This is a genomic window from Mycobacterium sp. RTGN6 (assembly GCF_033804605.1).
Classification (GTDB): Bacteria; Actinomycetota; Actinomycetes; order Mycobacteriales; family Mycobacteriaceae; genus Mycobacterium.
Window position 1 is genome coordinate 391,604 of sequence record NZ_JAPZKZ010000003.1, and the last position, 57,671, is coordinate 449,274.

Consider the following 57,671-nt stretch of genomic DNA (forward strand, 5'->3'; position numbering starts at 1 on the left):
ACGATCCTGATCTGGGCGGCCTTCACGTTCACCTTCAACGTCATCGCGGGCACCAACTACGGCTATCTCAACCGGAAACCCCCCATCGCCTCGGTGCTCGACTTCTTGGGGCCGTGGCCGGTGTACCTGTTCGCCGAGATCGCGCTGGTCGCGATCGTCTGGGCGTTGATGACCTGGCCGTGGGAGCGGACCCGACGACGTGCGGACGAAGGGCCAGAGGCGGATCTGATCGTCCCGTGAGCAGCGCCCCCACCCGTCGAGACTGCTGACAGATCGCTCGCGGGGCCGAAATCGCGATCTCACCGCAGTTTCGGCGAGGTGTTGCGGACCCAACGGTTAGGGCAGCACCGTCTTCATCAACATCACGTTGTACGCCGACCACAGCGACAGGTTGTAGTACAACTCCTTGCCCGTCGACCACGGGTGCAGGTACGGCGCGTAGACGCCGCCCGGAATCTGCATCGACGGCACGAGCAGTTGCTCGGGACTCCACGGTCCTTGCGGGGTCGGCGCCGTCCTCATCACGATGTCGTTGGCACCGTTGCCGTACAGCGCCAGGTACTGCTTGAGGTAGGTGTTGTACTGGGCCGACATCTCGCTGACGGGTCCCGGGATGACCGGCGTTGCGGCCGCTGGATTGGCCGGCACCCAGGCTTGGTTGTCGCCGTTCCAGTACTCGTACTTGGACAGGTCGGGCACGAAGTTGGGGGCCACGCGCGCCACGTACGCCGAACCGCCGCGTCCGTTGGGTGTCCCGTACGTGTAGAGGTACTGGTCGCCGGGCCCGGGCTTGAGGAACGCCCCCATCTGGAAGTTCTCGTTGCCCCCAGAGGGTGGGCGGATGGTCCCGGGGTAGACGCCCCAGGTCTCACCGTTGTCTTGCGACACCGCGATTGCCGAGAAATTCGTCGACCACGAGCCCGGGCTGTTCCAGTCCCTGATCGACATGAAGTTGAGGTATTGGTTTCGCCCCACGGCGACGCCTGCCGTCGGGATGATGCCGGTCTCGTCCGGCGCTTGCCCGATGCTGTTGATGATCTGCTTGGAGATGCCCGGTCGCCACACCGGTGAGCCCGAATACTTGTTGCCGACCACGCCATCTGGCACGGCGACCGTCTTGGACAGTGCCCCGTCCTGGCTGCGCATCAATGCGTTGTAGCGCCATTGCTTGCCGGGGATGCCGCAGAAGCCGTTGGTGTCGCCGAACGCCATCAGCACCTGATGGTTCGCGGGATCGCCGTTGTCCCACATGATTCCGAGGTCGGTACCGGTGATGGCGAAGCGTTGGATGGTTTGGTTCGGGCTGTCGGGCCCGGTGACCCATCCGACGATCGCCGTCCCTGGCGGGTTGTTGGGCACCGGCGCGGGGGCCGCTTCCGGGACGGCGGCCGGAGCTTGTTGCGCCGCGGGGGTCGGCTGGGGCACCACTGCCGCCTGCTGTCGCACCGGCGCGGATTTCACCGGAGCCGGAGTGAGCGCCTTGAGCAGCGCGGGCAACAGCCCCAGTTTGGGTAGCGGCGATGCGTCGTTGGCGCCGACGGGCTTGTGGCCGATCGGCCGGTTGAACGGCGCGAGCTTGGACGGACTGGGGATCTCGAAGGCTTGAGTGGCCGACGGCTGTGCCTGTGCGGCGGCGCCCTCGCAGGGCTCGGCGGTCGCTGACGGCGCGACGCCGATCGCCACGCAGAATCCGATCACGGTCGCCGAAGCCATCGACAACGTAGTGATTCGAGGACGCCGCGACATGTCACACCTCATCTAGGGGGCAAGACGTCACCGTGACGCCAGCAGTTGACTGATGTGACGATAGTGATCAGTGTGGCTGTTGTGATCAGTGATGCATCGCTTGGTATTCATCCGTGACCGTGTCGATACCCGGGGGTCCGGGACCCGGATCGGGTACGGGAGTTCAAGGCGTTGGCGAGTATTCGCTGAATGCTGCGGCTACCTTCAGACCACACAGGTCGAGAGGCCCCGGATGTCGGATGTATTCGTGTCGTATTCGCGGGACGACCGCGACATTGTCACGCGTGTCGTGGAGGCCCTGCGCGCCGCCGGTGAAAAGGTCTGGGTCGACCTCGACGACATCGTGCCGTCGGCGGTGTGGATGGACGAGATCAAGAACGCCATCGCCGCGGCGGATTCGATGGTGTTCTTCCTGACCCCGGACTCGGCACGCTCGGAAGTGTGCCGCATCGAGCTCGGCCATGCTCTCGAACTGTCGAAACGCATTGTCCCGGTGGTGATCCGAGAGGTGCAGACCGACGCGGTGCCTCCACCGCTACCGGACATCAACTGGCACTTCATCCAGCCGGAGACCTTCGACGCCGACGTCACCCACCTGGTCGAGGTACTCAACACCGACATCGCACGGATACACCTGCACACCCGTCTGCTGGTCAGGGCGAACGAATGGATGGTTCGCAACGAGCATCCCAGCCTGTTGTTGCGTGGCGTGCAGCTCGACGAGGCCGAGCAGTGGTTGGCCGGCCAGGGTGACCAAAAACCCACCACCACTCCGGACCAGGGCCGTTTCATCGCCGCCAGCCGGCGCGCCGTAAACCGCCGCCAACGCGTGTCGATCTCGGCGGCGGTCGCGATCACCGTCGTCATGGCACTCGTGACCACCCTGGCGGTCATCTTCTGGCGCAATGCAGCGGTGCAGCGCGATGAGGCCACCACGCAACGGAATGCGGCGCTGTCACGGGAGCTCGCCGCGTACTCGCGCGACACCCTGGCCGCCGACCCACAGCTTGCCCTGATCCTTGCGTTGCGCGCCTACGACAGCTCACCGACCACGGCGGCGCAAGACGCCGTGCGCGATGCCGTCCGCCAGTCGTCGGTGCGGGCGATCCTGCCAACCGACGTCACACCCCGTTCTAGTCGGACCATGGTGGACCCGATGGCCGAAGACCCCCCGGAGTTGGGGGCCCTCACCGGCGCCAGCGGATTCGACCGTTCGGGCAATCATGTCCTCGTGTTCGGTGATCAGAGCCTGGTGGTCTGGAAGTGGACGCAACGCGGTGAGCACCCCGACATCGTCACGCTGCCCGTCGACGAAAACCTCGGCCGGATCTGGTCGGCGGAGTTCAGTCGCGACGGTCACGTGGTGTTCACCGTCGACAAGAGCGACACCACAACGATATTCGAGTGGAACCCGGCCAGCGGAACCACGATGCGCCCGCTTACGACGTTCGAACTGTCCCGGGACGGCAGCGGCGGCCTGGTGAGATTGAGCCCCGACGCAGCGTGGGCGCTCGCACCCAACAGACCCCGCGACGGCAGCTTCACCCTCAAGTCATTGCAGAATCCGGACGCACCACCGAAGGTCCTCGACGCGGGGCCATCCACTTCGTTCTCCAAGTTCAGCCCCGACGGCAGCCTCGTCGCCATCCAGAGGCTCGATACCGTGGCGGTGTATCGCACCGCCGACCTGAATCTGGCGACGTCGTACCCAGTCAGTGCGAAGACGTCCGTGGTGGACATGGCATTTCGACCGGACAATCGCGTACTGGCGATCGCCCACGGCGCGGAGATCGAGATCGTCGACCTCACCGCGCCCGGTCGTCCGACACTGACCAAGACACTGCGGATGAACGCGCCACCCGGAATGCCGTCGACCTACAACAACGTTGAGGTGTTGGCGTGGAGCCCGGACGGCTATGCCCTCGCGGCCGGCGCAGCCGGCAATTCGATTCGCATCTTCGCCGGCGACGCCAATGAGGCCGTGTACCTCAACGGGGACGCGAACGCCGTCGGAGGCCTGTCCTTCAGTCACGACGGCCAATTCCTGCTCAGCGCCGGCTCACGCGTCGAGGTGTGGGATTGGGCGGCGCCTCAGACATTCAACTTCAACGCGAACGGCCAGCCGTCGCCACCAGTGTTCAGCCCGGACGGCACGACCGTCGCCGTAACCGGCCCAGGCGGTGACGTGACCCTGCGCAATGTCCGTCCGCCGGGCACACGAACACTTGGAGTCGGTATTCCGTTGGCGTTCAGTACGGACGGCCATCTGCTCGCGGTCGAGGAGGCCGCTGCGGTCTCGGTATGGGACATCACCCTTTCGAAGAAGGTGGCCAGCCTGCCCGTCGACAATCCCAATTATGAGCTTGACGGCACGTATCCCTTCCTCGTCGCGCGGTTCAACGATACGGACGACCTGCTGGCGGTGATGCGCAGAAGTTCGGGCCGTGGCCAGGCGTGGCGCTGGCCGTGGCGTTCGGGTGAACCACCAGCCACCTTGTCCGATTTCGGCGAGGATCAGGGCGTCCAGGCGATCGTCGGCTGGAAACCCGACGGTCAGATCGACCTCATCGCCGATAGCCGCCTTTACACGTGGGACGGCTCGCGGCCACCCACGTTGGTGGCGACCGCGTCTGCGAAGTTCTGGGATGTGATGCGCTCGACGTTCCTGAAACCGACCACCGTGTTGCTCTCCTACGAGCAGGCAACCAAACAGTGGGACACCGCATCAGGATCCGTCACACGGGTACTGCCCGACTACGGATCGAACGAGTTCGCAATCTCCGGAGACCGACAGCTCATTGCGATCGCGGACTGGGACGGATTCGTAAACATGTGGGATTTCGAGGCGACGTCGCCCGTCTATGTCGGGAGGTATGGGGTCGCTCCCAACGTCGCACTCAACGGTGACGGCTCGCAGCTCGCCGTCACGGACGACTCCGGAACCCATTTGGTGCCGACGGCCTTCGCGGGCCGGTTCTCCGACGTGCTCGCGCGGGCGCGCACCCTTGTCGTCCGATCGTTGACCAGTGACGAGCAACGACGCTACCTGGCGTCATGACAGGCGTCATGACAGAGGGTCGAGCAGCCGGTCCAGGTCGTTCTCGTACCGTTCCGCAAGACTGGATGCCGTGACCAACGGCTTCGACGACACCCTGCGCCTGCACGATCCCGAGTACCGCGGATTCGCGAGCGACAACTACGCGGGGATCCACCCCGAGGTGCTCGCCGCCCTCGCGGCGGCCAATGAGGGACACCAGGTCGCCTACGGCGAGGACGTCTACACGGCCCGGCTGCGCGAGGTGATGGCCGAGCACTTCGGCGCGGGCGTCGAGGTGTTCCCCGTCTTCAACGGCACCGGAGCCAACGTGCTTAGCCTGCAGTCGATGCTGCCGCGCTGGGGTGCGGTGATCTGCACGCAGACCGCGCACATCCACACCGACGAGAACGCCGCCCCAGAGCGCGTCGCGGGGCTGAAACTGCTCACCGTTGCGACGCCGGACGGCAAGCTCACCCCGGAGCTCATCGACCGCGAGGCCTGGGGCTGGGGCGACGAACACCGCGCTCAACCGCTCGCGGTGTCGATCACGCAGACCACCGAGCTCGGCACCGCGTACACCGTCGCCGAGGTGCGGGCCATCGCTGAGCACGCGCACGAGCGCGGCATGACGCTGCACATGGACGGGGCGAGGCTCTCGAACGCGGCGGCTCACCTTGGGGTGGGCTTCCGCGACTTCACCACCGATGCCGGCGTCGACGTGCTGTCGTTCGGCGGAACCAAGAACGGCCTGATCTTCGGCGAGGCCGTCGTGGTGCTGAACCCCGCGGCCTGTGAGGGCCTGACGTACCTACGCAAGCTCAACATGCAGCTGGCGAGCAAGATGCGATTCGTCTCCGCTCAGCTGATCGCGATCCTGACCGACGAGCTCTACCTGCGTTCCGCGCGCCACGCGAACGCGATGGCCACCCGGTTGCGCGACGCGGTGGAGGGCTTGCCCGGCTTGACGATCACGCAGCAGACGCAGTCGAACGCCGTCTTCGCGATCCTTCCACCGGGCGTCGCCGATCGGCTGCGCGAAGGTTTCCGGTTCTACGACTGGGACCCGGCCACGGGCGAGGTGCGGTGGATGTGCGCGTTCGACACGACTGAGGCCGACGTCGACGCGTTCGCCGCGGCGCTGCGTGAGGAACTCGCCGCGGACCGGTTCCCAGGCTGAGCGCCTACCCACTCGGGAACTCAGTATCGCCGGCGATACTGAGTTCTGGGAGAGGGGGCGACCGCTCGGCGCCGTGGCTCGGAGTCACGCGGGCCCTACTTCAACCGCACCAGCCGCGTCGTCGAACTCTCGTCGAGCTCGACGACGTCCGACCGGGAGCGCAGGAAGTCGCTAAACGACTTGAACCCCAACGCCTTCTCGCTGAACGACGGGTCCATGCGCTTCATCTGAGCCTTCACCTGCGAGTTGTGCAGCCAGTCGGCGTCGTCCTTCTCCAACCCGATCTGCAGCGCGCGCTGAAGCAATGCGGTCGCAGCGGGTTGCGGATCGGGGGCCTCGGGCTCTTCGGGTGGTCCGGCCGCCCTCGAACCACGGCGAGTCCCACGCTTCGGCGCGGCCTTCTCCTCGGGGGCAGGATCCGGCTCGAACACCGGAACGCCAGGCAAGGAGTCGTAGATGACGAAGTCGTCGCACGCCGATGCCAACGCCCGGCTCGACGCGCCTGCTACGCCGATCCCCACCACGTACCGGCCAAGTCGCTTGCACCGCTGCGCCAACGCGATGTAGTCCGAGTCGCCCGCGACGACCACCACGTGGGTCAGGTCGGGCAGCCGGAACATGTCCTCGACGGCGTCGACCGCCAGCCGAATGTCGGCGCCGTTCTTGCCGTACGCCGCCGCCGGGAACAGCTGCACCAGGTCGACGGCGCGCGCCACCAGCTGACCGCGGTAGTCGGCGTTCACGTCGGCGGACCAGTCGGCGTAGGCGCGGGTGAGCACCAGCGTCCCGAACGACGACGCGAAGTCGATGATCGCCCCCACGTCGACCGTCGCGCGCTTGAGCTTCTCGGCCTCCAGCCCGCCGGCCTTGTCCTTCTGGAACGAATTGCGCCCGTTCACCTGGTCGTACCGCGAAATCACGATGTTGTCGAAGTCGAGGTAGACCGCGACGCGGGTGGCGCCGGACTCCGTCATCGCTTCAGTCTGGTCCATCGCGGCCGACCGCAACCACGGGATGGCCCGCATTTCGGTTGTTTTCGTCTGTCACCTGCCCACTCGGAGGACCATCGCCTCCAAGCACGTGAGCGTGATACCGCCCTTCGCCCTCGGAGGCGGGTGCATTCTGGCCGTCGGCACGTTGATCGTTTTGGTGCGCCGTCGACGGAGGCCTTCCGCCCCTGCGGAGTCGACGCAGATGGAGCCGTACTCCGGTCCGTAGTCAGGCCCGTCGAGTGTGCAGATTCATACGCGACTCGCCGGTGGGGGCGTATCGGCTCGCACACTCGATGCACGAATCCAGCAGCAGTTGTCGCTACGAGGCGGGCAACTCGAGAAGTCTTTCTCGAGCGTGCAAGTGGGTCAAGCCCGTCGCAGTGACTCCAGGATCTTCAGCGTCGGTTTGTCTACGACGTCGGCGTACTCCGGGTGCTTCTCGACGTACGCGACGACGGCCGGACACACCGGCACGATGCGCAAGCCCTCGGCCTTGGTCTCCGCCAACGCCTCGCCGATGACGATGGTCGCCAGGCCGCGTCCTTCGAATGCCTCGTCCACTGCCGTGTGTGGAAAGACCCGCTGCTCGCCCCGGTCGACGAACTCGGTGAGCCCCACCGACTTTCCCTCGACGGCGACGGTGAACCGATCGGCCTCCTTGCGCACCGTCGCGGGCGCGCCGGTCTTGTCCGTCAGAGCCATGCGTTCAGCCTGCCACGGCTGGCTACGATCGAGCAGGCCCTACCGCGGAAGGCGGCGCATGCCCACCGAACACGTCCACATCGATACCCAGACGCCTTCGACCTACAAGGCGCTCATCGGCGTGTCCACGGCTGTCGCCACTGCCGCCAAGGAGGCCGGCCTGCCTCGTACCCTCGTCGAACTCGTCAACGTTCGCGTCTCCCAGCTCAATGGCTGCCCCACGTGCCTCGAGACCCACCACCGTCGCGCCGTCGCCGCGGGCGTGACCGACAAGCAGCTCGCCACGCTGTCGGTCTGGCGTGACACCGAACTGTTCGACGAGCGCGAGCGAGCCGCGCTGCGGTTGGCCGAGCTCACCACGACGCTGCCCGACCACGACACCGCCGAACGCGAATATGCCCGCGCCCGAGCGACATTCACCGACGACGAGCTCTCCGCGGTCATCTGGGTGGCGATCGCCATCAACTCGTTCAATCGGGTGTCGATCCTGAGTCGGCACCAAGTCAGGCCCTGAGCCCAGCGTCAGTGCTCCTACGCGGTTGTGGCGATGCCGCCGTCGACGGGGATCACGGCGCCCGTTAGGTATGCGCCTGCCCGGCTGGCGAGGAACACGGCGACACCCGCCATGTCGTCGTCGCGGCCGATCCGGCGTAATGGGGCCGACGCCGCGATCGCCTCGCCGAACTCATCGAGGGTTGCAGCCATCATCGTCGACGGGAACGGTCCCGGCGCCACCGCGTTCACCGTGATGTGCTGCGGGCCGAGCTCTTTGGCGAGCACTCGGGTGAGTTGTTGCAGCGCAGCCTTGCTGCTGGAGTACGAGTAGTTGGGCCGCGCAGGGATGTGGATGGCGGCGATGCTGCCGATGTTGATGATCCGTGCCGGATCGTCGGCGGTGCCAGCGCTGCGAAGTGCCGGCAGCAGCGCCTGCACCAGCCAAAACGGCGATTTCAGGTTGAGGTCGACGACCGTGTCCCAGGCTTCGTCTGGGAACGTCTCCAGCGGCTCGTCCCACATGGCGCCCGCGTTGTTGACGAGGATGTCGAGACGCTCCGAGTCGGCGGTGACGAGGTCGGACAGTCGCCGACACTCGTCGTGGCGGGACAGGTCGGCGGGGATGGCCCGCACCTCACCGAATTTGGACAGCTGTTCCTGCGCCTGAGCGCACGCTTCTGCGGTGCGTGAGCTGATGACCACGCGGACGCCCGCCTGGAGAAAGCCACGCGCGATCATCATCCCGATGCCTCTGGTGCCACCGGTGACGAGCGCACGCTTTCCACTCAGATCGAAAAGTTCTGCATGCGTTGTGAATTGGTTGTCTACCACTTGCCGCCTTTCTCGTTGGTCGTGCGGGATGACGCCCACCAAGTTGCCCTCCGCGTCCCAAGCCACCTGGCCGGCAATGTGGATTTGCCTGCTCCCCGTCGCGACGGCGACGTGGTGTTACAGCGGGACCTGGACGTGGCCGTCCGGATTGATCAGAGAGATAGGGGTATGGCAAGTCCAACCGGAGCGGAACGGGATTATTCCGCTGCAGCTCACACCGCGAGCGCACCCGGCCGCGCCGAGTCGCTGCGCAGTGTCGTCGTTGCGATGTCGACGAAGTCGAGCAGTCGCCGCGCTCGCCTGTTCTTGGGTATGGCGAGGCACGTCTCGACGGGAACGGCGTCCCTGATCGGCACGTTGACGAGGTCGGGGCGCGAGTATGACGTGGCAACAGTCCGTGGAACGAGCGCGATGGCGTGCCCGGCAGCGATGAGCTCGAACTTCTCCTCGACCGAGGACGTTCGCCGCGTTTGTGCGTCGAGGATCTGCTCTCCGTCGAGGTCCGCCATCTTGATGGTTCGGCGGCGGGCGAGCGGGTGCGTCACGGGCAGGCAGGCGACCTTGCCTTCGTGACCGATGGGGACGGTGCGCAGTCCGGTGTCGTTGAAGGGACGGCGCAGGTATCCGACGTCGGCCCGCCCGTCGCGCAGCGGCGCGTCCTGCTCCCACCAGCGCAGTGCGAGCAACTCGAGCTCGACCGCGGGGTGCTTCGACGTGAACGCGCGAACCGCCTCCGACACGTGCAATCCGGGCGCGAACGCGACGACGAGCCGCTCGACTCCTCTGTCGACTTCGTGGACTCGCCGGACGGTGGAATCGACGCTCGCAAGCAATCCGGGCGCCTCCTCCTTCAGTTGCTCACCCGCCGGCGTCAGCTGCACGTTGCGCGTCGTGCGGACGAATAGTGCACACCCGAGCGCGCGTTCGAGCGCGCGGATCTGTCTGCTGAGCACCGGCTGCGCGATGTAGAGCTGCTCGGCGGCGCGACCGAAGTGCCGGTGCTCCGCGACCGCGACGAAGTACCGCAGTTTGCGCAGATCGAGATCCATACCTCGACGGTATCAATTCGCTGCGAGAGGTATTGGACGTCTGGCTGTTTCCACGGGGAGGGTGGAGCCATGATCGTGATCACCACTCCCACGGGCGACATCGGCAGCCAGGTCCTACGCATCCTGCTCGAAGGGTCTCATGGCGAGGAACTGCGCGTCATCGTGCGCGACCCCGCCAAACTCTCCGACTCCACCCGCGACCGCGTCGACGTCGTGACCGGCTCACACGGTGACGCCGACGTCGTCGACCGGGCGTTCGCGGGCGCGGACGCCGTGTTCTGGCTCGTCCCGCCCGACCGTCAGGCGGCGAACCTCGAGATTGCGTTCTCCGGGTTCACCCGTGCCGCCGCTCAGGCATTCACCGCGCACGGCGTCGGGCACGTGGTCGGTGTCTCGGCGCTCGGCCGTGGCACTTCAGTCGCCGACCGCGCCGGACTCGTCACGGCGTCGCTGGCCGTGGACGACCTCATCGCGAGCACGGGCGTGGCCTACCGAGCACTCGCGAACCCGTCGTTCATGGAAAACACACTGCGCCAAGTGGACTCGATCCGCGACGGCGTATTCACCGATACCGTCGCCGCCGACCGGAAGGCGCCGTCGGCGGCCACCCGCGACATCGCCGCGGCCGCGGCCAGTCTGCTGCTGGACCGATCGTGGAGCGGGACGGGCAGCGTTGCGGTGCTTGGCCCCGAGCACATTTCGGCGACCGACATGGCGCGCATCATGTCCGAGGTGCTGGACCGTCCGGTGCGCTACGCACGGCAGTCACTCGACGATCTCGGCGCCACGCTGACCGGCTACGGCGTCGGCGCGGCCTTCGTCGAGGGCATGGTCGAGATGATGCGGGCCAAGGACGAGGGTCTCGACGACGGCGTGCCCCGCACTCCGAAGACCGCAAGCCCCACGACCTTTCGGCAGTGGTGCGACGAGGTGCTCAAACCAGCCGTGCTCGCCGGCGCCACCACAGGGCACTAGCCCTGCTGGATGGTGTTGTCGATGCCCGACCGGTCGATCACGGGCGTGCCCGTGTGGTAGGTGACGACGTTGTCGATCCCCGACGCCTCGATCGTGTCCGCGCTGTCGAGCGTGACCTGATTCTTCTGGCCGGACACCGTGACCTTCGCACAATGCCCGGTGAACGTGACCGTGTTCTGGATGCCGGACACCGTCACTTCGTCGTTGTTGCACGCGATGGTCTGGTTCCTGCCGATGCCGCTGACCGTGGTCGGAGTCGGCGGCGGCGGAGGGGGTGCAACCGACGTCGACGGCGCACTCGGGGTGGTGGACGAGGCGGTACTGGATGGCCGCGTCGTCGATGGCCGAGCCTCGCTAGTGGACGGCTCGGGCTCGCGACTGGGTGCCGTCGTTCCCGTCGCGCGGGTGGAGGTCGTGGGTGTCGAATCGCTCGAAACAAGCTGCACCAAGCCAAAAACGCCGGCTCCGAGCAGCACTAGGACAAGCAGGGCCACCGGGATGAGCACGGCTGGTCGCAGCAGCCCGGGTCCCGTCGGCGGAGGCTGTTCCCAGGCCGGAGGTTGATCCCAATAAGGGGCGGTTGGGTCGGGCGGCCCGGTCACGGGAGGCGGCGCGGCGAAGGTGGCGGGAGGGGGCGTGAAATTAGCGGGCGGCGGCGCGAAGTTGGCCGGAGGCGGGGCGTAGGCAGGGGGCAGCTGAGGCTTGGGCGCCGGGACGGTAGCGGGGCTGGCTTGGCCAACGAGCGCATCGGCGAAGTCGCGGCACAGGGCGTATCGGCCGTCGGGGTTCTTGGCCATCCCCCTGGCGAGTACGGGATCGAGGTACCCGAGCTCCGGCCGAGACTGACCCAGCGGTGGCGGCGGCACGCTGAGGTGCCCGCTGATGACCACTGCTGGATTCGAGTGCTGGAACGGCGGATTGCCGGTAAGCAGGTGGAAAGCCGTTGCCGCAAGGGCATATTGGTCGGCGCGGCCGTCGAGTTTTTTGCCCATCAGCTGCTCAGGTGCGGCATACGCCACCGAGCCGACCGTCGTGTTGGTCGCCGTCAGGCCACTGACGTCATCCGTCCTGCGTGCGACGCCGAAGTCGGCCAGCAAGATGCGGCGGCGGTTCGGGTTGGAGTCGTCCACCAGGATGTTGGCGGGTTTGACGTCGCGATGCAGCAAGTGGCGGGCGTGGGCATAGTCGAGCGCATCCGCCACGGCGGTGACGATCTCGTTGACCTCCCGCTCGGGCATGCCCTGCGGGAAGCGTTCGCGCAGAAGCTGCGACGCGTCGACGCCGTCGACGTAATCCATGGCGATCCACAGCCGACCTTCGAATTCACCGCGATCGTGCACGCCGACGATGTGTGGATGCGAGAGCTCGGCGGCGAGCTCGGCCTCGCGACCGAATCGGCGACGAAAGTCGTCGTCATCGGTAAGCGACGGCGACAGGGTCTTGAGCGCGTAAAGCCGCGGCAAGCGGGGATGGCGGACGAGGTATACCTCGCCCATGCCTCCGGCCCCCAACTTCCGCTGAACCTCATACCCAGCGAAGACATCACCGCTGGTCAACGACATGCGCGGAGTCTACATTCCGGCCGTTCCGCTGATGGGGTGTAGGTGGGGATCGATCCTGAGCGGGCATCAGGTCAAGCCGTAGGACATGCTCACGGCGTCTGCGTGATGTCCTGCGTGACGTTTCCGGGGTGCAGTGGGTTGACCGGCGTCAACGTGTGCGAGGGAAGGCGGCCAGGCGTGTACGGCTTCGGATCCGACGCAGTGTGGCACTCGGCAAAGCCCTTGCCGTTGTCGGAGTAGACCCCGCCAGTTCGCTCGCAGCACTCGCGATACGCATCGACTTCGTTGCCCTGAGCGATGTTCCCATCGGCGATCGCGTCTTGAACTCCCTGCATGCAGCGGTCGTAAGCGCCGATGTTCCACTCCGGGGCGGCAGTGGAGGCGGCGGGAAATGTGATCGCGGTGGTGGCCCCGATGACGATCGCGGCAGCCGCGCAGCGGGTCCGAGTATTCGGAATCATGGTGTGCTCCTTCAGGTCGAGGCGTCCCGGATGGACTGCCCGTGTCGTTAGGAGCACTCAGCCCGCGCAGGCGGGACACATTTTCTGCTGGCGCCGTGCTCAGCCTCACTAGGTGGGCGTCGTCGGAGGCCGCCGCACGCGAGGCGCTCACCGGCGCACTCGACGACGGCGACGCCGACGTCCGGGCCTACACCAAGCAGCCGCTGGCGAACTAGCGCTCGGAAGCGACTCAGACGGCCGACGCCTCGCCGAGTGTGCGGTCATGGCGGAGAAACGGCCGAACTTCCGCCCTGTGCGCACACTCGGCGTGGCGGTCGATCCATACCTGTGACGTAGCTCACAGGAGGCGTACGCTTGGGGTAGCTCTACGAAGGGAGCTGCAGATGAAGGGCGCGCATCGCGATCCCGTGGATCACTCCCGCACGACGCAACCGCATGCGGGTGAATCGTTCATCGACACGTTGTGGCTACCTGGCCTGATCCTGATCATGATCGGCACGGTCATGATCGCTGCCTTCGTCGCATCGACGGCGTATGGCCGGACCGACCTCTCCATGGGGTTGGGCCTCATCGCCGGAGCGCTGGTGACGGCGGGGGTGATTCTGATCGCACTCGAACACCACCGCGTGAAGCGGGTCGAGCAGAGGTGGAAGTCCGAGCACCCGGACCGCACCGACCTACCCGCGGCCTGACCCGCTCAGTCCGTCGCCTCGCGCAGCCGCAGCGCCAAGCCCGTCGCGCGCACCGCCCGGCGCTCGATCGCCGCGCGCACCTCGTCGGCCGAGCCGACGACGCGCACCTTCTCCTTCGCCCGCGTCACCGCCGTGTACAACAGCTCGCGCGTCAGCAGCCGTGAGTCCACCGGCGGCATCAGCACCGTCACCTCGGTGGCCTGTGAGCCCTGGCTCTTGTGGATCGTCATCGCGTGCATGGTCTCGAGGTCTGGGAGCCGACTGGTCGCAAACGCCCGCGGCTCACCGGCACTGGCGATCACGGCCCGCAGCCCGTCCTCCCCGACCACCGCCACACCGGTATCGCCGTTGTACAGGCCCAACCCGTAGTCGTTCGCCGTCACGAGCACTGGCCGCCCCGCATACCAGTCCGACCAGATCGGCTCACCCGTCGACTCGGTGAGCCATCGCTCGACCTGGCGATTCCAGTGCTGGACGCCGTGCGGTCCGTGCCGGTGCGCGCACAGCAGTCGTTGCTCGTCAAGCGTCGCCAACGCCGCACGGGCATCACCGAACACGGCGGCCCGGCGCAGCGCAAGCGCCTGCGGCAGAAGCACTTTGCGCAGTGAAGTCGACGGGTCCTCGTCGTCGATCCACTCGATGTGATCGCCGCCCGACCGCAGCACCTCGAGGGCCGCTTCGGCCTCGCCTGCACGGATCGCCGACGCCAACGCGCCGATCGACTCGCCGAATCGATGCGACGTCTGCAGGGCCACCACCGGTGAACCCTTGTCTGCGCCAAGGCCGTCCACCAGGTCGGCCAGCACCGCGCCGGCATCGACCGAGGCCAGCTGGTCTGGGTCGCCGACCAGAAGCAGGCGGGACTGCGGGCGCACCGCCTCCAACAGTCGGGCCATCATGGTCAAGGACACCATCGACGTCTCGTCGACGACGATGACGTCGTGGGGCAGTCGGTTGCCCCGATGGTGGCGGAAGCGCGACGAACTGTCCGGACGGCTGCCAAGCAGGCGATGCAGCGTGGTTGCCTGCAGCCCGGAGAGCCGCCGCTGGTCGATGAGTTCCAGCTCGTCGATCTCCAGTTGCACGGCGTCCTGAAGCCGCGCCGCTGCCTTTCCCGTTGGCGCCGCAAGGGCGATGCGCAGCCGCGACGCCGGCCCCGCCTGACCGGCGAACAGCGCCAGCAGTCGCGCGACGGTGGTCGTCTTGCCGGTCCCTGGTCCACCAGTGAGCACCGTGACCCGTTGCGACACTGCAATTTTCGCAGCTCCGCGCTGCTCCTCGTAACCGGTCGGGAAGAGGCGCGAGATGTCCGCCTCCGAGTCAACTGTGTCGACGGCACCACGCGACACCATCGCCCGCAGGTCGGCAGCGACCTGCACCTCCTCCCGCCAGTACCGGTCGAGGTAGAGCAAGTGCTCCTGTCGACGCAGGACGTGCGGAGCCTCGAGCAGCGGACTGGCCCACACCGCCTCCAGCCAGCCGTCTATCGCGGGCCAGGGCAGGTCGGCGACGTCGACCTGAGCCTCGACCGACCGCAGCTCCAGGCAGACCGACCCGGCGCGCAACGCCCGCACCACAAGGGCGACGGCCAGCATGACCCGTTCGTCGGTCTCCTTTGCCATCCCGCCGAGCCGCTGTGCGACAAGAACATCGGCCGAGTCGATGACCAGGGCCTCGTTGAACGCCGCCAACAGCCCCGAGGCTCCGACGGCCCTGCGCCAGCCCGCGGTATCGATTGGCTCGACCGAGGTCACGCCGCCGCCCTCCCCGTATCGAGCAGTTCGGACATGGCAACGATCAGCGACGCCGGCGGCTGCCAATCGAAGACACCCGCGGGATGGCCGTCGATGACCGGAGTATCCGCCCCGCACATGCCGCGCACGAACAGGTAGAGCACTCCGCCCAGGTGGCGGCCGGGCTCGTAACCTGGCTGCCGCCAACGCAAGAAGCGATGCAGCACCACGCTGTACAACAGCGCCTGCAGTGGGTAGTCCGAGTGCAGCATCGCCTCGACCAGTCGGGCGTGCTCGTAGTCGGCCGACGACAGCGCTCCGTCGGCGTCGCCGAGCCAGTTCGACTTGTAGTCGACCACCACGTAGCGGTGCCCGTCACCGTCGGGAATGCGCAGCACTGCGTCGATCGATCCGTTCAAGTACCCGCGCAGTGGCTGGTTGCCCAACGGGTCACTCGTCAGGCGCTCGGCATAGGAGGCGAGTGGATCGTCGCCCGACAGGTGCTCGGCCACCAACCGTCCGACGTCGCGCAGGTGGAGCTGTGGTCCGGTGGCCCCCAGATCGCCTCCGGCCAAGGGGAATTCGAAGTCCAACTCCCGCAGCCGGTCTCGCAGACCGATCTGGCGCAGCGTCAAATCTGCGGCGAGCGGGCCGAGCGGCGTGTCGTGCATCGGCACCAGCGCTGCCGCCAGGTCCGGCGCGGGCACGTCGACGGGCCACCAGACCGAGTGCTCGCGCACCTGTGCCTCCAATTCGGCGGCCAGCTCCGCCGCGAACGGGTCAGCGGTCTCCAGTACGGCGTGCACCAGCGTGCCGAACTTCGCGCCCTTCGGGAGCTCGGCCATCGGCGACGGCACGTGCGGTCCGGTGGTCGACGGCTGCAGCAGCGGGAGGTCACCGACTTCGTCGTCCAGCGCGACGACCTCTGGCTCACTACTCACTCCCGGCGTCTCGGCCACGCGGATGAGACCCGAGTACGAGGTGCGCCGCCAGGTGGTGTCGATGGAGCGGTGAAAGTGCCTGGCGTCAAGGCCTTTCGGAACCGGCCCGGCGGATGGCGATGGCGCATGCGTCAGCACCGACTGCTCTAGCACCGGTCCCCCTGCGGTCTCCCACTTCCGCAGCCGCGCTAGCGCGTCGTCGTCGTTGATCTTGCTGGGCACACACCTGTTGGGCACGACGGATTCGCCAGGCTGCCGACCCCGCAGCAGCCGGGACAGCCCGCCGTTGGGCTCGTCGCGCGCCGGTGACCACCACGCCACCACCTGGGCCTGCGCCCGGGTCAAGGCGACGTAGGTCAGCCGGCTGTCGTCGCCGGCGGACTCCGCGCGGCCGAGCTTCTCGACCTCGCGGTAGTCGGGGCTCTCCTTGCCGCCGATGTGCAGGCAGCGGGTGGGGCCGTCGTGGAACAGGATCAGGTCGGGTTCCGGCACCCAGCGATTGAACGCGAACGGCAGGTACACGATCGGGTACTGCAGGCCCTTGCTCACCCACACCGTCATGATCTGCACCGCCGCGGCGTCACTGTCCAGTCGGCGATTCCGCTCGCCTGTCCCGCCGCGGTCGTCACGCTCGGCGCGCAACCAGTCGCGCAGCGCGGGCAGCGTGTAGTGCTCGCGGTGCGCGACGTCCTGCAGCAGCTGCGTCAGGTGGGCCAGGTCGGTCATGTGTCGTTCGCCGTCGCGCCACGACAGCACGCGTTCGAGCATCCCCCGCAGTTGCGCGGCTTCGAAGATGGCCGCGACACCGCGTTCGCGTGCGTGGCCGGCCCACTCCCGCAACGTCTCCGCGATCTCGTCGGTCAGCGCGTCGCCGCCCTGCGCCAGGTCCTCCGCGGACTTGCCGAAGAACATCGTCGCCGCGGCGGCGCGCACCACCCCGGCCCGGTGCGGCTGGTCGAACGCCTCCAGCAGGGACAACCAGTCGTCGGCGGCCTCGGAGGCGAAGATGTCCGAGTCGCCGGTGTAGACCGATGCGATGCCGGCCCTGCTCAGCGCAAGCTGACACACCCGCGCGTCGCGGTGCGTCTCGACGATCACCGCGACGTGGCCCGCCCGCACCGGGTCCCCGCAGAACGTCGCGTCGCTGGCGAGCAGCGCGCCGATGTCGTTCGCCAGGTCCTTGCCGATGTGCTGGCGGATGTCGCCGATCGGGATGTTCTGAATGCCGCGGAGGCCAAACGTTTCCCGCTGCACGACGCGCAACCGAAACGGTGCGTCGTGCGGAGCGCCCACCAGTCGAGCACCCTGGTTCGCCGCCTCGACGTCATGGACGACGATCGCCGGGTCGCCGAGTTCGGCGCCGCGCAGGACGGCCTGTAGCGAGTCGACCAGGACGCTGTCGCTGCGCCAGTTGGTACCCAGCGTCTTCTTGGCGCCCGCGGTCTCCGCAGCACTCAGATAGGTGACGATGTCACCGCCGCGGAAGGCGTAGATGGCCTGCTTCGGATCGCCGATCAGGATCACCGTCGACCGACCGCTGAACGCCCGGTCGATCACCCGCCATTGCACGGGATCGGTGTCCTGGAACTCGTCGACCATCACGATGGGCCAGCGCTGGTGCATCCGCAGGCGAGCGGGGGAGTCCTCGGCGTCGAGCGCCTCCGCCAGCCGCGTCAGCAGGTCGTCGTACCCCAGGATGCCGAGTCGGCGCTTGCGCGTTTCCAGTTCGGCGAGCACGTGATTGGCGAAGCTGACGCACACCGCGGCCCGCGAGTCGGGTGGCGGGTCGAGCGGGCGAAGCTCCGTCGCGGGATTGCCGACCACCTCGCGCGCCAGCTTGAGCGCGTCGGGATACGTCAGTGCCGGATCGTCGCGCTGCTGGCCGAATTGCGCGAGGTACAGGTCGTCGACCACTTCGGTCACCAGGTCGGTCAGGCTCTCCACCAGTGTGACGCGGGAGTCGGAGTCACCGGCCACGCCGAGGGACTTCAGCACGAGCTGGCAGAACTGGTGGGTGGTGGCGATGGTCGCGGAGTCGAAGCCGGCCAACGCGTCGCGTAGCCGTTGTTTCCGATCCGCGCGGTCTTGGGCGCTGCCCTCCAGCAGGTAGGCCACCAACTGGTTGTCGCCGGCGAGCGTCGGGTCGTCGAAAGCCGCTGCCGCGTGGGTGATCTGACGGCGGACTCGATCGCGCAACTCCTGGCTGGCCGCGCGCCCGAACGTGATGAGCAGCATCTGGTCGAGCGTCGCGGCCCCCTCGGCCACGTAGCGCGTCACCAGCCCGGCGAGCGCGAACGTCTTGCCGGTGCCCGCGCTGGCCTCCAGCACGGTGGTGGAGGCCATGTCGGGTAGCGGACCCCGAAGGTCGAAACGGTCCATCAGAGCGCCACTTCCGCTCGCAGCATCGGCAGCCAGAGTCGGGCCGAGTAGGCCCCCAGCCGGTGGGTCTCGCCATCGACCTCCTCGCCCGTGCGGAGCGGTTGCATCAGCTCCTTCAGCCACGCGTTCGATCCCCACGCCCGCACCTGCGCCGGATCCTGGTCCTCGCCCGGGTAATTCCCGGACTTCCACTTGAAGGACGCTTCCCGTTCCGGCTCGCCACCTTCGTGGCGGGCACTCGCCCAGGCGTATGACGTCTTGATGGGCAGGGGCAACGGCTCCCGTCGTCCTGCGTCGTAGATCGCCACCAGATCTTGCAAGAGCTCGACGGCCGGCTCTTGCGGCGCGCCGAGCCCCTTCTCGAGTGGGGTACTTCCGCGCCTCGGCCGCCCGATGCAGATGGCCGACCAGTCCCGCTCCGGGTGGTGAGCGAACAACGCCAGCAACGGAATCCACGACGCGAGCAGATGCTTGCCGTCGAGCTTGGAGTAGGTGACCGAGACCAACCGGTCGTTGAACACCGGCGACACCGTGCCCGTCAGCCGCCGTCCGGCACCCAGGTCGACGTCGACGTCGTAGGCATCCGCGTCGGGCTTGCGGTACCCAAGCGCCGTCGCGGCGAGCAGGGTGGACTGCTCGCGCAGTTCGCCCGCCTTGCGCCAGCCCAGCTGACCGGGTGGCAGCGTGCCGCGGCGCCACTCGGCCTGCCGCGCATCGTCGGGTGTCATGCCGCGCAGCATGTCGCCAAGCATCCGGTCACCGACAGCCCACTGTTCCAGGGCGTCGATGTCGACGGAGATCTCGTCTTCGACGCCGTCGACGTCCCACGGCAGCGTGTACTCGAGCGCGCGGAAGAAACCCTTGACCGGATCCTTGAAGAAGCCGATCAGCTCGGTGAGCGCGACGTCCTCGTTGGGCTGTGCGGGCAGGGGCCCCGAGATGAACTTGGGCTGCTCGGACCGCTCGCGGGTGCTGGCGCGGGCCGCCTTGAGGACCGTGTCGTCGAACGTGAACGGCACGTCCGGCACCAGTTCGCCGGGAATGACGTTGCGGATGTCAAACGGCTGCAACGGATGATGTACGACGATGCGCTGTCGGACGCTTTCCGGTGTCGTTGCCTCGAGGGCGTCGAGCAACTCGGCCAACGGCACCGCAGGCGGACGAGCCTGACCGGAGTGCGCGTTCGCGCCTGTGTAGGTGATCACCAGTGTCTCGGTGGCCGCCCCGACAGCGTCAAGAAGTAGTTGTCGGTCCTCGGAGCGGCTGTCGCGCTCGCCGGTGACGGGGTTGCGTGCGAGCACGTCGTCCCCGTCGGTGACCCCCTGACGCGGGAATACCCCGTCGTCGAGGCCGACCAGGCACACCACCCGGTGCGGGACCGACCGCATCGGCACCATCGTGCACACCGTCAGCGTGCCGGTGCGGAAGTTCGCGCGCGTCGGCCGTCCCGCAAGGTGACGATCGAGCAGCGCCTTGACGTCGGGCAGGCGCATTACCGTCCCGGACCGCGCGCCTGCGTCACTGAGCACCTGACCGAACTCGCGCTGCAACTGACTGGTCTGCCATGCATCGGCGTCGTTGACGCGCGTCAGCATCGCGATGCCGTCGGTCAGGGCGTGCAACCAGTCGTCGAGCGGGTGATCGCCGGTGAGCGCGTCGACGGTCCGCTCCAACCGGTCGACGAACTCGCCGAGCTGACCGGCCAGTTCGACACGATTGCTGCCGACGTCGTCGAGCGGCAACGTTGACCCGATCCAGGCGTGCGCGTCGTCGGACATGGCGACGCCTGCGAGGATCCGGTCGATGCCGAAACGCCATGTGTTGTGGACGAAGTCGACCCCATAGGGCTGGCGGTGTTCCTGGTCGAACCCCCAACGGACGTTCGCCTGGCGGACCCAGCGCGTGACGTCCTCGAGGTTGTCGTCGGTGAACCCGAAGCGGGCGCGCACCGGAGCGGTCTGCGCGAGGTTGAGCACCTCGCTGGCAGTCACCCGGCTGCCGGCAAGGGCGAGCAGTTGCGACGCGACGCCCAGCAGCGGATTGGTTTGGACGAGTGAGCGATCCGCGAGTCGCATCCGCAACCGGTGCGCCGGATGCGCGCCGCGCAGCACGTCGCCCAGCCCGAAGTCGGCATTGATCAGCGGTGCGTAGGAGTCGACGTCCGGGCACATCACCAGGATGTCGCGCGGCTCCAACGTGGGGTCGTCGTCGAGCAGGCCCAGCAGCACCTCGCGCAGCACATCCACTTGTCGAGCCTGGCCGTGACACGCATGGACTTGGACGGACCGGTCGCCTTTGGCAAGTGTGCGGCCCTGTGGCCGAACGGCATTCGCGGCGATATCGGACTGCAACCAACCCAGCAGCGTTTCCGGGTGCTCGCGGCCACCGAGGTACTCGTCGGTGCGCAGCTCCGTGGGCAAGATGAGCTGCAATTCGCGAAGATCCCTGCCGAGGGTGGCGAGCAGAGGATGGTGAACGGCGCGGTGGCTGGTGTCGTCACGGCGGGCGATGGGACCGCGCACACCCGCTAGTGCGCGCCACAGCTCATCGCTGGGATGCGGCAGCCACAGGTGTACGTCGTGATGCGTCCCAAGGGCGTCGATCAGTTCGAGCTCGGTGATGGGCAACCGGGTGTGGCCAAACAGAGACAGTCGCGGCGGCAGATCCATCGACGATTCCCGAAGGTGGGAAACAGTTTTCAGATGACGAACGTGCGGCGCGTCGGCATCGACGCGCTCGACGAGGGCTTGCCAGAGCGGAGGTTGCCAGTCGAGATCGCCGTCGAGATCGGCGCTGCCGTCACGCCAGGCGGCGAGCAACTGCGGGCGCTGCCTGGCATAGGACGCGAACAGCCCCGCGATCCGACGCGCCACGGCGTAGCGGCGCCCCTGCCGCAGCTCCTTCTCCTCACCGCCGACGAAGTGGCCGAGGTGGCTGGCTAGGGGCTTGCACCAGGTTTCGTCGAGGTTCTCGTCGATGACCTCGAGCAGTGGCCACACCATCGCATCCGGTGCCCAAGGGTCGTCGTCGCTGGTGCCCGTGAGCTCTGCAATCAGTGAGTGCGGGTTTCTGAATTCGACGCCCGCGCAGACTCCGTCGCCTCCGCCGCCGCGACCGAGCACGTGGGAAAGCCTTTGCGACAACCATCGCTCGACGCCGCGCGCGGGCACGAGTACCAGCTCCGTGGCGAACGGGTCGGGTAGCGGATCGGCCAGTAGCTCGCCAAGGCCGGCGGCGAGTACGTCGGTGCTATCCGCACGGTGAAGGTGAAGGCCCATCGAGGCCAGCCTAGAACTCGACTCCGACGCAAACCCAGGAACGTCGTACTCCTGTGCCAAGGTGAAGGTGTGCCAAGCGAGTAGATAGGACCTACATGCCAGCGGAGACGACGACGCCGAAGCTCAGCAACCGATTCGACGAGGCGCTCGCGTACGCCTCAAGCCTGCATCGCACGCAGACCCGCAAGGGCGGCGACATCCCGTACCTCGGCCACCTCCTTTCAGTGTCCAGCCTGGTGATCGAGGGCGGTGGAGACGAGACGCAGGCCATCGCGGGTCTGCTGCACGACGCGGTCGAGGACCAGGGCGGCGCCAAGACGCTCGCCGAGATCCGGGAGAAGTTCGGCGACGACGTCGCCACGATCGTCGACCAATGCAGCGACACCGACGAGGTGCCCAAGCCGCCGTGGAAGGCCCGCAAGCAGCGCTACGTCGACCACCTGGGCTACGCCTCGAAGGCCACCATCCTGGTGTCGCTCGCCGACAAGCTCGACAACGCGCGCGCCATCCTGCGCGATCACCGCACCGACGGGGACGCGGTGTGGCAGCGCTTCAGCGAGAAGAACCCGCGCGAGCACCTCTGGTACTACCGGTCATTGCTCGACGTGTACAAGCAGCGCGAGACCAGTTGGCTGGTCGCCGAACTCGAGCGGGTACTCGACACTCTCGAGGGCTTGATCAACGACGCCGCGGACGCCTAACGCCGCAAGCGGCTAGTTGCCGCCGGCGAATTCGGCTGGGAGCCCGTCGATTCCGGCCTGAATCGCCTTGAGCGCGTCGTCGCGGGCCTTGAGCTTGCTCGCCCGGTGCGCCTTGAGGTGCAGTGTCGCGGCAGCCTCGGCCGCCACCTGCTGCGCCCGCGCCAAAACCTGTTCGGGTTCGACGATTTCGTCGAGCCAACCCCCGGCGACGGCATCTGCGCCAGCGAACGTCGCCGCCATCGAGACGGCCCGCTGATACGCCGCGCGCGTGAGCCGCATCCGCATGATCTCGATCGCGGAGATCGGCAGCACCATTCCGATGGCCACCTCGTTGGCCTGGCAGCGCGACTTGGGCGAGCCCACCCGATGGTCACCGCTCAACAGCATGAACGAGCCCATCGCGATCGCAGGCCCGGTGGCCGCGATGATCACCGGCACAGGGAACGTCAGCAGCCGGATCGACAACTCGAAGCCACCCGACAACATTCCCAGCGCCGCCGCCGCGTCACCGGATTGGAAGACCGCCAAGTCGAAGCCGGCACTGAGCACCTTCTGGTTGCCCGCCAGCACGACCGCCTTGACCTCACCCGCCGCGGCCGCCTTCTCGGCGGTGTCGAGCGCCTCGTTGAGGTTCTGCTGCATGGCAGGCGACAGCACGTTGACCTTGCCGTCGTCGAGCGTGATCGTCGCTACGGACTCGCTCTGTTCGTACTTCACCGTGCTCGTCATGAGCCCGATGTTACGCAGCGCCCTCAGTGCGGATCGCGGTGCCGTCCGCTGGGCCCCACCTTTGCCGTCTCGGGCGTCGCACCGTTGGTGATCCACGGAAAGTCGAGCTCGGTGGTCTGGTCGAACTGCCTTGTCCGCCAACGGTCCTGGGTCTCCTTGACGGCCCGGTTCATCCGGTCGATCTCGGCCCGGAACACTTCGGGCTGCGTCTCCTTGGACGCGTAGTGGAAGTACGTCAGCACGGTGCGGAGCAGCTCCAGCTTCTGCTTCTCCCGCCTCGCGAGATCGTGTGTCGTCAGCAACTCCAGGCGCTGCACGGGTTGCAGCGTCGCCCAGTCGAGGACCACCTTGGTTTCGAAGGCCTGCCGCTTGTTCCATCGCTTCGACGCGCTCTTGTCGCGCTCCGGCCGAGGCTTGTCGTAGTAGGTCAACGTGCCGTCGAAGCGCGAGCGGATGTTGCCACCGAGCTCCTCGCGGCTGATCGCCGAGTCCCAGACCGTTCGCCATTCCTGTCCGGGTGCAAGAAAGTTCAGTTCGCTGGGGAGATCCAGCTCGGCGACGTCCGGCGGCCCGTCGAAGTCGGTGTGCTCGTACGCGGCGACGGTCGGATGGTTGACGAAGTCGAGCTTGATGTCATACGCCGCGGTGGTGCCGAAGTTTCGGACGACGAGCTCGATGACGTGCCAGTCGGCGGCGTGCGGCTCCATGTACATCGATACCTGCGGCCGCACCTGGTCGGTCTTTAGCTGGCGATTCCTCTTGACTTGCCGGTGGGTGTAGATCAGCACGACGACACCCAACGCCAGCGCTGCCCATGCGGCGATTGCTAGCCATTCCCCTGATCCGAGGTTGGCCAGCTCGTCCCAGCGCTCCTGAATCCAGTCCACTGCGCCCTCACGTGGTCGTTGCGGTATTGGCCAGCACCCTATCCTTCGCTGGCGATCCCGTAAACACGTGGCGCAACGGTTGCTGGCGGCTACCCGCTCCGCGAGGCAGAGGCGACCGAGGTCAGGACAACGGCAGTTCGACGCCCTGGCTCAGTAGGTCGCCGTGTGCCTCGATCGAGTCGGCCTCGGTGTCGACCGGTACGTCGAACGCGACGCCCGTCTCGATCGTCTCGCCGGGCTGGATTTCGAAGACCGCATCGCCGTTGAGGTAGAAGTTCGCCTCGTCGTCGGGGCTGTAGCTGTTGCCTGCGGCGTTGAGCCGCTGCATCGTCGACAGGAACGTCACCGGTGAGGTTCCGTTGTTGGTGACGTTCAGGTACACGACGTAGTACATGCCGTCGGCGGTGGCCTCGACGCCCTCCGCCGACGTGACGGTGTCGCCGGTATCGGTCTTGGATACCGAGAACGTGAAGTCGCCGTCGGTGACCTCGCCGTCGGCGGGCGGAGTGGTCGGCTTCTCCGACGTCTCGGACTCCGACGTCTTGGTCGAGCTGGTCTTGGTCTTCGTCTTGCTCGCCGACGTCGACGTGCTCGCCGTCGTGGTCGAGTCGTCGTCCTTGATGACGAAGAAGTACGTCAGCACCAGCGCCGCGATCACCACGAGCGCCGCGATGCCACCGAGGATGGCGAACAGTGCCTTGTTGCTGCCGCCACCGCCCGACGGTCCCCCTGGCGGCAGGCCCGGCGGCCCGCCAGGCGGCGGCGACGTGAACGACGCGGGATCGTATGACTGCGGCGCCTGCGGCGCGTCGAACGACCCGTAGGAGGGAGCCCCGTACGACGGAGCGGCCGGCGCTTCGTACGACGGGGTCGCGGGCGGCTGATACGGCGGGGCCGCGGGCGGCTGATATGACGGGGTCGCAGGCGGCGGGGTGACCGGTACGACCTGCGTGGGCGCCGCCGGAGCGTCCCAGGACGGCATCGGAGGGGTCTCCCAGGCGGCCGGGAAGGCGGGGTCGGCCGGGGTCGCGGCGGGTTCGGCGGGGGTCGTTGCAGGTGAGGACTCGTCCGCGCGGTGCGTTCCGCTGGCGGCCTCCTCGGCCGCCGGCGCCGGCGTCGGCTCCGGCGTCGGCTCCGGGGCGGGCTGGGCCGGGACCACCGTCGTGGGTGGCTCGGGCAGCCTCACGATGGACGTCGGCTGCTCGCTGGCGGGCACCTCGGCGGCGGGCTCGGGCGTCGCGGGCGCCGCGGGCGGAGTGCGGTGCTCCGTCCAGGCGGAGCCGTCCCAATAGCGGAGTCCACCTGGAACTTCGGTATCCGGAAACCAGCCGGCCGGTGTCGTCATCGCAGGGTCCTCCCCGTCACGCGCCCTGCTGGCGCTGCGAAACCGGACAATAGCGCAGCGGGAACGACAGCGCGCGAATTACATTCACGCGTACTCCGACGTCGCGCGCATCAGCCACCCATGGCCATGCGCCACTGGTCGAGGCTGCTGGCCCGATACACGTAGTTCGTGCGGCGCACCTCCGACAACGTTGCGCTCGGCTCGACCGAGTACCAGTGCCCCGGGAACACCGTCGGATCACCTGGTAGGTCGGCGAGTGCCTGAAGGCTGCGGAACATGTCGTCGACGTTGCCGCCGGGGAAGTCCGTCCGGCCGCAGCCGTCGAGGAACAGCGTGTCGCCCGCCACCAACTTGCCGTCGAGCAGGAAGCACTGGCTGCCCGGCGTGTGGCCCGGCGTGTGCAGCAGTTCGACGTCGACCGCGCCGACGGTCACCACGTCGCCGTGGCCGTGCGCGGTGAGATCCGACAGCGGTATGTCCGTGATCCGCGAAACCCAGTCCGCTTCAAGGGTATTCACGTGCACCGGAACGCTGACCCGCTCCAGCAGCTCGGCCAGCCCCTTGAGCTCGAAGCCCATCATCGACCCGCCCACGTGATCGGGGTGGTGGTGGCTGACGAGCACGCCGCTCAAGTGCATGCCGTCGGTTTCCAGCGTGTCGAGCAGGTCGTTGGCCGCATACGCGGGGTCGACGACGACGCAGTCGCCCGTCTCGCGGTCACCGATCAGATAGGCGAAGTTGCGCATCTGCTGGGCAATCATGTCGCCTGCCGCGAAGTCGCGACCCGACAGCAGCTGCCGGAAGTACAGGCGGTCGTCCGTGGCCATTGCCCAACCCTAGGTGGTCGCCCGCCTGAACCTCCGACGGGCACTTTGACCGAGTTCCTTGGCGCAAGCCTCGGACTTCAGTGCGGGGTGAGCCCATCGCGGGTGTCGGCGGGCGGAGTCCGGCCTTCAGAGTGGTCGGGCTTGGCCGTCGATGTATTGCTTGATGATCGACAGCGGTGCGCCTGCGCCGGAGACGGCGAAGTGGGACGGCGACCAGAGGTGGCCGCGGATGCGGGCGCAGGTGAACTCGCGCCGGACGATGTTGGCGGTGCGGCCTTCGAGTCGTTGGGCGAGAACGGAGATTGCGAGGTAGGCGGGTAGGCGACGAGCAAGGTGCCTTTGGTCGGTTTCGCCGTTGAACTCGACGAACTCGACATCAAGCTCGGCGCGGCGGCGCGCATGGCGGTCTCGGTGAAGGTGAACATGGCGTCGGTGAACACCGGGCGCCGGTGTTTTCGTCACGAACACCGGGTGGGCGTGCAGCAGCGACACGCTGTGTCGGGTGCGGCGATAGGTCGTCGTGTCAGTGGTCACCTTTAGGTTTGTGGTGTGGGTAAGACCTACCTCATGGCGCCGAAAACGGCCGGGGAGCCGGCTCGCAAGCCGCGTGCACGTAACCGCCCGAAGGACGCACCTACGCATGTGCGGTCGTGGCCGTTGCGCCCGGATGCTGGGCAGTGCCGCGAGATTGGGATCCGGTTTTTCACGGGTGTGCGAGTGTTCAACGCGGTGCTGGGTGAGTTCATCGCCCGCACCCGCGTGGTGAAATCCGATCCGGCCTGGCAGGTGGCGCGAGAGTTGCCGCGGCGCGCGGCCACCGAGGGTAAGCATCGGGGTGCGGAGTTCCGGGCGGTGGAGCAGGCCCATGGTTTCACCGTGGATGCGGCGCAGTCCTACGCGTCGTCACTACGCAAGTCGTGGGTGCGCGAACATCTACCGGCCCAGGAGACCCAGAACCTGGGAGCGCGGGCGTTCGATGCGGTGCGCCAGTGGCACCTCGGCCAGAAAGGTAAGCCGCGGTTCAAGAACACGCGCCGTGGTCTGCATTCACTGGCCGCCAAGGACGGCAATGGCGCGCTGCGGCCCAAGACCGACGCGGCTGGGCGGCTGATCGGCCTGCAGTGGGGGGCGGGGTTCGTCATCCCGATCGCTGCGTCGGCCACGTCGGGTCGCCGCGGTACGGAGCAACGGGCCGAACTCGCCGAGATCGAAGCGTTGATCGCGGCGGGCAAGGTCCTGTCGACGCGGATTGTGCGCACGGTGGTCAATGGTGCCGACACTTACAGCATGCAGCTGGTCTGCGATGGGCATCCGAGCAGGCGGCATCCGATCGGTGACGCACGGGTGTCGTTCGACCTGGGCCCGTCTCAGATTGCGGTGGCCGTGCAGGGTGTCGATGGGATCTGGTCGGGCTGGGTTGAGCCGCTGGCCGATGCGATTCGGTTGGACACGATGCGGCTACGTCGGGTGCAGCGGCATCTGGATCGCCAGCATCGTGGCGGATCACCGGCCTGCTTCAACAAAGATGGCGTCCACACCGCTGGTCGCTGTGGGTGGCAGCGTTCGGCCGCCGCGCAGCAGACCACGATCCGGGTGGCCGAGTTGCATCGTCGCCTGGCTGAGCATCGCAAGACGTTGCACGGGGCGCTGGGCAACCGGCTGTTGGGCCACGGCACTGAGATCGCCTGCGAAAGCCTGGATTACGTGTCGTGGCAGAAGAACTTCCCGCGCAGTGTGCGCGACCGGGCACCGGGGTTACTGGTGGAGATGATGCGCCGCAAGGCTGAAAGCGCCGGCGGACAGCAGCTCTACGAATACAACCCACGAACGACAGCCCTGTCGCAAACGTGTCTGTGCGGGAACCGTGAGAAAAAGCCGCTTTCGCAACGGGTCCACCGTTGTGAGTGTGGCATCACAGAGGATCGGGACCTGTTTTCGGCCTACCTCGGACTTCACGTCCGAGCTGGCGTGGACGGGTCTGATCGGCTGGACTTGCAGCCAGCGCGTGAGGGCTGGCTGCATCGTCAGGACGTCGATGAGTCGCCGAAGTCCAGCCGTAGTGCACTAGCACGCAAGCGGCGAGGCCGCAGGCATCCGCTCTCGCGGAGGTCGGTGGCGCGCATCAAGGCGAGGCGTAAAGCCAACACCGTGATGCGACGGAGCCGCTCGGCGCGAACCTCCACTACCGACCAGCCCACGGCGATAGCCGCATGAGCGTCTATCGAGACAGCCGGCCGGCACGAGGAATCCTCGCACTGCAGTGCGAGGAGGACGTCAAGTCGTAAACCCGCCAGCACCGGACCCGGGCGGGTGGTGGTGTTGTCGACATGAACGAGACCATCACCACGCTGCTCGGCATTCCGGTAGTCCGAACGACCTGCGCCCGGCTACTCGCCGCGATACCCGCCACCGACCGATTGCTGCCCTACGTCCGCACCCCAGTCCAGGATTCGTTCATCGCATTCGTCGCGGCCATGCGCTCCGTCGAGCCCGACGCGCCCACGCAATGCGCAGGCTGGACCGTGCACGACCTGATCGCTCACGTCGCGGCGGGCTCCGCGGAAATCGCGGACCTCGTCGAACGAGAGCTCGCTGGGTCGCCGACGCGCGCGACCCGCGGCTTCGAGGAGCGCGAGGCGCCGTACCGGCAGATGACTCCCGCTCGCCTGCGACGGGCGTTCTTCGACGAGTCGTTGCGCGCCGCGGTCGCCGTCGATCGGCTGTCGAAGGCAGGCGAGAGCCGGCGCGTGGCGTTCACCGGCGCGAGCCTCGACGCCCGCACCCTGTTGCTGCACATCGAAAGTGAACTGGTTCTGCATCGATGGGACGTCGTCGGCGACGATCCCGCCGTCATCGCCGCACTCAGCGACGGCCGGTTCGCGGTGCACGCCGCCACGACGGTCGCCGCCATGACGCCCAACGTGTTCCCGCCCCGGCTCGGCGACGGCAGGACCATCGTGCTGCGCGCGCCGGGTGCCCCCGACATCGCCGTCACCGGTGGGTCGACGACGACGATCGCCCTCGCCGACCCCGACGACCCCGCTCCGGTGGTGCAATGCCACCCGGCCGCAAGAACCCTGATGTTGTGGGGCCGCACGCCTGGTGCAGCGTTGTCGTCCGCGGTGGGGGAGCCGTCGTCGGTCGACACCGTCGTCGAGATGCTGCGACCGGCGCCAAGCCTCCGTTAAGGGTCGCCCGCGGCCATTGCTGCCAGTGTCGACGTGAATTAGGTTCATTACCAGGAACCAATCAGTCGACTCACAGGAAGTGCACCCAGTGGCGGCAGCCCAAGGTTCGGTGGCGACCGCCCGCAGCAGGTACCGCGGCGGGCTGATCGCCGGTGCCCTGGTGCTGATGGCCGCCGTGGCCGCCGTCACCGTCGCCCTGATCGGCGTCGCCGAACGCGAGGACGGGCTCGGCGCTGCTCACTTGGGCGAGGTCCGCTCCGGCAACTTCGCCTACGTCGTGCACCGAGTCGAGGTCACCGACGTGTTGGCCGATCCCGAGTTCCCCGAGCGCAACGTCACTGCCGAGGGCCGCTTCGTCGTCGTCAAGATGAAGGTCACCAACGTCACCGGGGCCAGGCAGACGTTCCACTCGAGCTTCAACACCGTCTCCGACGGCAGCACCGAGTACCGCGTCGACGAAGCCACCTGGCCGTACGTCGGCGAAGCCGCCAAGGACGTCGATCCCGGCTCGTCGACCGACGTAGCCATCGTGTTCGACGTGCCAAAGGGGGCCGACCTGCAGTCGCTCGTGCTGCGCGACGGGCCACAGTCAGAGGGTGTCTCGGTGCCCCTGTGACAAGCGGTTTGGCTCCGCAAAGGGCGAGAATGTACCCTCTTTAAGGCCCGTGGCACAGACGTCGGATGACGCCAGGGGCCTCGTAGCAGTGCAGGCCCCCTTAGCTCAGTCGGTAGAGCGTTTCCATGGTAAGGAAAAGGTCAACGGTTCGATTCCGTTAGGGGGCTCGGTGGACACCGGGCGAGCAAAGCTTGACTGGCAACTCCGGCATGGCGGTGTAGCTCAGCTGGTTAGAGCGCACGACTCATAATCGTGAGGTCGGGGGATCGAGCCCCCCCACCGCTACAAGACCAACAACAGTTCGACGAAGGACGACACCGTGGCCTCCAGTACAGACGTACGGCCCAAGATCACCTTGGCCTGCGAGGTGTGCAAGCACCGCAACTACATCACCAAGAAGAACCGGCGCAACGACCCCGACCGGCTCGAGCTCAAGAAGTTCTGCCCGAACTGCGGCCAACACCAGCCGCACAAGGAATCGCGCTAACCGCAACCCGCGGGCTTCGTGCCCTGGGTTGCCGGAGAGGTTGAGACTTCGTGGCTCTTCGATCGAACATCGTCGGGATGCACTACCGCTATCCCGACTACTACGAGGTAGGCCGCGAGAAGCTTCGTGAGTACGCGGTCGCGGTCAAGAACGACGACGCCGCGTACTACGACGAGGCCGTCGCGGCCGAACTCGGCCACGACGCGCTGCTGGCACCGTTGACCTTCATCTCGGTCTTCGGCTACCAGGCGCAGACGGCCTTCTTCGAAAACGCGAACATCGGCATCGAGGACGCCCAGATCGTCCAGGTCGACCAGGCGCTCAAGATCCTGCTACCGATCAAGGCGGGTGACCGGCTGTACTGCGACGTCACCGTGCACTCGCTCCGTCAGGCGCACGGGACCGACATCATCGTGACCAAGAACATCATCTCCAACGAGGCCGGCGAAGTCGTCCAGGAGACTTTCACGACCCTGGCGGGTCGTTCGGATGACAGCGGAAGGGGCTTTTCTGATGGCGCTGCGTGAGTTCAGTTCGGTGAAGGTGGGTGACCAGCTTCCGGAGCGGGTCATCCCGCTGACCCGAGGAGACCTGGTGAACTACGCAGGCGTGTCGGGTGATCTGAACCCGATCCACTGGGACGACGAGATCGCCAAGCAGGTCGGGTTGGACACGGCCATCGCGCACGGCATGTTGACCATGGGCCTTGGCGGCGGCTACGTGACGGCCTGGGTCGGCGACCCGGCCGCGGTCACCGAGTACAACGTCCGGTTCACCGCCGTGGTGCCGGTTCCCAACGATGGCGTCGGCGCGGAAATCGTGTTCAATGGACGTGTGAAATCCGTTGACTCCGAATCCAAGTCAGTGACCATCGCGCTGTCGGCCACGACCGGGGGAAAGAAGATCTTCGGCCGCGCCATCGCGACCGCGAAGCTGGCGTAGTTCCGTGCCCTTGAAGACCGACATTCGGGGAATGGTCCACCGCTACCCCGACGTATTCGTCGTGGGACGCGAACAGGTCCGCCAGTACGCGCGCGCGATCAAGGCCTACGATCCGGCCACCCACGACGAGGCCGCCGCCGCCGACCTCGGCCATGAGAACCTCATCGCACCCCTCACCTTCGCCGCGATCTTCGCCGTGATGCTCCAGAACCATTTCTTCCAGACCGTCGACGTCGGCCTGGACACCATGCAGATCGTGCAGGTCGATCAAAAGTTCCTCTTCCATCGGCCGATCAGGGTCGGGGACGAGTTGACCGGGACGATGCACGTCGAGTCGGTCGTCGAGCGGTTCGGAGCCGACATCGTCACCACCCGCAACGTCTGCGCCGAACAGGACGGCACGATCGTCATGGAGGCCTTCACCGTGCTGATGGCTCACGAGGGCGACAACTCGATTTCGGCCAAGTGGGATCCCGTGACTGGGCAGGTCGTACGCACCGCGGCGGCCGATGCCGGTCCGGTAGCGGATTAGTAACTCACACCAGGCCCGATGTACACTCGGTCCTCGGGGTTTTCCCAATTCAGCGCGCTGTCCGTCGGTTTCTGATCGGCCGATCGGAGAGCGCGTGAATTGTGTGAGCCCCGGCCGCGCAGGGTTGGCCAGGGCCAGCAGTGACACGGCGAAGGGGCGTAGCTCAACTGGCAGAGCAGCGGTCTCCAAAACCGCAGGTTGCAGGTTCAAGTCCTGTCGCCCCTGCTCAACTGAATACTCGACAGGCGTGGACACTGGAAGGTGACCACCCGAAACCAGACGAAAGGCATGCGGTGAGCGACGAGCGCGATGGTGCTGGCTCCGCAGGCGACGACACCGACACCGGCGAGCCGACCGGCGCCGAGGACACCCGCGGGCAGACCGCCGTGGTGACGCGACCGGCGCGCCCCACCGGCAAGCGGCCACGGCGCGACTCCAGCGGGGACGAGCCCGCCCCCGCGACGGACGCCAAGGCGACCAAGAACGGTGACGGCAAGAAGCCGAAGGCGGCCAAGAAGTCGGGCCCGTCCCGCAACCCGATCACCTTCGTCATCAACTACCTGAAGCAGGTCATCGCCGAGCTCCGCAAGGTGATCTGGCCGAACCGCAAGCAGATGGTCAGCTACACCACCGTGGTGCTGATCTTCCTGGCGTTCATGGTGGCGCTGATCGGTGGGGTCGACCTCGGCCTGGCCAAGCTCGTGACCCTGGTGTTCGGCTGACGAACGTCATACATGACGCATATGGATTTGAGAGAGGACTGACAACCGTGACGACCTTCGATGGCGAGACGCCTTCGGGTGTGTCCGAGGCAATCGCCGAGGACGCCGACCCGGCGACCGTGATCGCAGACGAGGCCGCCGAGTCTCTCGAGCAGACCACCGCCGCAGAGGCCGTCGAGGACGCGCCACTCGCGGCTGAAGCCGAATTGGAGACTGAAGCCGAAGCGGAAGCCGACGATGCTCCGGCGCAAGACGCTCAGGCTGACGACGAGGCTCCGGCCGAGGATGAAGACGTCGACCCGGTGGAGGCGCTGAAGAAGGACCTGCGCACCCGGCCCGGCGACTGGTACGTCATCCACAGCTATGCCGGCTACGAGAACAAGGTGAAGGCCAACCTCGAGACCCGCGTGCAGAACCTGGACGTCGGCGACTTCATCTTCCAGGTCGAGGTGCCCACCGAAGAGGTCACCGAGATCAAGAACGGCCAGCGCAAGCAGGTCAACCGCAAGGTGCTGCCGGGCTACATCCTGGTGCGCATGGAGCTCAACGACGAATCGTGGGGCGCCGTGCGCAACACCCCCGGCGTCACCGGGTTCGTCGGCGCCACCTCGCGCCCTTCGCCGCTCACGCTGAACGACGTCGTGAAGTTCCTGCTGCCGCCTGCCGCAGCCAAGAAGCCCGCCAAGTCGACGGCCGCGGCCGGTGCTTCGTCGTCGTCCGAGGCGACGCTGGAGCGTCCGGAGATTCTCGTCGACTTCGAGGTCGGCGAGTCGGTCACCGTCATGGACGGCCCGTTCGCGACGCTGCCCGCGTCGATCAGCGAGGTCAACGCCGAACAGCAGAAGCTCAAGGTGCTGGTGTCCATCTTCGGCCGCGAGACACCCGTCGAACTGACCTTCGGTCAAGTCACCAAGATCTAACGGGCACCGGGCCCGCCTAGAAAGAGAAGGAACACCAGAGTCATGCCCCCGAAGAAGAAGAAGATCACCGGGCAGATCAAGCTGCAGATCGAAGCAGGCAAGGCCAACCCGGCCCCGCCGGTCGGCCCCGCGCTTGGTCAGCACGGCGTCAACATCATGGAGTTCTGCAACGCCTACAACCAGGCGACGGAGAGCCAGCGCGGCAACGTCATCCCCGTGGAGATCACCGTCTACGAGGACCGCAGCTTCACGTTCGCGCTGAAGACGCCGCCCGCCGCCAAGCTGCTGCTCAAGGCTGCCGGTGTGCAGAAGGGCTCCGGTGAGCCCCACAAGACCAAGGTCGCCACGGTGACCTGGGATCAGGTGCGCGAGATCGCCGAGACCAAGAAGGAAGATCTCAACGCCAACGACATCGACGCCGCTGCCAAGATCATCGCCGGCACCGCCCGGTCGATGGGCATCACCGTCAAGTAGCAGTACCCCCGTGGGAGAGCCAGCTGCGGCTCGTCAACCACAACCAACGAAAGTGATTGGAATCCAATGAGCAAGAACAGCAAGGCATACCGCGAAGCCGCCGAGAAGGTGGACCGCGACAATCTCTACTCCCCGCTGGAAGCCGTTCGGCTGGCCAAGGAGACGTCCAGCAAGAAGCAGGACGCCACCGTTGAGGTCGCCATCCGCGTGGGCGTCGACCCCCGCAAGGCCGACCAGTTGGTGCGCGGCACCGTCAACCTGCCGCACGGCACCGGTAAGACGGCTCGCGTCATCGTGTTCGCGGTCGGCGACAAGGCCGAGGCGGCCCTGGCTGCCGGTGCGGACGAGGTGGGCAGCGACGACCTGATCGAGAAGATCCAGGGCGGATTCCTGGACTTCGACGCCGCGATCGCGACGCCGGACCAGATGGCCAAGGTCGGCAAGATCGCCCGCGTGCTCGGGCCGCGTGGCCTGATGCCGAACCCGAAGACCGGCACCGTGACGCCCGACGTCGCGAAGGCCGTGTCCGACATCAAGGGCGGCAAGATCAACTTCCGCGTCGACAAGCAGGCCAACCTGCACTTCGTGATCGGCAAGGCGTCGTTTGACGAAGCGGCGCTCGCCGAGAACTACGGCGCAGCCATCGACGAGATCATGCGCGCCAAGCCGTCGTCCTCGAAGGGCCGCTACCTCAAGAAGATCGTCATCACGACGACCACCGGCCCGGGCATCCCGGTCGACCCGGCCGTCACGCGCGGCTTCACCGAGGCGTAACCCGTTCACCCGCGAGCGCGCGTGTCTGCGGGCAACACGCCGGTGTTGCGTCGGACTTTGCGCGCGTTCGCGGTAGGGGCCGCTGCAATCATGCTGCTGATAACACCTTCGACGGCGGCCGCCGACGTGCCTCCGGTCTCGCCGCAGGCTCAGGCCGCGGGACTGGTGGACGTGCTCAGCGTCGTGCCCGACGCCGTCATCGACCTGCGGTACGCAGGAGCCAACAACTTCGTCGGCATCCCGCTATACCCCGCCGACGCACGCTGCCTGGTGCACGAGTCGCTGGCTGACGGGCTCAAGACGGCCGCCGACGTGCTGCGGCGCAATGGCGCGCGGCTGGTGTTCTGGGACTGCTATCGACCGCACGACGTGCAGGTGCGGATGTTCGAGGTCGTGCCCAACCCGAACTGGGTGGCCCGGCCCAGCGAGTTCGCGCGCAGCCACGAGTCCGGTCGGTCGGTCGACGTCACCTTGGTCGACGGGCACTACGGCTGGCGCCTCGACATGGGTACCGACTTCGACGACTTCACGCCGCGCAGCCTGGCGTATGCCACCGATGGATTGTCCGCCGAACAGCAGGCCAACCGGGTCCGGCTCCGCGATGCGATGAAAGCCGGTGGGCTGACGGTCTATTCGGGGGAGTGGTGGCACTTCGACGGGCCGGGTGCGAACGATCCGCGTCCGATCCTGGACGTGCCGGTCAACTAGTCGGCGTCAGCATCACGCCTGCGGCAGCATCACCGTGGCGAGCAGTGCGCGGTGATCCGAGTCGGGGACCTCGACGGTCGACGTGGATGCCGCCGTGGCGTTCCTGGTCAGTATGTGGTCGATGCCCATGAACGGTGGAATCCGTCGGTTGTTGCTGGGATAGGTGAATTGCCTTCCCGTTCCTGCTTGTTCGGAGGCGTCGCGGTAACCGCCGGTGAGTAGTTCGCGGAACGGACGCATGTCGATCGTGGCATTGAAGTCGCCGCCTATGAGCGCGGGACCGTCGCCCGACTGCGCTGCCAAGTCGGCCAGTGTGCGCGGAAAGGCGGCGAAGTCACTGTGCCAACCATCGATGGGCTGCGGCCACGGAGCGGCGAAGTGGACCGACGCCACCGTGACCTCCCTCGCGACGCCCTCGACGCGGACGCGGGCACTGACCAACGCCAGCCGGAATCCACCGATGCGGGTGGAGTCGGTGATCGGGTATCGGCTGTAGATGCCGACTCCCGCGGCTTGCGGGCGCGCGTCCAGCGCGTGGTACGGAAAATCCCGGTCGGTACCCGCCGCCGATAGTGCTTTGGCTGCGTCCGAGGTCAACTCCTGGACCAGCAGGATGTCCGCCTGATCTTTCGCGAGATCTGCGATGGACTGCGGGTCGGCTTGGCCGAACAGCATGTTGATGGTCATCACCCGAACCGGAACCGATCCGGGCCTCGGGGTTTCGCCGAAGTACGACGGCAGCTGGACCAAGACCAGCGCGACGGTCAGGATGCCCGCCAATGCTGACCCCACCCAGTGCCGGCCCCACCCCAGCACGACGAGGGCCAGCGGCGCGGCGAACATCAGAAAGGGCGACGCGACGATCGCGAACACCGAGAGGTGGCCGGGTAGCGGCGCATATCGCGCGGCGAGCGCTGCGCCGGCGAGCAGGAGCAAGGACAGACCCGCAATGATGCTGACAACTCTGCGCGCGGTGTTCAGTGGTCCCCCTCAATCGTGTCTTCCTACTTTGTACCTGGCGTTCGGAGCGGCCGCCGGGACCGCAGCCGGATGCCTGCCGGCAGCGGCCTTGATCGCCGAGGCCCCCTCGTCTGGTAGGCAGTGAATCATCCACGGGTACAGCATGTTACGAGCGTAGGTGCGCGACCTCGCATCGATGCGGCTGCTGGGCGGCTAGCTCAAGCGGCTGAACGGTATTGTACGAGTGCATAATTCATACCTCGGGCCGGTTCGCTGTGAACACCGGGATGACCATTGATGACCGCGGTTGCCCAATTCGCGCCGCGGTACCGTTTTGGCACGATCGTGCCGAACAAAGCCCGGCTCGACTGGTGGGTCGGCAATGGGGCAGCAGCGCCACATCGAATAGGGCGGCCTGCGAGTCGACCGTTGACCGGCGAACACCTCGATGCCATTGCCTGGCTTTGGGAACAACACGACGCCGTGGAACATGCCAATCCTGGCGGCCGACGTAGGGCGAGATCGCGGAAGTCCGCCGCGCTATGACTCACTCTGGACGAACGTCCGATTCGAGGGGCGTGGGTTGCTTCCTTGAATGGTCAACGAGTTTCATTCGGCGTTCCGGACAATGTGTGCCCCTATCGAGCGATATTCGTCAGTCGACGTGCGCGGCGAGGACCGATCATGGGATGCGGGATGGACCCGAGGCCGAGGTCGACGGCCCGTCAGCGACACGGATCGCCGCCAAAGAGCTTGCTTGCCAACGTCATCGGTGAGCACCGCTGGCTTTCGCGTAGCGGTGCGCCGCCTCGATTTCGGGCGGAGTCTCCCCGCACATCTGGTCGACGGCGCGGCTGCGGTCCGTCGTATTCTCTTGACGTCCGAGTCGATGTGGTTGCCGTTTCGGCGCCGAACTGAGCGCCCGAAATGCTGACACACAAGTCGAATACGCCCACGATCACCACTAGTTGGGAATGGATGAAAACTAATGGAATTTCAGCGGGCCATTCACCAAGTCAGTCGAGCACCTTTCTTGCGTCACCATCGTTGATCGCCATTACCACCAGCAACACGATAAACAATTAATTGGCCGAATTCAGAGCGCCGTCTGGCCTGACTCGGATGACGCAAGTTCACGACCGACATTTGCGGACAGCGGAAAGATTGCCGGGGTCGCCAAATGACGGCTACGCCGACCGCAGCAAAGCGCTTAACTGGCCTTATCGAGGACACGCCATGGAGGCATGGGTCCGCGATGGTGGCCGCTGGTCACTCTCGCGACGCCGTGTTGAACCCCGTAACACGTGTTTTACCTGCCATTCATGCGCCGAAATTTCGCCCCGTTTCCCAACCAGTTTGGACCGATGTATTGCGCATCACAACGGCGTCCCCAGCAGTTGCACGGCATTCAGGCATATGCCAGCCTTGGCGTGATCTCAGACGGCAGGGAGCCGTTGGGTGCCGACGCTTCCAATGTAGTGAGTTTTGTATTACTCGCGATGCCGCGAGCCTCGTGCCAATTGTCGCAACCATTGTTTCATTCTCGTTGGTCGCACTACATCAGAAGAGGGCCAGGCGTGGCTAACTTGACAAGCATCTGGGATGGGTTGCCGCACACCACCAAGCGGCCCAAGATCACCGTGGTCGTGCCTGCGCTCAACGAGGCGCGCAACCTCCCGCACGTGGCAGCACGGATGCCCGCCGACGTCGACGAGGTGGTCTTCGTGGATGGCAACTCCGTCGATGGCACCGCCGAGGTGGCCCGCCAGTTGTGGCCGAACGGTATCCACCTCAATCAGACCCGCAAGGGCAAGGGAAACGCGCTGGCATGCGGGTTCGAGGCAGCGTCGGGAGACATCATCGTGATGCTCGACGCCGACGGCAGTACCGACCCCGCCGAAATACCAAGCTACGTAGGCGCACTCGTGGCGGGCGCCGACTTCGCAAAGGGCTCGCGGTTCATCCAGGGTGGCGGCAGCTCCGACATCACCACGCTCAGACGGTTCGGCAACAAGGGCCTCAACGGTTTGGTGAACATCCTGTTCGCCACGAGATACACCGATCTCTGCTACGGCTACAACGCCTTCTGGCGCCACTGCCTCGACGTCATGAAGCTGCCCGACACGGAGACCGCCGATCCCCAGTGGGGCGACGGTTTCGAGATCGAGACGTTGATCAACGTCCGCGTGGCGGCTCACGGGCTCAAGATTTCGGAGGTCTCGAGCTTCGAGAAGAGCCGTATCCACGGGGTGAGCAACCTCAACGCGTTCCGCGACGGAATGCGGGTGCTGCGCACCATCCGCCGCGAGTTCAACAGGGCCCGCGGCGAGAAGCGAGTGCTACGTGACCGTCACTACTGGTTGAAGAACGACCCCGGCCGACTCCCCGAGAGCGGCCCACGAATCTCGAAGTCGGCCTAGCGGATACGGGGAGAGCTCCGATGAAGATGAGCGTCATGGGCACCGGCTACCTCGGCGCCGTTCACGCCACGTGCATGGCGGAACTTGGGCACGAGGTGGTCGGCTACGACACCGATGCCGCGAAGATCGAAGCGCTGTCGAGCGGACGGTCACCGTTCTTCGAGCCCGAGTTCGAGGAAGTGCTGGCCCGTGCGCTCGAGTCGGGCCGACTGACCTTCACCTCCGACGCGGGCGCAGCGGTGCGCGGGGCGGCCGTCCACTTCGTCTGCGTGGGTACCCCACAACAATCCGGGTCCGAGGCCGCCGACCTGAAGTTCGTCGACTCCGCCTTTCGAACCGTTGCCGAGCTCGCCGACCGAGACGGATTGATCGTCGGCAAGTCGACCGTGCCGGTGGGGACTGCGGAACGCCTAGCCGCCGGGGTCGGAGACCACACGACCCATCACCTCGAGGTGGGCTGGAACCCGGAGTTCCTCCGCGAGGGCATGGCCGTTGCCGACACCCTCAAGCCGGACCGCTTGGTGTTCGGGGTGACGTCGGAGCATGCCGAGAAGGCATTGATGGAGGTCTACGCCAGCATCATCGACGCCGGCACCCCGTACATCACCACCGACCTCGCCACCGCGGAGATGGTGAAGGTGGCTGCGAATTCCTTTCTCGCCACCAAGATCTCGTTCATCAACGCGATGGCCGAGGTCTGCGAGGTGGTCAACGCCGACGTCGTCACGCTCAGCAGGGCGCTGGGCTACGACGAACGGATCGGGCGCCGATTCCTCAACGCCGGCCTCGGCTTCGGCGGCGGCTGTCTGCCGAAGGACATCCGCGCCTTCAGTGCGCGCGCGGGCGAACTCGGCGCCTCAGATGCGTTGAGCTTCCTGCGCGAGATCGACAAGATCAACATGCGCCGACGCGACAAGGTGGTATCGGTGGCCGCCCAGATGCTCGGTGGCGACTTCCTGAGCACGAACATCGCCGTACTCGGCGCAGCGTTCAAGCCGAACAGCGACGACGTTCGTGACTCTCCGGCCTTGAACGTCGCCGCGGCGATGCACCTCAAGGGCTCGTCGGTCCGCGTACACGACCCGAAGGCCGTCGCGAATGCGCGAAAGCGCTTCCCCACGCTCACCTATTGCGACTCGGCCGACGAAGCTTGCGAGAACGCCGATTTGATCGTGCTCGCGACCGAATGGGACGAGTACCGCCAGCTCGATCCCGTCGCACTTCGCGTCAAGGTCCGGGCTCCACGCCTGCTCGACGCACGCAACGTGCTGGACCTCTCGTACTGGGCGAGCGCCGGCTGGACCGTCAGGGGACTAGGCCGGAGACGCGCCCATGCCTGAGCGACTGGAGATGGATACGCCCGAGGTCTCCGTCGTGATGGCCTGCTACACCGAGGACCGCTGGCCCAGCATCAGTGCGGCACTGGAGTCGCTGCGGCACCAGAAGCTCGCGCCGCGCCAGGTCGTCGTCGGCGTCGACAACAATCCGGAGCTCGCGGCCCGACTCGCCGCCGAGTTCGATTGGGTGACAGTCGCGCTCAATGACGGCGCTCGTGGTGCATCGGCCACGCGGAACCGGGCTGCCGAACTGGTCACGACGCCGCTCACCGCCTTCCTCGACGATGACGAGATCGCCGAACCGGCATGGCTTTACGAGCTGACGCGGCCTTTCTCGGACTCAAGCGTCGTCGGCACCGGCGGACGGTATCGCGACTCGTGGGTGATTGGGCGGCCGGCCTGGTTCCCGGCGGAGTTCGCATGGGCCGTCGGTGGTGCCTACGAGGGCATGCCGACCGTGACCAGCGAGGTGCGCAACGTGTGGTCGGGCAACATGGCCGTGCGTACCGACGCGTTCCAGACGATCGACGGCTTCCGGACCGACTTCGGCAAGCGCGGACAGGCGTCGCAGCCAGAGGACACCGACCTCTGCATCCGGATGTCGCGGGTAAGCGGCGGCCGCTGGATGTACGTGCCGTCGGCGGTGATCGACCACGAGGTTCCCGCATCGCGGTCGACACTGCGCTTCTTCGCCGGGCGCTGCTACACCGAGGGCGCTGGGAAGGCCCTGATGAGCAACAACTTCGACTCCGCCGACGTGATCGGGACGGAACGCGACTACGTGCGTCGGACTGCGATCGCGGCAGCGCGTCGGCTGGTCGCACTGCGCCGCGCTGCGATGCTTCAGGGGTTGGTCATGTTCCTCGGGCTCGCATGCGCGGCGGTCGGTTACGGGGTTGCCATGTCCCGGTCGTGGTGGCCGCGCGCCACGCCCGAGGCGGACGATTCCCGAGGTGCTCGGCCCGTCAGCCAAATCCCCTTTGCCGCAACGCTGAACGTAACGGAAGGCGCCGCGTGAAGGTAGCCTTGACGACACCGCGAACACACGACGTTGATGACGACGCACCGCGATTCGGTGCGTCGCGGTTATACCGTGACGCGGCGTCCCTTGCGTCGTCGTACGTCGTCAGCGCCTTGTTCGGCATGGTCTTCTGGGCCGTCGCCGCACGGATGGTTCCGCCGGAGCGGCTCGGCGTCATGACGGCGGTGCTGGCCGCCATCACGGCGCCATCGCTGGTACTCGCCGCCGGGATTGGCGATGCGTACACCGCGCTGCTACCCGCGGTGGGCCGAGCCCGTGCGGCCGTCTACCGACGCGGTCAACGGATCTATCTCGTCGCGTCCGCGCTGTCCGGCATCGTCGGTGGTCTCGCGACCGTCACGCTGATCGACGAGGTCCGAGGATCCGTCGTCGTGGTGGTTCTAGTGGCGGCAGGCACCGTCGTCGTCGCGGGCTTCACGCTTCAGACGAACACGATCGTCGCGATCGGTCGCGCGCGCTGGATGCTGGCGGTCAACGGGGTGATCGGCGTGCTCCGAATCGGCCTGCTGGTGGCCTTCGCCACGTCATTCGTCTGGCACGCCGTCGAGTTGGCGTTCGTGCTGGCGTCGGCCTTGGTCCTGCTGACGCTGCGTCCCGTCATCGGCCGCATCGTCGACGGCTCCGACGGAATGCCCGACGCCGCAACGCTGTCGGCCGACGAGTCGACACGCGAGTTCGACAGATTCGTCGTGCGGACGTTCGCCGCGGTAGCGCTCAGTCTGGGCATGCTCGCCATCACTCCGTTCCTGGTCACCGCATTCGGCGGTCCCCGAGAGGGTGCGCTGTTCGCGCTGTCCCTGTCGATCGTGCAGACGCTCGACTTCATCGGTACCGCGCTCGCCGTGTCACTCGTGGTGCACGCTTCCAACGCCCCAGAGACCGCCGAACCGATGGCGCGGTCGATCCTCGTCAAGGCATTCGTCCTCGCGGTCGTCGGAGCGGTGGGCCTCGTCGCGCTCGCTCCCACCGTGCTACAGATGCTGAACCCCGAGTACGGACAGATGCATGCGGGGGCCGTGATCGCCACGTTGTGCGTTGCAGCCGTCGTGCGAACGTTCTACATGGTGTGGGCCGCATTGCAGCGGTCCCGGCGGAACATGCGCGCGCTGCTCGTGATGAACGCGTGCGCCACGGTGACTCTGTTGTCGACACTGCCCTGGCTCACCGAAGCGCACGGAGCCTTCGGAGGTGCGTTGGCCATCCTGCTCGCCCAGACGTTGCTCAGTGCCGGAGCAGGCGTGCATTTCGTGAAGACCCGGTCGACGACGAAAGGACGAGTCGATGCCCACTGAGCAAGCTGCGACGGTCGAACCGATCACCGCCTTCACCGACGAAGGGGACTGGTGGAGCGGTGCGGTATGGATCGGGCAGGTCGACGATCGGCACATCACGCCAGAGCCGCTGCGCCTGATCCAGGGCGAGCCGTTCGACACCGCCCGGTTCCTGGTCTGGACCGCGGACACGCCAAGGGGTTTCGTCGAGGTGCCCGTCGAGGCCGGATTCGTCGACGGCGAACAGTTGATGTCGAAGGTCGCCGAGTTGCCACGCGTCGAAGGTGAACTCCCGGTTCCCGAGCCGCCGTTCTCGGTAATCCTGTGCACCAAGGACCGACCGGACCAGCTGCGGGACACGTTGGGCAGCCTCGTCGACCTGGACTATCCGTCGTTCGAGATCGTCGTCGTCGACAACGCGCCGGCCAGCGGGCTGACACCCCCGGTGGTAGCCGAGTTCGCAAGTCAGGGCGTCCGGATCGTGTCCGCAACGCGACGCGGGCTGGCCGTCGCCCGCAACGTCGGAATCGAAAGCGCCCGACACGAATTCATCGCGTTCACCGACGATGACGTGCTCGTCGACAGGCGCTGGCTGAAGAACCTCGCGCGCGGATTCTCCAGGGCTGACGACGTCGTGTGCGTCACCGGCATGGTGCCGACGGCCGAAGTCCTCACGGCGGCGCAGTCGTACTTCGATCGCCGGGTCGGGTGGGCATCGCAATGTCGGCCCGCCGTCTACGACATGGCCCGTCCGCCCACGGACGATCCACTGTTCCCCTTGCGTGTTGCGCGCTTCGGTACCGGCGCCAACATCGCCTTTCGGCGCTCCGCGGTGCGCAAGCTGGGTGGATTCGACGAGGGAATGGGCGTCGGATCGCCGACCGGTGGCGGCGAGGACATCGACATGTTCGTCCGAGTACTGCTCGCCGGCCGCACGCTGGTCTACGAGCCGGGTGCGCTGATATGGCACCGGCACCGAAAGAGTATGGAGGAATTGGAGATACAGATCTACAACTACGGCCTCGGGCTGGGTGCGTGGATCACCAAACTGATGCTTCACCCTCGAACGCTGTTCATGGTGGCGTCGCGTGGCGCCGCTGGTGTCGCGCACCTGCGGCGCATCACCGTCGTCGAGGATCCCGGCGCCAGCCCGCTCGAGCTGAATGGGCTCACCAAGCTGGAACGTCGCGGTGTGCTCGCTGGTCCTCGAGCCCTGCTCCGGTCGCGGATGGACGGCCGCAAGGCGTCGCCTCTGACGGGTGCCGCGGCGTGAGGGGTGTCACGTGAGCCGCCACCGCATGATGGCGGAGAACCTGTGGGGCAAAGCCGTTCCAGGGCGGCTCGCCCTGCTGGCGATCGGTGCCGCCATCGCGGGCTTCCTCGGTGCCGTCCCCGTGCTGCCCGGTGCGGTGCTCCTGATACTGATCGGCGCCTTCGTCCTGATCGGCCCGGGGAGCCTGATCCTGTCCTGGTTTGGTGACCTTCCCACCGAGGTGTTGTGTGCGTTGGTCCCCGTCGTCGGGATCGCGGTGAGCATCCTCATCGTCTCGGGACTGCTCCTGTTCGGTGTCTATGCGCCGCTGCCGATCCTGCTGGCAATGGCGGTCGCGACGCTCGTGGGTGGGCTGATCCGCCGCCACCGCCTCGCCGCGCCAAGGGAACTGGCACTTTGACCGCACTGAACACCGCTCCGGAGCAGACTCCGACGCCTCCCGACGTACGTGACGTCGGCACCCCTCGGCGCGTCACGCTGCCTTGGGCGCTGATCGTCATCGCCACCGTCGCCTTCGCGTACAGCGCGACGACGCTGCGCACCGCGGGCATCAGCGAGTACGGTCTGCTGGCCACGGCATCGCCGTTGTTCGTGTGCTCGATGGTGATCACCGCCGTGGCGTTCGGCCTGTGCGTGCGCAGCGCAGACTTCCGGGCCGGGGTGGCGGCGACGATCCTGATGATCGCCGTGCAACGCCTGCCCGCACTCGTCGCCACCGACAGCCCGATGTACTCGTGGACGTACAAGCACCTCGGCGTCGTCGACTACATCCAGCACGAACACGCACTGGCGCGTGGCGTCGACGTCTACCACAGCTGGCCCGGCGTCTTCGGCGTGACGGCATGGTTGTCCGATCTGACGGGGATCGAGCCCGTCACGCTGGCCCATGGATTCACCCCGCTCTTCCATCTGTTGTTCGTCAGCCTCGTCTACGTTGCCGCGCGGGTATGGGACCTGGACAAGCTTCCAGCGCTGACGGCCGCGTTCCTGGCGGCAACGCTGAATTGGGTTGCCCAGGACTACTATTCGCCGCAGGCCTTCGCGATGGTCCTGACGGCCGGACTGGTCACGCTGATCGGACTATCGCGCACCCGCCCGACCGGTGTCGTGCTGATCGTGGTGATCTTCACCGCCGTGACCATCAGCCACCAACTGACTCCTTTCTGGCTGCTGCTCGCGATCGGACTGCTCGTCGTCACCAAGCGCATGAAGCCGTGGTGGATCGTGCCTATCCTCGCTGTGATCGCGATCGGCTTCCTGCTGTTCAACTACGACCAAGTCGACCAGTACAGCCTCTTCTCCGGCAACATCGTCGACAACGCAAAGTCCAACGTGCCCACCGTGGGAAGCGTCGGTCAGCGCACCACCAGCTTCGCGGTCCGGATCCTGTCCGGCACGGTGTGGGTGTCGACGGCGCTGGTGCTGCTGGTCCGGTGGCGACGAAAGCAACCGTTCTTCGCGCTCGGCGTGCTGGCGCTCAGCCCGATGCTCATCCTCGGCGGTCAAAGCTACGGCGGCGAGGCCATTTTCCGGGTCTTCCTCTATTCGTTGCTCGGCTGCTCGATCGTGCTGGCCCCGGTACTCGCTGGGATGTTGCGGTCCAGCCGGCTGAAGTTCGGGATCGCCTCGGTGCTGCTGTCAGTGGCGACGGTGTTCTCGGCGCAGGGATACTTCGGCGGCTGGTTCGCGAACATCATGCCCCGCGAACAAGTGTCGGCATCGCAGACGGTGCTCGCACAGGCCGACTTTCCCGCCTACCTGACGGTGGCGGCGCCGGTCTGGCCCCAACGAAGTACCTGGCGATACGTCGAATACGCGCGCTTCAACGACCATTTCGACGATCCGATGATCTTCGCGGCGAACCTGGTGGGGTCACACTTCGACAGCGACCGTGACTATCAGAAGTTCATCGAGACGATCGGTAGTCGCTACGACGCGTCGACCTATCTCGTCTTCACCGAACAGATGCGCCTCTACGCGTGGTACTTCGGCATCCTTCCGCTCGACGCCCTGCCGAATCTCAAGAAGCGCATCCACGACGACCCCCGTTGGGTGCAGGTCTACGACGACCAGGGCGTGACGATCTTCCAGCACGACGTCGAACGCCGGTAGCGCGGACAGGAGAGGGCAGATGTCTGACAAGTCGATCGAAGTGATCATTCCCATCCGCAACATGGCGGACCAGTTGCACCTCTGCGTGTCCCCGTTGATCGCGCAGTGTAGCGGTGTCGACGTCGTGACGGTGGTCGACGACGCCTCCACCGACGGAACCGCCCAGACGGCAAGGGAACTCGGTGCTCAGGTGCACACCACGACGTCGAGTTCTGGCCCCTATCACGCGCGCGAAATGGCTGCAAGGACTTCGGCGGCCGACATCCTCCTGTTCATCGACGGGCGCTGCCGGCCGCTCCCAGGCCTGATGGACAGCCATCGGCAGATGCATGCGCAACCGGGTGTCGCCATGTCCTGCACGGCCACTCGGACCAGGACGGGACAGACCGTGGCGGCGAAGGTCGCCGCAGGCCAGCAGCCGTTCAGCCTGGACAGCTATATCGGCGTGCGCGGCAGACTCGACTACTTTCCGACGGCGAACCTGGGCATCAACGCTGCGGCATTCCGCGATGTCGGCGGCTTCCGGGCGATGCGCAGCGGCGCCGACGCGGACATCTGTTGGAGAATCCAGGAACGTTCGCTGGGTGAGTTGGCCGTCGATCGGCGGGAGCTCATGGAATGGGAACCGCGGAGCTCTTTTCGGGACCTGGCCAGTCAGTGGCATCGCTACGGACAGAGCGCGGCCTACCTCGAATGGCTCTATGAATCTCCGGAATCGCCGATCACCGGCAAGTGGGACTCGGTCTTCGGCATGCTCAGGGAGCGTGTGCAAAGGATGATCGCAACGAGCCCCTCGGAGAGTCTGGCTGGGCTCGCCATCTCGACAGTCTATTTGCTGGGCTATTGGCGGGCGAAGCGCGCGCGCCACGAATTCCTGCCCCCACGCGCGATTGAAGCAGCCGGTGCCTGACAAGCGGACCACCCGAAGGGTGCACTTGCGCGACCAGCCGTGGCGGGACGCGCGAGTGGCGGCGCTGTGTGGGCCGTTCGAGATGCCGTCGCGAGCGGCGTTGGAGCGTGCGGTCGTGACGCTCACCGAGCGGTACCCGGCTTGTCGCCTGGCCTGGGGGTGCGACGACGGCCGTCGGCGCTGGACGATTCCCTCGGGACCCACCGCAGCCGACGGCATCGTGGTCGACGGCGGTGACGTCGACGTCACCTCGATCGGGGCGACGCTCGACCGCATCGACGGCGATCCGTCCTTGCGTCAGCCGCTGGCACTCATCCGATTCGACGATTACCTCGGGCTACGGATGTCGCACGCCATCGGTGACGGCCGCACCTTCAACGAGATCTTCGCGGCGGTGCTGCACACCGCCATCACCGGAGAGCCGTACCCCTGGGCGATTGGCCCCAGCCACCGATTCCCGCTGGGCTCCGCGATCCTGCGAACCTTCGGACGCCACCCAGGCCTGGTACGGGAGGCGCTGGCGGACAGACCAACCCGTGGTGACGCGGACCCTGTTGCCCCCGTCGCGTGGGCGCCCGCGCGACGCACGCTCGCCGCCGTCATCCCTGCCGAGGACAGGGACGAGCTCATCGGCGCGGCGCGGCGCGAGACGCCGAACGCTTCCTGGCTCGGTGTCGTGATCAGCCGGCTGCTCCGAGCCCTGAATGCCTCCGGGGTCTGCGTCGCCCCGGATGTCTCGGTAGTCGTGGACCTGCGCCGGTACTTGTCGAACCCCTTGCTCGACGGCAACTTCGTCGCCGGGGTGCCGCTGAGCATCGACCACCGCTACGGGCCTGGCGACGTCACCAGGACGTTGAAGGCGACGGTGACCTCCGGCCGCCCGCTCGCGACGCAGGCGATGGCGACGCGCTCGATCCGGTCCGGCCGCGCCGAGCCGCGGGTGGTGGATTCGGCTGCGCCGGTGAGGGTTACGTTCAGTGCCATGGGCCGACCGCCCCAGATCGATGCGCTCCCGTTCGTGGCCGGTCGGCCCGCGATCTACGCGGGCGGTGTCGAGCCCGACGGACCCTGCGGGCTCACGTTTCTCGTGTCCGAGACGTCACGCACCACCGTCGTCTCCGCGTCGTTCCACGAAAACGTGCTCCCATCGGACACCGTGCGCCAGGCGCTGTCGGCCCTGGCAGGCGCTGGGAGCGGTCACTTCTCCGATCAGGCGGTCACGTCATGGTGCGGGTGATGGCGGTGTCGCACTCGCGCGAAGTCATGGGTACCGAGCACAGCCTGTTCAATCTCGCTCCGGCACTCGCCGAGCGCGGAATCACCGTGGTGCTGGCCGCACGGCCCGGCGGTGAACTCGAAAAGCGTTGGCGCGGCATCGGCCTGGAGTTCGTTCCGATCGACCTGCCAGAACGGCGTGGGGTGCGGACCAACAATGGATCCAGGCTCAACTCGATGGCCGACCTCGTCAAGCTGCCGTTTCTTACGATCGTCGCGCTGATCCGCATCGTGACGGCAGCGCGACGCGTCGATGCCGACCTAATCCACTCCAACAGCATCATCACGCACATCGACTGTGCGCTCGCCGGCCGGTTACTCCGCCGACGCGCCGTAGTGGAGCTTCACGACATCGTTGCGCCCGGCATCGGCCGGACGTTGCTCGGAGTGGCCGTCGCGCTGTCATCGAAGGCCGTGGCGACGAGCAATGCCGTCCGCGACCAACTTCCGCGGTGGGCGCGGGGCAGATCAGAGGTGATCTCTCAGGGCATCGACATCGACCGCTTCAGTACGGGTGGGCCACAAGCCTTCTGGCGGAACCAATTGACGTCGGACCCGGAAGGGGTGCTGGTGGCCGCGATCGGCCGGATCGACCCGGAGAAGGGCCTGCACACGCTGGTGCGCACCGTGGTCGAGTTGCGGCATCGCGGAGTGGATGCCCACCTGGCGCTCGTCGGCGCGCCGAGCAAGGACGACGGCAGCTATCTCGACGAGCTGCATCGAATGGCGGAAGTCCTGCTACCCGGGGTATTTCGCGCGCTGCCGCCGGTAGAGGACGTCGCCGCGGTGTTGCGATCCGTGGACGTGCTGGCCTGCCCGTCCGTGGAGGAACCGTTCGGATTGATCATCCTCGAGGCGCAGGCCTGCGGGGTACCGGTCGTGGTGAGTGCCTCCGGGGGCCCGCTGGACTTCATCTGCGACCGAGTCACCGGGATGTTGGTTGCGCCTGCGGATCCGGTCGCGGCGGCACGCGCGATCGAGGAACTACTGAGCGACGGCGAGCTGCGCGAACGCATGGTCGCTACGGCGCGAACGCAGGTCGAGAACGAGTACACCGCACAGGTTAGGGCGGCGAAGTTCGCCGACACGTACCGGGAAGTACTTCAGTGGTCAAGCATTTGATTTTTCGCATGCTCGCGGTATTCCTGGCGACGACGTTGGCCGTCGGCACGCTAGTGGGTTGCTCGAAGGCGGAGGTGACCGAGTACGACTACACGCGCGTCTACGTCGACGGCCAGGGCACATTGGGTGTCGCCAAGCGGGGAGAGGCGCCGCGAGCCCTGGTGGTCTACTTCCACGGACTGGACTCGAACGAGATGGTGCTCCTCGACGAGCACCACAAACCGCTGACGGACCTGCTCGTCAACGCCGGGTACGCCGTCGTCGCGAGCAATGCGGGCGGCAACTCGTTCGGGAACCCGAGGTCGCAGCGCGATTACGCGGAACTGGCCCGGGTCGCCCGCGAGCAGTACCGGACGGGCTCGGTGTATCTCCTAGCGGAGTCCATGGGTGCCGTCGCGGCGGTGAACCTGCTCGCCGAGTCGACGGATCCCACGCTGCGCGGATTGGTTGCGATCAGCCCCGCGTTGGATCTCGCGTCTGCACCCGAGCAGTACCAGCAGGCAATCGCCGCAGCGTATCCGGAAGGCACGATGGAACAGTCGAATCCGATCGCGCTCGCGCCAGACTTGTTGGCGGGAAAGCGAATGAGGTTCTATGCCAGCGACGGCGACACCTTGGTGCAGACCGCCCACAATGCGGACGCGTTTCGTGATCGATTCGCGTCGGTGGCCGACATCTCGGTGGTGCCCTGCAGTGGGGGACATCTCGACCCGTCATGCGTGCAACCAGAGGACATCGCGAAGTGGTTCCTGCAGTCTTGACGCCGTCGACGAGCAGGGGCAAACGCCAATGGTGGAGTCTGTTCCCCGCGTTGGCCGTACCGGTGGTGCTCGCCTCCGTCATCGCACTCGACACCATGCAAGGACGGGCCTTGCGCCCCGCATCTGATTCCGAACTCACCTCGGCGGGAATGACGTTGGCCGGTGCGGACGACTTCGACGGGCCCCCGTGGTCGGCGCCCGATCGCCGGTACTGGGACTACGACACCGGAGCAGGCGGCTGGGGCAACGACGAGCAGCAGACCTATACCAACTCGACCGGCAACGCACGTCTGGATGGTTCGGGAAACCTGATCATCGAGGCTCGGCGCAATGGCAACGGGTTCACGTCGGCTCGGCTCGTTTCACGTAACCGCGTCGACATCGGGTTCGGCCTCCTCGAAGCCCGGATCCGGATGCCCGAGGGACAGGGTATCCATCCCGCGTTCTGGCTTCTCGGCACCAACATTTGGACCGCGGGTTGGCCGCAGAGCGGCGAGCTCGACGTCATGGAACTGGTCAACTCCGGGACCAGCTACCACAACGCCATTCACGGTCCGACGGTGAAGAATCCCGAGGAGGCGTGGAAGCAGTCGGCAGACGGTGACGCAGGCGTGAACCTGGCGCAGGACTACCACGTCTACCAAATCCTGCGCGCGCCAGGGACGATCAAGGTCGCATTGGACGGCGACGTCGTCGGAAGCTACAGCAAAACCTCGGCACCCGCCGGGGCCGACTGGGTGTTCGACAAGCCGATGTACGTCGTGCTCAACGTCGCGGTAGGCGGCGACTGGCCCGGTCCCGTCGCAGCGGAGACGCGATTTCCGGCGACCATGGTCGTCGACTGGATCAGGTACTGGGTCTAGCCATGCGCAAGCGCACATCAATGCTCTGGGGTCGGATGATCGCGGCCGCTTCGGTTCTGGCCGTCGCGACGGTGACGGCGCCGACCGCGGTCGCCGACGGCGAACCCTGTCCCAACACGGCAGCAGCCCAACAGGGGTGGGGTGAACCGAACCGCTCCGATGAATTCGACGACCCGGCACTGCCCGGGTGGAAGCTGTACGACGGCCCTGGCCACGTCGGCAACGGGCGTCGCACCCCGAGCGCGGTGTCCGTCGCCGACGGCTTGCTCGTGCTTACGGGAGATCCGATGGGGAATTCCGGTGGCATGGCGTGGAATCCAGGCCAGACCTATGGCCAGTGGGAGGTGTGCATGCAATCGCCGCCGGGAGCGAAGGGGTACCACTCCGTGGCGTTGCTGTGGCCCGATGCCGAAGACTGGCCGATCGGCGGCGAGATCGACTTCATGGAGATCTGGGATCCGGCAAGGCAATCCGTCGAGTACAACCTGCACTACGGGCCCGACAACAAGTGGGAGCACGCCGAGGTGCAGACCGACGCGACAGGGTGGCACAGCTGGGCGGTGGAATGGACTCCGGAGCGGATCGTCGCCTATCTAGACGGCCAGCCGTGGTGGACCTCGACGGACCCCGCGACCTTCCCGCCGCGCGCGATGCACCTGTGCATTCAACTCGACAACTTCGGCGGCGACGTCACCCAAGGCGGTCAACAGATCGTCGCGTGGGCCCACCAATACCCACTGACCTGATCCATCACGGAGGACACATCGTCATGAATTCATCAGTGACACAACGGCTTGTCGAGCACGTCCCCGTGTGGGCTGCACAACACTGGTGGTCTGCACCCGGCGGCGATCGGTCGTCCTGGGTATCATCGACACAACCGCTGCGCCCGGACGTCCGGGTAGCGAACCGGTCATCTTCGGGGGTCTGCACAGTCGCCGACTCGTGTATGCCGCTACTCGATGGGTGCCCACGATGAAGACGTTCCACATCGCGTCGCCCGACGGAGACGCGCCGAGCATTCGAGATTTCGGCGATTTCGTCGCCAGGGCCCGCCGGGTCATGCGTCGGCGGTTCTACGCGCTGACCAGTACGGCGCTGGGTCGGGAACGTCGCTACGTGCGCAGGGGGATTCGCGCCTACCAACGCTCCGTGGCGTCGGGCACCGACTCATACCTGTTGCGCCGAAACGTGCACCGAATCGAGAAGGGCCTCACGATGCGCCCGACGCGAAGCCAGTTCGCCGTCGACTACATCGGGGAGACGGTCGACGCGTTCCACGGCGGGGTGAACTCCGGCGTGTTGACGCCCCAGCACCCCGAGTTCAACTGGATGTACTCCGTGTTGTCTTCGTACTTCCAGGTGACGACGTCCGCTACGCACCCCTCGATCATCCAGTCGCGCAAGGTCTTCGGCGAATCGCTTTCGGCACTTGATCCTGGGTCGCCGGAGAGCGGACCCCATCTCGCAGCTCCGCTGTTACCCACCGTGAAGATCGACGACCTAAAGGACCTCGCGACTGGCCGCCGGTCCGTGCGCTGGTTCACGCCCGAACCGGTGGCGCGCGACCTCGTCGACCGCGCCGTCGAGGTCGCTGCCGAATCACCCACCGCATGCAACCGGCAGCCCTACCGATTCGAGATCTTCGACGACCCCGTCAGCACGGCGAAGGTCGCGGCGATTCCGATGGGCACCGACGGCTACGAACATCAGCTCCCCGGCCTCATCGTCATCATCGGGAACCTGGCCGCGTTCTTCGACCGGCGCGACCGGCACCTGATCTACGTGGACGGCTGCCTCGCCGCGATGGGCCTCGTCTACGCACTCGAGTCGCAGGGCGTGAACAGCTGCTGTATCAACTGGCCGGACCTGCCCGATCGGGAGGCGGACATGCGCCGGCTGCTGGGCATGGCGAGCTACGAACGCGTGGTGATGTTGATCGCCTACGGCTACGCCGATCCCGCGGCGCTGGTGCCATTTTCGGCGAAACGGCCGGTCGGCGAGATTCGGAGGTATCGAGCGCTGTGATCGTCGACATCCGCGGGACGAACACGCAAAACAAGGGTGCCCACCTGATGCTCCAGGCGGTGTGCGAACGGCTCGCAGATCGGTTCGAGCTTACGACCCCGCCGCCCATCACCGACTACGCCGTGCGATCGCGGCTCGGGTTGCGGCAGACGCTCTACTACCCAACGTTCCCGCGGCTGAGCTCGCTGGCGGGCAACGCGGCGCCCGCTATCGTGCGGACGGCCTACGGGCTCACCGCCGACCGCGAGATCGGCGGTGTGGTCGACGCCTCCGGCTTCCACTACACCGACCAGTTCGACCCGTCGTTGCCGCGACGCGAGGCGTTGGTCGGACGTGGCTGGGCACGACGAGGTGTCCCGAAAGTGATGCTGCCCCAAGCCTTCGGGCCATTCGAGAACGCTCCGACGCGACGGTGGTCCCGCGAAGTGCTGGAGCAGGCGAGCCTGGTGTACGTCCGCGACCGCGTCAGTGAGGACTACGTCCGGCAGCTAGCGGTCGGTACCACCACCCTGCGCAGTCCGGACTTCACCATCGCCGTCAAGGTGCCGACCATCGGGCCCATCTCGGACCGGCCGTTCCTGGCGCTGGTGCCCAACACCAAACTCTTCACCCATGGTGGCTTGGATCGCCACCGCTACCTGGACCTGCTGGCCGGGTTCAGCGAATCGGCGAAGGCGCACGGACTGGTGTCCGTCGTCGTCGTCCACGAGGTCAACGACCGCGGCGTCGCAGCGGAACTCGCCGACCGCATCGATGCACCACTGTTCACCGATCGTGACCCGCGGGTGCTGAAGGCCGCGCTCGGGCAGGCGTCGGTGGCGGTGGCCAGTCGCTTTCACGCCGTCGTCGGCTGTCTGTCCCAGTGCGTTCCGACGATGGCGCTCGGGTGGTCCCACAAATATCGTGAACTGCTCGACGACTTCGGGGTGGCGGACTGGTTGGTCACACCCGAAATGGACCCCGACGAGACGCTCACCGGGGTGCTCGGCGACGCGGCGGGCATCATGCGACAGAAGGACCGGCTCCCGGAACTCACCGACCAGGTCGAGCTCATGTGGGAACGCACGATCGACACCCTCGCAGGTACATGACCCACCGGGCAAGTGTCCGAAATCGCGTCGTACTGCCGCCGCGGGATCCGCACGGCCGCAAAAGTGTACGGAAAAACTCGATCTGGAACGCGCTGCAACAGATCGCGAATACCGCCAGCGGATCCGTGTTCGCGATCGTGCTTGCCTGGGTGCTGCCGCTCGACGAGTACGGCGTCTACTCGTATGCCATCGCCTTGTGCACGGTTGGGCTGTCGGTGACTACCGCCGGACTCAGTGCCCTCGGAATCAAGTACATCGTCGCCGAGGGCCTGCGCGCCAACAGGTCGGTGGCGGCGATCCTGCTCATCCGCGAAATGTTCTGTGTCGGTGCGTACGTGGTGCTCGGCGCAGTGAGCTTCACCAGCCGCGACACGCTGACCACCATGGCCACGCTGGTGGCGCTCACGTCGTTGTTCTTCCGGGCGCTGGACGCCCCCGAACTCTGGTACATGGCGCACATGCGTAGCAGTCGTGTCGCGACGGTCCGCATCGCCTGCGTCGCGCTCGCGCTGGGCGTCCGAGTCGTCAGTATGTTCGTGCTCCCGAATCTGTGGCTGTTCATCGGCATCTACGTTGCCGAGGCCGCGTTGACCAGCATGTGGATCCTGGCCAGGTTCTGGCGCGATCCCCGGGTACCGGTGCTACACCGCCCGGCGCGCGGCGAGGTCCAGTCCATGCTGCGCGAGTCCAGTCCGCTGGCCCTGTCGGGCATCGCCAACCAGGTCAACCTCCGCGCCGACATCGTCATCATTCAACCGCTGCTGGGCTCGGCCGCCGTCGGCATCTATTCGCTGGCCGCGCGCGCCAGCGAGCTCGCGTACATCCTCCCGATCGTGATCATGAACTCGACGCTTCCGGTACTGCTTGCCGCGCTCGAGAATTCACGAAACACCGGGTCCGATGCGGGCTACCGCCGCATGCTGCAGACCGCCTACGACAGGGCTTTTCAGTGCGGCATCGCCGTCGCCATCGTCGTGACCGTCATCTGCTTCAGTCCTGCCAGAAAGCTCGTCAGCGCAGATCTTCAACCGGTGTTCGACGTGCTCGCGATCCATATCTGGGCGTCGCCGTTCGTGTTCATGGGTGCGGTGTACTCGAAGTGGATCGTCGCCGAGGGGTATCTGTGGTCGTCGCTGCTCCGACACGGCGTCGGAGCGATCGTGAACATCGCACTGATCTTCGCGCTGATACCGCATTGGGGGCTCAACGGAGCCGCACTGGCCACCGTCGTGTCCTACGCGGTAGCCAACTACTTCGCGTGTTTCCTTGGCCGGCAGTCCAGGGGCCAGGGCTACGGCATGACGCGCGCCATGTTCAGCCCCATCACCGCGCCTGCGGCCCTGCTCCGCCGCGGCGCGGGCTGACCCGCCGCCGCTACGGACGGCTACGGCCCGCGGCGGCCTGGTGGTACTTTGTCGGCGTGCACGACGACGTGTGTTCGTGCGGCCATGCGCGAGCCGCCCACGCCCACCACCGAGCCGGAACCGACTGTGCGCTCTGTCCGGCGGGTGGCTGCGACCGATTTCGGGGCGAGGGGTTGCTCCGCAAGTGGTATCGGAAGCTCAGCGGAGACGCCGCAGGTTGAGCCGCGACCGGCTCTCATGAAGGCACCAGGCTGGTTTCACCCGACCCTCAGCATGGCGGGCGACCATGGAGTAATGAGCGATACCTGCGCATGCGGGCACGAACGAGCCGCCCACCAGCATCACCGGCCCGGTTCGGATTGCGGGCTCTGTGCGGTCGGCGGCTGCGATCGCTTCCGGCGCGGTACCGTGCGCACCCGATTCTTCTTACGATGGCGGCGGGGCGCGTCGACGGCGCGCCGAACCACGAAGTCCACCGTTGCCCGGAAGGCGGCCTGACCCGAATCACCCCTGCATGGTCGCTTCACACTCGGCAAGGCGCCTGAGCAGGAACTCGCGGGCGGGTGCGGAACCGTTGTGTTCCAAAGATATTCGATACCACTGCGCTGCCTCGGTCGACCGTCCACTTCTGCGCAGCAGGTCGGCCCGAATCGTCGGCACCACACTGGACCGCGCCAGCCGCGGATCGTCGGCGATTTCGTCGAGCGCGGATAGCCCTGCCTCGAAGCCATCGCGGAAGCCGACCGCGAGCGCCCGATTCGCCTGTGCCACGGGAGAACCGGTGATCGTCAGCAGCCGGTCGTACGCCAGGCAGATCAGCACCCAGTCGGTCTCGGCCCAGCTTTGCGCGGTCGCATGAGCCGCCGCGATCACCGCCTGAGGCAGATAGCCGCCCGCGGCACCCTCGGCCAAGCGCAGCCGGTCGAGCCCGCGGGAGATCCGGCCGCGATCCCAGCGGCTGCGGTCCTGCTCGTCGAGCGGCACCAGCCCGCCGCCCGCGTCCACGCGCGTCGACCGGCGCGAGTCGTGCAGCAGTACCAACGCCGTCAACGCCTGCGCGTCGCGCGAGTCCGGCATCAGCGCGCAGAGCTCGCCCGCCAACCGGACGCCCTCGTCGCACAGTTCGTCGCGGATCGCCGATGGGCCCGCCGTCGACCAATACCCCTCGGTGAACACCGAGTAGATGCACCCAAGCACGTGCGGCGTCCGTTCCAGCAGCAGCTCGGCGGGCGGCACCCGAAGCGGGATGTTGGCGCTGCGAATCTTGTTCTTGGCCCTGGTGATTCGCTGCCCGACTGCAGCGTCGGACTGTAACAGTGCGCGGGCGATCTCGGGCACCGTGAGTCCCGAGATCAGCCGCAACGTCAACGCCAACCGCGATGCGGAGTCGAGTGCCGGATGTGCGCAGGTGAACATCATCCGCAGCTCGTCGTCGCGGACCGGGTGCACGTCTCCACCTTCCATTCGGGCGCCGTCGCCGTCCGTGACCGAAGCGAGCTCCTTGCCTGCCCTCGCGGATTCGCGGCGAAACCGGTCGAGCGCGCGGTTGCGGGCGACGGTCACGATCCAGCCGCCGGGGCGGTCGGGCACGCCGTCGCGCGGCCACACCCGTAGCGCCTCCGTGAAGGCCTCCTGGACGGCGTCCTCGGCGACGTCCAGGTCGCCGGACCAGCGCGCGAGCGCCGCGACCGCCGGACCCCACTCGCGTCGAAAGACGCCGTCCAGGTTGGTCATTCAGCAGTGGTTATAGCCCGGAGACCCCGGCCAGTTGCCGCACCTGCACGGCCGAGGCGGGGATCATGGACGCGATCTTGACGGCCTCGTCCTGATCCGCGGCGCTGAGCAGGTAGAAGCCGTTGGCGACCTCGGCGCCCTCGACGAATGGACCGTCGGTCAGCGTGGCCTGCCCGTCGCGCACCAGTACCGTCGTCGCCGTGGCC

The 57,671-nt window shown here is 66.7% G+C and carries 53 protein-coding genes and 3 tRNA genes (2 of these 56 running past the window's edge); 38 read left to right on the forward strand and 18 right to left on the reverse strand.

Annotated elements, in window-relative coordinates; genetic code table 11:
* On the forward strand, positions 1–240 hold the end of the coding sequence (locus SLQ33_RS09940; protein ID WP_319453650.1) for a TIGR02206 family membrane protein. 486 nt of this gene lie to the left of the window's left edge; only the last 240 of its 726 coding nucleotides appear in the window; its start codon lies off the left edge, out of view; its stop codon occupies positions 238–240.
* A 96-nt stretch (positions 241–336) separates the two neighbouring features.
* Here the strand turns inward: SLQ33_RS09940 and SLQ33_RS09945 are convergent, their stop codons facing one another.
* Positions 337–1,746: a DUF4185 domain-containing protein gene (locus SLQ33_RS09945; RefSeq protein ID WP_319453651.1), complete on the reverse strand. Its 1,410-nt coding sequence runs from the start codon at positions 1,744–1,746 to the stop codon at positions 337–339.
* Between the two features lie 247 nt (positions 1,747–1,993).
* Between SLQ33_RS09945 and SLQ33_RS09950 the strand changes: the two genes are divergently transcribed.
* Positions 1,994–4,804, forward strand: coding sequence for a toll/interleukin-1 receptor domain-containing protein (locus SLQ33_RS09950; RefSeq protein WP_319453652.1), 2,811 nt, complete (start codon positions 1,994–1,996; stop codon positions 4,802–4,804).
* Positions 4,805–4,874: 70 nt separating this feature from the next.
* Complete coding sequence (locus SLQ33_RS09955) at positions 4,875–5,960, forward strand: low specificity L-threonine aldolase (protein ID WP_319453653.1); 1,086 nt, start codon at positions 4,875–4,877, stop codon at positions 5,958–5,960.
* A 95-nt stretch (positions 5,961–6,055) separates the two neighbouring features.
* On the opposite strand, the gene SLQ33_RS09960 is transcribed toward SLQ33_RS09955, so the two are convergent.
* Positions 6,056–6,934: an NYN domain-containing protein gene (locus SLQ33_RS09960; protein ID WP_319453654.1), complete on the reverse strand. Its 879-nt coding sequence runs from the start codon at positions 6,932–6,934 to the stop codon at positions 6,056–6,058.
* A 384-nt stretch (positions 6,935–7,318) separates the two neighbouring features.
* On the reverse strand, positions 7,319–7,654 hold the full coding sequence (locus tag SLQ33_RS09965) for a GNAT family N-acetyltransferase (RefSeq protein ID WP_319453655.1): 336 nt from the start codon (positions 7,652–7,654) through the stop codon (positions 7,319–7,321).
* Between the two features lie 58 nt (positions 7,655–7,712).
* On the opposite strand from SLQ33_RS09965, the gene SLQ33_RS09970 reads away from it, so the two are divergent.
* Complete coding sequence (locus SLQ33_RS09970; RefSeq protein ID WP_319453656.1) at positions 7,713–8,168, forward strand: carboxymuconolactone decarboxylase family protein; 456 nt, start codon at positions 7,713–7,715, stop codon at positions 8,166–8,168.
* Positions 8,169–8,185: 17 nt separating this feature from the next.
* On the opposite strand, the gene SLQ33_RS09975 is transcribed toward SLQ33_RS09970, so the two are convergent.
* Positions 8,186–8,980 (reverse strand): SDR family oxidoreductase, encoded by a 795-nt coding sequence (locus SLQ33_RS09975; protein ID WP_319453657.1) that lies wholly within the window; start codon positions 8,978–8,980, stop codon positions 8,186–8,188.
* Between the two features lie 212 nt (positions 8,981–9,192).
* Positions 9,193–10,029: a LysR family transcriptional regulator gene (locus tag SLQ33_RS09980; RefSeq protein ID WP_319453658.1), complete on the reverse strand. Its 837-nt coding sequence runs from the start codon at positions 10,027–10,029 to the stop codon at positions 9,193–9,195.
* A 69-nt stretch (positions 10,030–10,098) separates the two neighbouring features.
* Here SLQ33_RS09980 and SLQ33_RS09985 point away from each other — a divergent pair, with 69 nt between their 5' ends.
* Positions 10,099–11,004 carry an NAD(P)H-binding protein gene (locus tag SLQ33_RS09985; protein ID WP_319453659.1) on the forward strand — a complete coding sequence of 302 codons (906 nt, stop codon included), beginning with the start codon at positions 10,099–10,101 and terminating at the stop codon, positions 11,002–11,004.
* Here SLQ33_RS09985 and SLQ33_RS09990 read toward each other — a convergent pair.
* Both SLQ33_RS09990 and SLQ33_RS09995 read right to left on the reverse strand, forming a co-directional pair.
* Positions 11,001–12,566, reverse strand: a complete 1,566-nt coding sequence (locus SLQ33_RS09990; protein WP_319453660.1) for a protein kinase domain-containing protein — start codon at positions 12,564–12,566, stop codon at positions 11,001–11,003. The two genes, SLQ33_RS09985 and SLQ33_RS09990, sit on opposite strands and share 4 nt — an antisense overlap.
* A gap of 89 nt (positions 12,567–12,655) precedes the next feature.
* A complete protein-coding gene (locus tag SLQ33_RS09995) occupies positions 12,656–13,027 on the reverse strand; it encodes a hypothetical protein (RefSeq protein ID WP_319453661.1) in 372 nt (123 codons plus the stop codon).
* A gap of 383 nt (positions 13,028–13,410) precedes the next feature.
* Between SLQ33_RS09995 and usfY the strand changes: the two genes are divergently transcribed.
* Positions 13,411–13,719, forward strand: coding sequence for a protein UsfY (gene usfY, locus SLQ33_RS10000; protein WP_319453662.1), 309 nt, complete (start codon positions 13,411–13,413; stop codon positions 13,717–13,719).
* Between the two features lie 5 nt (positions 13,720–13,724).
* On the opposite strand, the gene recD is transcribed toward usfY, so the two are convergent.
* Genes recD through recC form a run of 3 tightly spaced genes read right to left on the reverse strand, consistent with a single transcriptional unit; the run spans position 13,725 to position 22,050 of the window.
* Positions 13,725–15,473 (reverse strand): exodeoxyribonuclease V subunit alpha, encoded by a 1,749-nt coding sequence (gene recD, locus SLQ33_RS10005; RefSeq protein WP_319453663.1) that lies wholly within the window; start codon positions 15,471–15,473, stop codon positions 13,725–13,727.
* Complete coding sequence (gene recB, locus SLQ33_RS10010) at positions 15,470–18,772, reverse strand: exodeoxyribonuclease V subunit beta (RefSeq protein ID WP_319453664.1); 3,303 nt, start codon at positions 18,770–18,772, stop codon at positions 15,470–15,472. Before recB ends, recD begins: the two co-directional genes overlap by 4 nt.
* Entirely contained in the window at positions 18,772–22,050 is a 3,279-nt protein-coding gene (gene recC, locus SLQ33_RS10015) for an exodeoxyribonuclease V subunit gamma (RefSeq protein ID WP_319453665.1), read from the reverse strand. Before recC ends, recB begins: the two co-directional genes overlap by 1 nt.
* 95 nt (positions 22,051–22,145) lie before the next feature.
* Here recC and SLQ33_RS10020 point away from each other — a divergent pair, with 95 nt between their 5' ends.
* Positions 22,146–22,751, forward strand: a complete 606-nt coding sequence (locus SLQ33_RS10020; protein ID WP_319453666.1) for an HD domain-containing protein — start codon at positions 22,146–22,148, stop codon at positions 22,749–22,751.
* A gap of 12 nt (positions 22,752–22,763) precedes the next feature.
* On the opposite strand, the gene SLQ33_RS10025 is transcribed toward SLQ33_RS10020, so the two are convergent.
* The 5 genes from SLQ33_RS10025 to SLQ33_RS10045 form a co-directional block, all read right to left on the reverse strand.
* Positions 22,764–23,480, reverse strand: coding sequence for a crotonase/enoyl-CoA hydratase family protein (locus SLQ33_RS10025; protein WP_319453667.1), 717 nt, complete (start codon positions 23,478–23,480; stop codon positions 22,764–22,766).
* 23 nt (positions 23,481–23,503) lie between these two features.
* Positions 23,504–24,367, reverse strand: coding sequence for a hypothetical protein (locus tag SLQ33_RS10030; RefSeq protein ID WP_319453668.1), 864 nt, complete (start codon positions 24,365–24,367; stop codon positions 23,504–23,506).
* Positions 24,368–24,488: 121 nt separating this feature from the next.
* Positions 24,489–25,712 carry a DUF4352 domain-containing protein gene (locus SLQ33_RS10035; protein WP_319453669.1) on the reverse strand — a complete coding sequence of 408 codons (1,224 nt, stop codon included), beginning with the start codon at positions 25,710–25,712 and terminating at the stop codon, positions 24,489–24,491.
* 110 nt (positions 25,713–25,822) lie between these two features.
* Positions 25,823–26,539, reverse strand: coding sequence for an MBL fold metallo-hydrolase (locus SLQ33_RS10040; protein ID WP_319453670.1), 717 nt, complete (start codon positions 26,537–26,539; stop codon positions 25,823–25,825).
* A gap of 126 nt (positions 26,540–26,665) precedes the next feature.
* Entirely contained in the window at positions 26,666–27,073 is a 408-nt protein-coding gene (locus tag SLQ33_RS10045) for a transposase (protein WP_319453671.1), read from the reverse strand.
* 183 nt (positions 27,074–27,256) lie between these two features.
* Here SLQ33_RS10045 and SLQ33_RS10050 point away from each other — a divergent pair, with 183 nt between their 5' ends.
* The 15 genes from SLQ33_RS10050 to SLQ33_RS10120 all read left to right on the forward strand — a co-directional run bounded on the left by SLQ33_RS10050 (position 27,257) and on the right by SLQ33_RS10120 (position 35,902).
* Positions 27,257–28,753, forward strand: a complete 1,497-nt coding sequence (locus SLQ33_RS10050; RefSeq protein WP_319453672.1) for a transposase — start codon at positions 27,257–27,259, stop codon at positions 28,751–28,753.
* Positions 28,754–28,866: 113 nt separating this feature from the next.
* Positions 28,867–29,727: a maleylpyruvate isomerase N-terminal domain-containing protein gene (locus SLQ33_RS10055; RefSeq protein ID WP_319453673.1), complete on the forward strand. Its 861-nt coding sequence runs from the start codon at positions 28,867–28,869 to the stop codon at positions 29,725–29,727.
* Positions 29,728–29,815: 88 nt separating this feature from the next.
* Positions 29,816–30,343 (forward strand): DUF4352 domain-containing protein, encoded by a 528-nt coding sequence (locus tag SLQ33_RS10060; RefSeq protein ID WP_319453674.1) that lies wholly within the window; start codon positions 29,816–29,818, stop codon positions 30,341–30,343.
* Between the two features lie 94 nt (positions 30,344–30,437).
* Positions 30,438–30,510, forward strand: a tRNA-Thr gene (locus SLQ33_RS10065).
* Between the two features lie 44 nt (positions 30,511–30,554).
* Positions 30,555–30,628, forward strand: a tRNA-Met gene (locus SLQ33_RS10070).
* Positions 30,629–30,662: 34 nt separating this feature from the next.
* Positions 30,663–30,830, forward strand: a complete 168-nt coding sequence (rpmG, locus tag SLQ33_RS10075) for a 50S ribosomal protein L33 (protein WP_005143733.1) — start codon at positions 30,663–30,665, stop codon at positions 30,828–30,830.
* Between the two features lie 50 nt (positions 30,831–30,880).
* Entirely contained in the window at positions 30,881–31,357 is a 477-nt protein-coding gene (gene hadA / locus SLQ33_RS10080) for a (3R)-hydroxyacyl-ACP dehydratase subunit HadA (protein WP_319453675.1), read from the forward strand.
* Positions 31,344–31,772, forward strand: a complete 429-nt coding sequence (gene hadB / locus SLQ33_RS10085; protein WP_319453676.1) for a (3R)-hydroxyacyl-ACP dehydratase subunit HadB — start codon at positions 31,344–31,346, stop codon at positions 31,770–31,772. The genes hadA and hadB overlap by 14 nt, the downstream gene beginning before the upstream one ends.
* Before the next feature lie 4 nt (positions 31,773–31,776).
* On the forward strand, positions 31,777–32,304 hold the full coding sequence (gene hadC / locus SLQ33_RS10090) for a (3R)-hydroxyacyl-ACP dehydratase subunit HadC (protein ID WP_319453677.1): 528 nt from the start codon (positions 31,777–31,779) through the stop codon (positions 32,302–32,304).
* 152 nt (positions 32,305–32,456) lie between these two features.
* A tRNA-Trp gene (locus SLQ33_RS10095) sits at positions 32,457–32,529 on the forward strand.
* Positions 32,530–32,597: 68 nt separating this feature from the next.
* Positions 32,598–33,026, forward strand: coding sequence for a preprotein translocase subunit SecE (secE, locus tag SLQ33_RS10100; protein ID WP_319453678.1), 429 nt, complete (start codon positions 32,598–32,600; stop codon positions 33,024–33,026).
* Positions 33,027–33,073: 47 nt separating this feature from the next.
* Positions 33,074–33,946 (forward strand): transcription termination/antitermination protein NusG, encoded by an 873-nt coding sequence (gene nusG / locus SLQ33_RS10105; RefSeq protein ID WP_319453679.1) that lies wholly within the window; start codon positions 33,074–33,076, stop codon positions 33,944–33,946.
* Positions 33,947–33,988: 42 nt separating this feature from the next.
* A complete protein-coding gene (gene rplK / locus SLQ33_RS10110) occupies positions 33,989–34,420 on the forward strand; it encodes a 50S ribosomal protein L11 (protein ID WP_319453680.1) in 432 nt (143 codons plus the stop codon).
* Positions 34,421–34,486: 66 nt separating this feature from the next.
* Positions 34,487–35,194, forward strand: a complete 708-nt coding sequence (rplA, locus tag SLQ33_RS10115) for a 50S ribosomal protein L1 (protein ID WP_319453681.1) — start codon at positions 34,487–34,489, stop codon at positions 35,192–35,194.
* Between the two features lie 90 nt (positions 35,195–35,284).
* Complete coding sequence (locus SLQ33_RS10120; RefSeq protein WP_319453682.1) at positions 35,285–35,902, forward strand: M15 family metallopeptidase; 618 nt, start codon at positions 35,285–35,287, stop codon at positions 35,900–35,902.
* A gap of 12 nt (positions 35,903–35,914) precedes the next feature.
* Here SLQ33_RS10120 and SLQ33_RS10125 read toward each other — a convergent pair whose 3' ends face one another.
* Positions 35,915–36,838: an endonuclease/exonuclease/phosphatase family protein gene (locus SLQ33_RS10125; protein WP_319453683.1), complete on the reverse strand. Its 924-nt coding sequence runs from the start codon at positions 36,836–36,838 to the stop codon at positions 35,915–35,917.
* A 1,601-nt stretch (positions 36,839–38,439) separates the two neighbouring features.
* On the opposite strand from SLQ33_RS10125, the gene SLQ33_RS10130 reads away from it, so the two are divergent.
* The 16 genes from SLQ33_RS10130 (at position 38,440) to SLQ33_RS10205 (ending at position 55,731) form a co-directional block, all read left to right on the forward strand.
* The gene (locus SLQ33_RS10130) at positions 38,440–39,282 is read left to right on the forward strand and encodes a glycosyltransferase family 2 protein (protein WP_319453684.1); all 843 of its coding nucleotides are present in this window, start codon (positions 38,440–38,442) and stop codon (positions 39,280–39,282) included.
* A gap of 20 nt (positions 39,283–39,302) precedes the next feature.
* Positions 39,303–40,622, forward strand: a complete 1,320-nt coding sequence (locus SLQ33_RS10135; protein ID WP_319453685.1) for a UDP-glucose/GDP-mannose dehydrogenase family protein — start codon at positions 39,303–39,305, stop codon at positions 40,620–40,622.
* The gene (locus SLQ33_RS10140) at positions 40,615–41,637 is read left to right on the forward strand and encodes a glycosyltransferase family 2 protein (RefSeq protein WP_319453686.1); all 1,023 of its coding nucleotides are present in this window, start codon (positions 40,615–40,617) and stop codon (positions 41,635–41,637) included. The genes SLQ33_RS10135 and SLQ33_RS10140 overlap by 8 nt, the downstream gene beginning before the upstream one ends.
* Positions 41,634–42,953, forward strand: coding sequence for a hypothetical protein (locus tag SLQ33_RS10145; RefSeq protein WP_319453687.1), 1,320 nt, complete (start codon positions 41,634–41,636; stop codon positions 42,951–42,953). The genes SLQ33_RS10140 and SLQ33_RS10145 overlap by 4 nt, the downstream gene beginning before the upstream one ends.
* Positions 42,943–44,205, forward strand: a complete 1,263-nt coding sequence (locus SLQ33_RS10150) for a glycosyltransferase family 2 protein (RefSeq protein WP_319453688.1) — start codon at positions 42,943–42,945, stop codon at positions 44,203–44,205. The genes SLQ33_RS10145 and SLQ33_RS10150 overlap by 11 nt, the downstream gene beginning before the upstream one ends.
* A gap of 10 nt (positions 44,206–44,215) precedes the next feature.
* Complete coding sequence (locus SLQ33_RS10155; RefSeq protein ID WP_319453689.1) at positions 44,216–44,605, forward strand: hypothetical protein; 390 nt, start codon at positions 44,216–44,218, stop codon at positions 44,603–44,605.
* Positions 44,602–46,317: a hypothetical protein gene (locus SLQ33_RS10160; RefSeq protein WP_319453690.1), complete on the forward strand. Its 1,716-nt coding sequence runs from the start codon at positions 44,602–44,604 to the stop codon at positions 46,315–46,317. The genes SLQ33_RS10155 and SLQ33_RS10160 overlap by 4 nt, the downstream gene beginning before the upstream one ends.
* A 19-nt stretch (positions 46,318–46,336) precedes the next feature.
* Positions 46,337–47,227, forward strand: a complete 891-nt coding sequence (locus SLQ33_RS10165; RefSeq protein ID WP_319453691.1) for a glycosyltransferase — start codon at positions 46,337–46,339, stop codon at positions 47,225–47,227.
* Positions 47,220–48,464, forward strand: a complete 1,245-nt coding sequence (locus tag SLQ33_RS10170) for a hypothetical protein (protein ID WP_319453692.1) — start codon at positions 47,220–47,222, stop codon at positions 48,462–48,464. The genes SLQ33_RS10165 and SLQ33_RS10170 overlap by 8 nt, the downstream gene beginning before the upstream one ends.
* Positions 48,464–49,624, forward strand: a complete 1,161-nt coding sequence (locus SLQ33_RS10175; protein ID WP_319453693.1) for a glycosyltransferase family 4 protein — start codon at positions 48,464–48,466, stop codon at positions 49,622–49,624. The genes SLQ33_RS10170 and SLQ33_RS10175 overlap by 1 nt, the downstream gene beginning before the upstream one ends.
* Positions 49,625–49,632: 8 nt before the next feature.
* The gene (locus SLQ33_RS10180) at positions 49,633–50,385 is read left to right on the forward strand and encodes an alpha/beta hydrolase (protein WP_319453694.1); all 753 of its coding nucleotides are present in this window, start codon (positions 49,633–49,635) and stop codon (positions 50,383–50,385) included.
* Positions 50,367–51,248: a glycoside hydrolase family 16 protein gene (locus tag SLQ33_RS10185; RefSeq protein WP_319453695.1), complete on the forward strand. Its 882-nt coding sequence runs from the start codon at positions 50,367–50,369 to the stop codon at positions 51,246–51,248. The genes SLQ33_RS10180 and SLQ33_RS10185 overlap by 19 nt, the downstream gene beginning before the upstream one ends.
* A gap of 2 nt (positions 51,249–51,250) precedes the next feature.
* Positions 51,251–51,994, forward strand: a complete 744-nt coding sequence (locus SLQ33_RS10190) for a glycoside hydrolase family 16 protein (protein ID WP_319453696.1) — start codon at positions 51,251–51,253, stop codon at positions 51,992–51,994.
* A 229-nt stretch (positions 51,995–52,223) separates the two neighbouring features.
* Positions 52,224–53,276: a nitroreductase family protein gene (locus SLQ33_RS10195; protein ID WP_319453697.1), complete on the forward strand. Its 1,053-nt coding sequence runs from the start codon at positions 52,224–52,226 to the stop codon at positions 53,274–53,276.
* Positions 53,273–54,367, forward strand: coding sequence for a polysaccharide pyruvyl transferase family protein (locus tag SLQ33_RS10200; protein ID WP_319453698.1), 1,095 nt, complete (start codon positions 53,273–53,275; stop codon positions 54,365–54,367). The genes SLQ33_RS10195 and SLQ33_RS10200 overlap by 4 nt, the downstream gene beginning before the upstream one ends.
* Entirely contained in the window at positions 54,364–55,731 is a 1,368-nt protein-coding gene (locus SLQ33_RS10205; RefSeq protein WP_319453699.1) for a flippase, read from the forward strand. The genes SLQ33_RS10200 and SLQ33_RS10205 overlap by 4 nt, the downstream gene beginning before the upstream one ends.
* Positions 55,732–56,235: 504 nt before the next feature.
* Here the strand turns inward: SLQ33_RS10205 and SLQ33_RS10210 are convergent.
* Both SLQ33_RS10210 and SLQ33_RS10215 read right to left on the reverse strand, forming a co-directional pair.
* The gene (locus SLQ33_RS10210) at positions 56,236–57,465 is read right to left on the reverse strand and encodes an RNA polymerase sigma factor (RefSeq protein ID WP_319453700.1); all 1,230 of its coding nucleotides are present in this window, start codon (positions 57,463–57,465) and stop codon (positions 56,236–56,238) included.
* Between the two features lie 10 nt (positions 57,466–57,475).
* Positions 57,476–57,671: the final stretch of a YciI family protein gene (locus tag SLQ33_RS10215; RefSeq protein ID WP_319453701.1), read on the reverse strand. It continues 509 nt past the right edge of the window; 196 of the gene's 705 nt are visible here — the last part of the coding sequence; the start codon falls outside the window, past its right edge; the stop codon is at positions 57,476–57,478.

Excerpts from the sequence above, each read along its gene's own strand:
- SLQ33_RS09970 (WP_319453656.1), top strand. The coding sequence starts at position 7,713 with ATGCCCACCGAACACGTCCACATCGATACCCAGACGCCTTCGACCTAC.
- SLQ33_RS10180 (WP_319453694.1), top strand. The coding sequence starts at position 49,633 with ATGCTCGCGGTATTCCTGGCGACGACGTTGGCCGTCGGCACGCTAGTG.
- SLQ33_RS09965 (WP_319453655.1), bottom strand. The coding sequence starts at position 7,654 with ATGGCTCTGACGGACAAGACCGGCGCGCCCGCGACGGTGCGCAAGGAG.
- SLQ33_RS10150 (WP_319453688.1), top strand. The coding sequence starts at position 42,943 with ATGCCCACTGAGCAAGCTGCGACGGTCGAACCGATCACCGCCTTCACC.
- rplA (WP_319453681.1), top strand. The coding sequence starts at position 34,487 with ATGAGCAAGAACAGCAAGGCATACCGCGAAGCCGCCGAGAAGGTGGAC.
- rplK (WP_319453680.1), top strand. The coding sequence starts at position 33,989 with ATGCCCCCGAAGAAGAAGAAGATCACCGGGCAGATCAAGCTGCAGATC.
- SLQ33_RS10135 (WP_319453685.1), top strand. The coding sequence starts at position 39,303 with ATGAAGATGAGCGTCATGGGCACCGGCTACCTCGGCGCCGTTCACGCC.
- SLQ33_RS10055 (WP_319453673.1), top strand. The coding sequence starts at position 28,867 with ATGAACGAGACCATCACCACGCTGCTCGGCATTCCGGTAGTCCGAACG.
- SLQ33_RS10040 (WP_319453670.1), bottom strand. The coding sequence starts at position 26,539 with ATGGCCACGGACGACCGCCTGTACTTCCGGCAGCTGCTGTCGGGTCGC.
- SLQ33_RS10165 (WP_319453691.1), top strand. The coding sequence starts at position 46,337 with ATGTCTGACAAGTCGATCGAAGTGATCATTCCCATCCGCAACATGGCG.
- SLQ33_RS09980 (WP_319453658.1), bottom strand. The coding sequence starts at position 10,029 with ATGGATCTCGATCTGCGCAAACTGCGGTACTTCGTCGCGGTCGCGGAG.
- SLQ33_RS10120 (WP_319453682.1), top strand. The coding sequence starts at position 35,285 with ATGCTGCTGATAACACCTTCGACGGCGGCCGCCGACGTGCCTCCGGTC.
- SLQ33_RS10140 (WP_319453686.1), top strand. The coding sequence starts at position 40,615 with ATGCCTGAGCGACTGGAGATGGATACGCCCGAGGTCTCCGTCGTGATG.
- SLQ33_RS10175 (WP_319453693.1), top strand. The coding sequence starts at position 48,464 with ATGGCGGTGTCGCACTCGCGCGAAGTCATGGGTACCGAGCACAGCCTG.
- SLQ33_RS09995 (WP_319453661.1), bottom strand. The coding sequence starts at position 13,027 with ATGATTCCGAATACTCGGACCCGCTGCGCGGCTGCCGCGATCGTCATC.
- SLQ33_RS09990 (WP_319453660.1), bottom strand. The coding sequence starts at position 12,566 with ATGTCGTTGACCAGCGGTGATGTCTTCGCTGGGTATGAGGTTCAGCGG.
- SLQ33_RS10190 (WP_319453696.1), top strand. The coding sequence starts at position 51,251 with ATGCGCAAGCGCACATCAATGCTCTGGGGTCGGATGATCGCGGCCGCT.
- SLQ33_RS10020 (WP_319453666.1), top strand. The coding sequence starts at position 22,146 with ATGCCAGCGGAGACGACGACGCCGAAGCTCAGCAACCGATTCGACGAG.
- hadB (WP_319453676.1), top strand. The coding sequence starts at position 31,344 with ATGGCGCTGCGTGAGTTCAGTTCGGTGAAGGTGGGTGACCAGCTTCCG.
- SLQ33_RS10025 (WP_319453667.1), bottom strand. The coding sequence starts at position 23,480 with ATGACGAGCACGGTGAAGTACGAACAGAGCGAGTCCGTAGCGACGATC.
- SLQ33_RS09985 (WP_319453659.1), top strand. The coding sequence starts at position 10,099 with ATGATCGTGATCACCACTCCCACGGGCGACATCGGCAGCCAGGTCCTA.
- recB (WP_319453664.1), bottom strand. The coding sequence starts at position 18,772 with ATGGACCGTTTCGACCTTCGGGGTCCGCTACCCGACATGGCCTCCACC.
- SLQ33_RS10205 (WP_319453699.1), top strand. The coding sequence starts at position 54,364 with ATGACCCACCGGGCAAGTGTCCGAAATCGCGTCGTACTGCCGCCGCGG.
- usfY (WP_319453662.1), top strand. The coding sequence starts at position 13,411 with ATGAAGGGCGCGCATCGCGATCCCGTGGATCACTCCCGCACGACGCAA.
- recC (WP_319453665.1), bottom strand. The coding sequence starts at position 22,050 with ATGGGCCTTCACCTTCACCGTGCGGATAGCACCGACGTACTCGCCGCC.
- SLQ33_RS10210 (WP_319453700.1), bottom strand. The coding sequence starts at position 57,465 with ATGACCAACCTGGACGGCGTCTTTCGACGCGAGTGGGGTCCGGCGGTC.
- SLQ33_RS09945 (WP_319453651.1), bottom strand. The coding sequence starts at position 1,746 with ATGTCGCGGCGTCCTCGAATCACTACGTTGTCGATGGCTTCGGCGACC.
- SLQ33_RS10035 (WP_319453669.1), bottom strand. The coding sequence starts at position 25,712 with ATGACGACACCGGCCGGCTGGTTTCCGGATACCGAAGTTCCAGGTGGA.
- SLQ33_RS10195 (WP_319453697.1), top strand. The coding sequence starts at position 52,224 with ATGAAGACGTTCCACATCGCGTCGCCCGACGGAGACGCGCCGAGCATT.
- SLQ33_RS09960 (WP_319453654.1), bottom strand. The coding sequence starts at position 6,934 with ATGACGGAGTCCGGCGCCACCCGCGTCGCGGTCTACCTCGACTTCGAC.